Here is a 49,895-nt window from a genome sequence, read left to right as displayed (position 1 = left end):
CTACCCACTAACTCAAACGTCTGCGGTAACTGTGGCTTAGCTATTTGACTAGGTTTAGGATTATTCCTTTGAGTTCTTGCCTCTGGACCTGTTAACTTAACACGGGCTACAACTCCCCAATCTTCATAAGGAAGCCACCAATCCTTAGCTACAACATTTGTCACTGTTGCAGTAATTCCCCCCAAAGTAACGGGTTCCCATGTCAATTCTTCTGGTTCTATTCCTGTTATGAGTAAATCAAAATATAAATTATGCGCACCTGTGGTCGGGAAATTTTGATTGTATGATTCAGGATTGATAGATTGAACTAAAAAGCCCTTCTTAAGATTCCATATGTCAGCTGGGCCTGCATATATCCCAACCCCCCGTTCTAGATTCGGCCTTGCATAATTGATAACTGCCGACGGTAGCATTATTGCATCACTACGATTATCCGCTCGATATTTTTTACCATTCGCCTGTACATTCCATAAAGATGACAATAATAACAGCCCCAACACCAATAAGCTTTTTCGGGACAATTTCGATAATAAGTTGAGAGATAATTTCGAAGATATAAATAAGTTTCGTGCAAAAACTCGTCGAATAGAATTATTTAATAAATTTAAGACATAGGTTTGCCAGGCCTTGTGCCTTGTGCCTTGTGCCTTGTGCCTTGTGCCTTGTGCCTTGTGCCTTGTGCCTTGTGCCTTGTGCCTTGTGCCTTGTGCCTTGTGCCTTGTGCCTTGTGCCTTGTGCCTTGTGCCAAAATGATACTGCATATCACATTCCTTGTGCTAAGTAATACTTTTTTATTTAAATTTTTATAACTATTCGCTTATTTAATAAGCTTGTTTTCCTATAGCGGTAAAAGTATAGCTATTTAAAAAATAGTTGGCTAGTTTTTTGGCGGACTTTTTTGTAAAGAAATGTAAAGATAAAAACGATTCGGCTTTAGTGATAAGTTAATTTTATAATTAAAATACGGTGTTATCTTTAGGACTTTTTGACTTTTACGGAATGATTAATATTGCTGATAACATCTAAAACACAAACACGCCCAACAGCTCAGTTTGGTGTGCTAACTTTACTTCGTTATCGGCATATTTTGATGCTGTGATAAGGCAAGCATATTAATATTGTGGTGCTATAAGCATGTTTTTTTGCTCTAAAAATCGCTCAGGTAGACCATTGATTTTATTTGATTTTTTGTTTTAGTGAAATTAATTCGCTATAAAGTATCTTTGGGAATTTTATATTTTGTTTAAAGTCTATTTAAATGCATTTAAGTATTACATGCCAGCTTTAGTTTATTCATAATAAAAAATTCTTACTTGAGATGCTGATTTTCTTAGTTGTCAGCACATTTTGATATTGGAATATACCAACAACTAGGCAATGTTCTGCTTTATAGACTTTATTTAACGTAGAATTAAAGTTTGACCTATTTACCAATACAAAACGAACTGAATATACGGCCTAATAAATCATCAGAAGTAAATTCTCCTGTGATTTCGCTTAAGGATTCTTGCGCTAATCTTAGCTCTTCAGCGAGCAATTCACCAGCATGGAAGGTGACTAGTTGGTGTTTACCATTATTTAAGTGCTCGGCTGCCTTTTCAAGTGCTTGAAGGTGGCGGCGACGTGCTAAAAATCCACCTTCTGTGCTACTGGTAAAGCCCATTGTTTGTTTTAGGTGATTGCGTAATAGTGAAATGCCTTCCCCCGTTCGAGCTGAAAGCTGAATCAGTGAGTAGCCATTTACTTCACTGTATCCTAGCTTTTCGCCTGTTAAATCGGCTTTATTACGAATTACGGTTACTGGCATATTTTTAGGTAAGCGTTCAATAAATTCAGGCCATAGCTTTTCTGGGTTGGTTTCTGTTGTGGTTGTGCTGTCAACCATGAATAATACACGATCAGCTTGCTCAATTTCTTGCCAAGCACGTTCTATACCAATTCGTTCCACTTCGTCACTAGCTTCTCGTAAACCTGCGGTATCAATAATGTGTAGTGGCATGCCATCAATATGGATATGTTCACGCAGTACATCACGCGTGGTGCCTGCGATATCGGTCACAATGGCAGCTTCACGCCCAGCTAACGCATTAAGTAAGCTTGATTTTCCTGCATTAGGACGCCCTGCTATGACTACTTTCATGCCCTCTCGTAACAATGATCCTTGTTTAGCTTCTTGGCGAACTTCGCTTAAACCAGTTATGACTTGGTTAAGCTGTGCTTCTATTTTGCCGTCAGATAAAAAGTCAATTTCTTCTTCAGGAAAGTCGATTGCTGCCTCGGTGAATATGCGTAAATGAATTAAGGATTCAACCAATGCATTCACTTTTTTAGAAAATACTCCTTGCAAAGATGATATTGCCGATTTTGCCGCTTGTTCTGAGCTAGCATCAATCAAATCAGCAATAGCTTCGGCTTGGGCCAGATCTAGCTTGTCATTTAAAAATGCACGCTCTGAAAACTCTCCCGGCTTTGCAATGCGGATGTTAGGAAGTTCTAATATACGCTTTAAAAGTAGATCCAAAATAACTGGACCACCGTGCCCTTGTAATTCAAGGACATCTTCGCCTGTAAAAGAGTGTGGATTTGGGAAAAACAGCGCAATACCTTCATCTAAGATTGAACCATCAGTAGCTAAAAAAGGAAGATAATGCGCATACCTTGGTTTGGGTATTTGTCCTAATACTGCCTGAGCCACGGCTTGGGCTTGGGGTCCAGAAATGCGCAATATACCTACGCCACCACGACCTGGTGGTGTTGCTTGTGCAACAATTGTGTCTGATTTCATATTTATCTGTAACTGATTTAAATTTTAATAGTTAATGATATCATGGACGCACGGCAAAAACAGTAGTTACCCTTGCTTTTGCCGTAATGTGCCGATGATTTTAGTTAGATGGTTGACTTGGTAATTGGTTTTCAGGGGGGTTACTATCGCTTGGATGGTCGAATAACCAAGAATTTGCTAGTGCTAGGGGTTCTCTTATTAATGCGATATATTTATCTCTTTTAGTCAAATCTAATGGCGCGGCTAAGCCTGATACTTCGTTAATTCCTGAACGTTTAGCTAGCATTAGCGATCGCAATAAATGAAAATCATTGGTTACCACAACCGTTTTGCCTAAAGGTAATATACGATTTGCATAGATAAATTGTTGGGCTGTTCGGGTTGATTTGTCTTCTTGATAAATTCGATTAGCATCGATCCCTTTTTCAATTAAATATTGGGCCATTACACTAGCTTCAGTTGCAGATTCGTTTTTTCCCTGTCCGCCACAAACAACAACTTTGGTTTGTGGGTTATTTTGTAAATAATTTATGGCAATATTTAAACGCTCGGCTAAGGTTGAAGAAGCTATGGCTGGTGTGTTAATCACTTGGGCTCCCAATATGACCAAGGTATCGGCATTTTTTATTGGTTTTTGCATCGAAGAAATATAAATCGCAATGTTAGCAATAATGAAATAGGCTAATATTAAGGCTATACCATACTTTATTGATTTTACTATCATCCATTTTTTCCTTTATTTTTTATAACAATTTTCAAAATGATCGTTAACTAATCCCATGGACTGCATAAAAGCATAACAGATGGTAGAACCAACAAATGTAAAACCTTTGTTTTTTAGCGCTTTTGACATTTTTTCTGATATATCAGTACTTACGGGGACTTCGCTTTTATCGTTAAAATGGTTAATAATTGGTTTATTATCAACAAACGACCAGATAAATTGCGAGAAATCTTCACCACTTTTTTGCATGTTTAAATAAGCATGAGCATTTTTTACAATGCTATTTAGCTTTAAACGATTACGAATTAGTCCTTTATTTTTTAAAAGATGTTCAATATTTTCAGGCGTTAGCTGAATAATTTTGTGTGGGTCGAAATTAAAAAAGCAACGTCGATATTCATCGCGTTTTTTTAGAACAGTGATCCACGATAATCCCGCTTGTTGCCCTTCAAGGCAAATTTTTTCAAATAGTTTAAGGCTATCATATTGGGGGTTGCCCCATTCGTTATCGTGGTAATGAATGTATATTGGGTCATCCAAAACCCAACTACAGCGTACTTTGTTGTTATTTGTCATCAAATTTTATCTAATTTATCCATTATTGATTATGCTTTATCATGATTTATATTTTTTAAGCTTCGATTAGTTAAATTATAAATCAAATAAGTAGTTTTGTTACATACATTAAATTTTTTTATGATGAAAAAAAAGCCTTTTTTTTGTGGCAGAATGAATCTCACGTTTTTAACTTAAATCAATAAAAGATAGATTTTTTATTTTCTAACTTAATTTAATAATAAGGTTTTTCCATGAGTCAGTCTGTAATCAACGCGGAATGGCAGCCTAGTGCTCGACCATTAAATCGGCAGGATTTTAAAACGTTAGTTTTGTCCTCTTTGGGTGGTACATTAGAATTTTATGATTTTGTTATTTATGCGCTTTACATCGATACCATTGTAAAACCACTATTTTTACCGCATTTTTTATCGCCATTAACGTTAGATTTATTTGCATGGGGTATTTTTGCTGCTGGTTATTTGGTTCGTCCTGTTGGTGGCATAATTATGGCGCACTTTGGTGATAAAGTGGGACGTAAGCGAATGTTTACCTTAAGCGTGGCTATGATGGCATTACCTACATTTATCATTGGTGTTTTACCAACTTATGAAGTAATTGGTATTTTTGCACCTCTGTTATTATTAGTGATGCGTATGCTTCAAGGTGCTGCTATTGGTGGTGAAATGCCAGGAGCTTGGGTGTTCATTGCTGAGCATGTGCCAAAGCAACGTTATGGTTTAGGTATCGGTACGTTAACTTCAGGTATTACTGGCGGTATTTTACTTGGCTTTATTGTGACTATCATTATTGATCTTTGTTTTACCACCGTAAATATTTTAGATTATGCTTGGCGTATTCCGTTTATTATTGGTGGTATTTTTGGCGTTATTTCGGTTTATTTACGTCGATTTTTATCTGAAACACCTATCTTTAAAGAGTTAGCAGCACGCAAAGCAATTGAAAAGAATATTCCTGTCGTTACCGTGCTTCAAAAACATAAAACAGCTTGCTTAATTGTAGCTATTTTGACTTGGTCATTATCGACGGCAATTATGGTGGGTATTTTGATTACACCGGGTCGTATTGTAGGTGGCATGTACCATTTTGCTAATCTTGATTGGCGTATTGGTGGTTGTATTGCTGCACTAACTTTGACTATCGGTTGCGTTATTTTTGGTTGGTTAGAAGATAAAATAGGTACAACCAAAACAATGCTAATTAACTGGGGCGGGCTTGCTATTATGAGCATTGTATTTTATAGCTCTTTGTCGCCAGATATGTCCTTAACTAAACTTTATTCGCTTTGGGCTGTATTTGGGCTATTTATTGGTTCTGTTGCAATGACAGCAATAGTTGGTACAAGAGCTTTCCCTCCTGCGATTCGTTATTCGGGTTTGTCATTTTCGTATAATTTAGCCTATGCGTTATTTAGTGCATTTACACCAACATTAACCATTTATCTATTAAGCCCTGAACATTTATTAGGTCAATATAGTTATCTTGGTGCTGGTATTTACATCTCTTTTGTGGCGTTAATTGCGGTTGGGGTCGGTTTCTTTCCTTTAGCTAAAAATGGCTGGCAAAGTGAGGAAAATCATTAATCGATAAAAGCCTAAATAATAAAAACATTAATTATAAAAATATTAATAAAAAAGCAGGACTAATAGCCTGCTTTTTTATTACTAATATCGGTTGTTTTTAACGCATAGTAACAAACTCTTCGGCAGCAGTTGGGTGGATAGCCACCGTATTATCAAAGTCTTTTTTAGTTGCTCCCATTTTAAGCGCTACTGCAAAGCCTTGTAACATTTCGTCCATTCCGTAACCAATACCATGAATACCAACAATTTTTTCATCTTTCCCCACGCATACTAATTTCATTCGACAAGGTTGTCGATGCTGTGTTACTGCGGTGTACATTGCTGTAAATGTTGATTTATACACTTTTACGTTTTCTTCACCATACTGCTGTATTGCTTCTGGTTCAGTCAATCCTACTGTACCAATTGCAGGATGAGTAAATACGACGGTCGGAATATTACTGTAATCTAAATGTTCATCAGGTTTATTGTTAAATAACCTTTCTGATAAGCGACGCCCTGCGGCAACAGCAACAGGTGTTAGCGCTATAGCGCCTGTAATATCATCACCGACAGAATAGATGCCCGGGACATTGGTGTTTTGGTATTTGTCGACGATAACAAAACCTTTATTATCAACCGCAATTCCTGCCGCCTGTAAATTCATGTCATTTGTTGCTGGATCACGTCCAATCGCCCAAATTAAACAATCAACTGTGTAACTTTCGCCATTTTCGAGGTTTAATGTTAGTGAATTATCACTATTTTTAATTACCGATTTTGGAACAGCAAAAGTATGTAATTGTTGCCCTTCAGTAGCAATAACTTCCATTAAGGTTTCAATAATAAGCGGATCAAAAGATCGTAGTGGTGTAGCATTGCGAACAAATTGATGTGTTTGTGCGCCCAAAGCGTGTAATACGCTTGCTATTTCGCAAGCAATATAACCTGCGCCAACAACTGCCACACGTTTTGGTAAGGCTTTTAGAGTAAAAAAGCCATCTGAAGTAATGCCATATTGCGCACCTGGAATATTGGGAATGCTTGGTTTTCCGCCAACAGCAATTAAAATATGATCAGCACTATAGTGCTCGCCATTTACCTCAACGGTATGAGAGTCAACAAATTTTGCATAGCCATGAATGACATCAACTTTGTTATTAGTAAGAACCCGATCATAAGACTGATGAATGCGATCAATATAAGCAGTTCGACTAGCAATTAATTTATCCCAATTGAATTGATTAATAGTGGTATCAAAACCGTAATCGGGACCATAATGTTTAATAGCTTCTGCAATTTGAGCGCCATACCACATTACTTTTTTGGGTACACAACCAACATTAACACAGGTTCCACCTAATAATTTGGCTTCAATAATGGCACATTTTTTTCCATAGGACGCAGCTCGATTAATTGATGCTATCCCTCCACTACCACCACCAATGGCAATGTAATCATACTGTTTGGTCATAAAATATCCTTAATACTCTTTTTCGTTATTTGCTTATTAGCTTTGCATAAAGATCACAATAAAAAAAGTATTAATTTTGAAATTTAACAATAGTTATTAACGATTGATTAAAGTGTATTAATTTTTTTTACTGATTTTTATCTTAAACAAGGATTAACTAAGGTTATTAAGAGTTGAAAAGCCAATCGGCTACTTATTTCAAAGTAGCCGATTTTATTTGTGATTATTTAGCTTAGCGTTCTTTTTATTGCGTTAATAATGTTGGTTGTTGAACATCCATCTTCAAAATTGAGCACTTTAACAGTTCCACCAGCAGCAATAACTTCTTTACCGCCTGCGATATCTTCAGGTTTATAATCGCCACCTTTAACTAATACATCGGGTAAAATAGTGGCTATTAATCGTTGTGGTGTTTCTTCCTCAAATGGCACGACCCAATCAACTGAATCAAGTGCACCTAATACAATCATTCGTTGCATAAGCGGGTTTATTGGTCTTGATTCACCTTTTAACTGCTTAACCGAAGCATCGCTGTTCACCGCAACTATTAAACGATCACCAAGTTTACGCGCATTAGCAAGATAAGAGACATGCCCAGCATGTAAAATATCAAAACAACCATTGGTCATGACAATTTTTTCACCACGCATCCGTGCTTTTTGAACTTCTTCTTTGAGTTCTTCTTCTGTCATTACACCAAAACCGTCATCAGCACGTGCTCGAATGGCATTACTTAACTCTACTTGCGATACTGTTGAAGTGCCAAGTTTACCAACAACAACACCCGCTGCAGCATTGGCTAAGAAACAGCTTTCCTCTAAAGATTGCCCTGCGGCTAAAGCTGCGGCTAATGTGGCAATTACAGTATCGCCAGCACCTGTGACATCAAATACTTCTTTAGCTTGAGTCGGTAGATGATAAGTTGGTTTATCTAATTGAAGCAATGTCATGCCTTTTTCACTTCGTGTAACCAATAGCGCTTTTAGCTGGTACTGTTTAATCAGTTGGTGGCCTTTTTCTATGATTTCATCTTCACTTTGACAATGACCAACTACCGCTTCAAACTCTGACATATTAGGGGTTAAGATTGTTGCACCACGGTAACGTTCAAAATCAGTCCCTTTAGGATCAACTAGAATTGGTACATTTGCTTGATTAGCAAGCTTAATCATTGCTTGAACTGCTGATAATGCACCTTTAGCATAGTCCGACAGAACCAATACTTTATGCGTCGCCAATGCTGTTTGAATACGCTCAAGAATAGGAGTTGCATCAATATTGCCAAATCCTTCTTCAAAATCAATACGGATCAATTGTTGATTGCGTGATAAGACTCGTAGTTTAGTTATAGTTGGGTGTGTTGAAACAGAGACAAAATCACATTGAACTTTGTGGTTACTTAGCTGTTCATCAAGAATTTTAGCTGGTTCATCAATACCTGTTAGTCCGATTAGTCGCGCGTTACCACAAAGCGATGTAATATTCATAGCAACATTAGCCGCACCACCTGGTCGCTCTTCTAAAGAGTCAATTTTAACTACAGGTACTGGCGCTTCGGGGGATATCCGATTAGTTCCTCCATACCAATAGCGATCTAACATAATATCGCCTACAACTAATACATTGGCACAATTAAAATCAGGTAATGATGTATTCATTATGACTTGTTATCCTTAATTATTCAGTTAATTCATCTTTTATCTGTTAACTATCTTTATCAGATTCATAACTGCCGTCATCTTCTGTTTTGTCGTTTTTTCGTGGTTGATAAAAACGGGCAAAAAAAGTGCCAATTTCAAATAGTAAACAGATAGGTACAGCTAATAATATTTGTGAAAATACATCAGGCGGTGTAACAAACATTGCGATAGCAAATACCCCTACAATAATATAAGGGCGCTTTTTTCGTAGACTATTAGGTGTAGTTATTCCTGTCCAACAAAGTAGTATAATGGCAACTGGCACTTCGAAAGCAAATCCAAAAACAATAAAGAGTGTCATTACAAAATCAAGGTATTTTGTAATATCTGTATTGATAGCTACATCAATAGGTGCAGTGTGAATAAAAAAGTAAAATGCTAGTGGAAACACCACAAAGTAAGCAAATGCGATACCAAGATAAAAGAGAATTGTGCTTGATACAATTAACGGCATTACTAGACGTTTTTCATGTTGATATAGCGCTGGTGCGATAAATCCCCAAACTTGATACAGTATGTAAGGAATTGAGATAAATATTGCCACCACCGCAGTTAGCTTAATTGGGGTAAAAAATGGTGCTGCAATATCTGTTGCTATCATGCTACTACCTTGAGGTAATTGGCTGATAAGCGGATTTGCCACGATATGATAAATATCATTGGAAAAATAGAGTAAGCAAACTAATACTAGCAAAATACAGATAATTGAACGCAGAAGCCGTGCTCTAAGTTCAACAAGATGTCCTATTAATGGTTGTGTAGCGTCGTCGGTCATGATTTATTTTTATCTGAGTGAGTTTGAGAATCGATCTGCGTTACAGAGTCGATCTCGTTTTGTAATGATTCTGTTACGCGCTTTAAATCATCAATTGATTCTTGAATCTCTGGCGTAAGTGTTGTTAAACCACTTTGTTCAGCCTTTTTTAGACTTTCTTGTAACTCTTGCAGTTTGAGTTCTTTATTTAATTCTAACTGTACAGTAGCAGACATTCGGCGGAGTACTTTTATCCATCCTACAACTGTTTTTATGGCAATGGGTAACCTTTCTGGCCCTAAAACCACCAGACCAATAATTAACACTAATAGTAACTGACCAAAGCTGATGTCGAACACGGGTTACTCTTTTTTGCTATTACTAGTATCTGTATTGTTAGTATCTGATGAGTCAATATTCTCGACTTTTTGTAAATTGTTGTGCTCTTTTTGGTCGTTGCCGTCATCATCATCCATCGCTTTTTTGAAGCCTTTAATTGATGTGCCAAGATCGGAGCCTAATGTACGTAATTTTTTTGTTCCAAATAACAAAACAACAACAGCAACTAATATGAGGAGTTGGGGCAAGCTTGGCATCATGATAATTATCTCCAGTAAAGTTAATACCTAAATTATACACACAAACTACAATTTTCCCAAATAACTAGTTTTGTGCTCAATTCTTAATGCACAATCAATATAATAATACATAATGCACAAAATAGTGCAATCGCTGTATATAAATTTCGTTCACGCTTTTTACTACGCTGTAGTTCTTGATTGATTTGTTGTAATTGAACATTCATTTGTTTGGAAATTCGTTCATAATCATTTAATTTTTCTGGTAACTGTGGCAACATGACCCGCCACTGAGGCAGCGATTCCCAAGCTTGTTGTAGTATCTTTTTAGCACTATATTTATCTCGATACCACTTTTCTAAAAATGGCTTTGCTGTTTGCCACAAATCAAGTTCTGGATAAAGCTGACGACCAAGTCCTTCAATATAAAATAGTGTTTTTTCAAGTAAGGTTAGTTGGGGTTGGATATCCATATCAAATTGACGAGCGACTTGAAATAATTGCAGTAAAATCTGTGAAAATGAGATTTCAGAAAGTGGTTTTGAAAATGCGGGCTCACATACATTGCGCATTGCCATTTCAAGTGCAATAACATCCGTTGTTGCAGGTACCCAGCCTGATGCAATGTAGGTTTCGGCTATTTTTCGATAATCTCGATTAAAAAATGCTAAGAAATTTTCAGCAAGATAGCGTTGATCATCAGTACTTAATATACCAACAATGGCACAATCAATACCAATATAACGTGGATTTTGTGGTTCTGTAATATCAACAAAAATGTTGCCTGGATGCATGTCAGCATGAAAAAAGTTATCGCGAAACACTTGGGTGAAAAAAGCTTGTACTCCTCGTTCTGCAAGTAATTTCATATCAACATTATTTTGTTTTAACTGATCGATATCTGCAATGGGAATCCCTTTAATGCGCTCTTCAACCATCACATTTTTTCGGCATAAATCTTGGTAAACATAAGGGATATATAAAATGTCGCTATTGATAAAATTATCGCGTAATCTAGCCGTGTTGTAAGCTTCTTTTTGTAAATCTAACTCTTTTAATAGTGTCATTTCATAATCATGCACTATTTCAACAGCTCGCAATTTTTCGCCTGATTCAATCCGCTTAGTTAATTGTTTAGCCACCCAATACATCAAACCAATATCGGCTTGGATAACGTGTAAAATGTTAGGGCGCAATACTTTGATAACTACTTCGGCTTGACTACGTTTTAATATCGCCTTATGAACTTGTGCTATTGATGCTGATGCTATTGGTTTTTCGTCAAAATCTGCAAAATAATAATCAATTGGCTGCTCTAAAGCTGACTCAATTATTTGTTTGGCAATTTTACCGTCAAAAGGGTTAACTTGGTCTTGTAATTTTGCCAAAGCATCGGCTATGTGTTTTGGTAAAATATCACGCCGAGTTGAGATCATTTGTCCAATTTTCACCCAAACTGGACCTAGTTCTTGTAATGCTAGTCGTAAACGTTCACCGATTTCTTGATGTTTTGCTTTAGCTCTAACCCAAAACATACAAAATAATAAAGTGCGCAACCATTTTGATGAACGATGTTTTGGTAACAATTCATTTAATTGATAAGCTCGGAATACAGTTAATATTTTAAACAGTCTAAAAAATGTCATTATTATTCATCGCATCAAAATTTAAAGCCAGTATGTAACGCAACTATACCACCAGTCATATTGTGATATTTCACATCGACAAATCCTGCATCTTCCATCATTTTTTTCAGTGTATTTTGATCAGGATGCATACGAATGGATTCAGCTAAATAACGATAACTTTCAGAATCATTTGCCACTATTTTCCCCATCAATGGTAACATAGTAAATGAGTATAGATCATACGCTTTATTCAGGATTTGATATTGCGGTTTAGAGAATTCAAGAATTAATAAACGCCCACCAGGTTTTAATACTCGCCACATGGATCGTAATGCTTTTTCTTTGTCGGTAACATTACGTAATCCAAATGAAATAGTAATACAATCGAAATAGTTATCTGCAAAAGGTAATTCTTCGGCATTAGCTTGTACATATTCAATGTTTTTAAATAAGCCTTTGTCGCGTAGCTTATCTCGTCCCACTTTTAACATTGATTCGTTAATATCGGCTAACACAACTAATCCATCATCACCAACAAGTTGCGAGAATTTTGCCGTTAAATCACCAGTGCCTCCTGCCAAATCTAAAACTTTTTGACCTTTACGCACGCTACTATATTCAATGGTAATTTTTTTCCAAATACGATGTATGCCAAATGACATTAAATCATTCATAACATCATATTTATCAGCAACAGAATGAAATACTTCGGCAACACGTTTTACTTTTTCTTGTTTGGGAACTTGCTTGTAACCAAAATCAATTTTTTCTTGATTTGTATCGTCTTGTTTGTCAGAAGATTGAGACATAAAAATTTACCTATCACAAATAATTGACTTATTTTAACATAAGCCACAATAAATGTGATGAACTAAATCAATAATGCTTCAACCTCTTTTATGATTGTTTCAAAATGTTCCAGCCGGGAGGATTTTGAATTTGAATCTTTTTCATGAATGACTAAATCAAAATGATAACTGTCTTTAAAAGCTTTTAAAATTTCATTATCTTTTTGAAATAATTGATCGTAGTACTGTGCTAATGTTTCAAAATCAATTGAGGTAAAAACAACCTTATTGGCGCTTTCAACAGCTTTTGAAATCCGTTCTACATGTAACATCGCAATTTTCATAAAATCAGATTCACTCAAATAACGTTTGTTATGCTGAGTTAAGATTTCTCGCTCAATATAATTAATATAACCGTTAGGTACATATTGAGTATTATAAATATTAGCAAGTTGAATCGGTAAATCACGAAATCTATTTTGACCAACAATAGCTACTTTTTTAACAAAAAAAGGTTTTGCTGCTTGTGCGATATAAGACCAGTTTTTATAAGGATTTTCACGGATTTGTGTTGCGCTGATGCTTATAAAATCTCGATTGGCATCAACAATGATTACCTGACAGCCAAAATAGAGTTCATGATTTTTGACATCTTGCGGTTCACTAGTAAATACTACATTAGGCTTAATTTTATGTTCGGAAAGAATTTGTTTAACGCGACAACTCCAATCTTGCCACCCATTGGGATAAAATTCAATACCAGCTTCATCAAGTACATGGATATGAATATTGTGGCGATCTTTAAACGTCTCTTTTAACCATGAAAAACGGTCGCTAACTTGTGGTTGTTTGGGTAAGCGGCTTTTATCAAATAGCTGCTTATCACGTAATTCCTCACAGCCCAATATGATATGTAGCACATCAACTTGGCTCATTGCTTTTTCAATCAAATAAATATGACCACAATGTAAAGGATAAAACTTCCCGAAAATTAAACCAACTTTATGCTTTAAAGCCATAACCATTACCAAAACACACAATAACTAATAACAATTTACAGAAAAAAAAAGCAATTTCTAATCAAATCATGCTATTTGATATATTTTACCAATTAGTAAATAATTTTTACCATCCAATTAGTTGATAATAAAGATAAAATAATATTTTATTATTTTTGTAAATTAGATAATAAAATACCCGTTGCAACCGAAATATTTAATGCAGGCATGTTGTCATTGCCCTTTAAATGAACAACAACATTAGCACAATTAATAAGTTTTATATTAATTTGTTGAAATATAACTAACGCAATTTTTTTATCAAACTTGATGTTATTTAATTCACTTGATGCAATGGATTTTACTTGACAAGGTAATAACGCAACAACTTGGTAACCACGCTGTTTAAGCATATGAAGTGAAGCAACAAAATCATCACTTTTAATTGATTCAACAGCTTCAATGCCACCTTCTGCTACACGCATGGCAGCGCCACTATCAAGTAAATTCGTTTGACGTAATATAACGCCATTAACACCATAAAAAGCAGCACTACGAATTAAGCCACCTAAATTATGGGGATTATGAACATCGTCAATAGCTAAAATACAATCATGATCTTTATTACTATTGTTTTCTAAATAATCCAATAAGGTAAGTGGAATACGTTTTTTTACAATTAAGCAGACACCACCATGGTGCTGAGTTTGAGTTATTTTACTAATTTGCTCACTAGAGATAACATCATAGCCTAACCGCTCTTTAACTAACCAATCTATTAAATCTTTAAACTGGTAAGTCATCTCTTGAGTAATAAATAGTTTAACAATAGCTGTACGTCGATGTTTGAAAACTGCTTTACAGCTATTTTCACTATAAACTAAAGTTTCTTCTTTACGCTGGCGATAGCCATCATAACCAAAGGTCGGTACTTGATCATTAGCACGAACCTTTTTTTGCCATGGTGAATCATTATCGATAGATGATTGAGATTGATTAAGTTCAACATTAAAACGCTTTTTTGCAAACTCAAATTTATCATTTCGAGGTTTGAATGTTTCAATACGATTATGACGATCTCGTTTAGATTTCAATTGAGATGAATCATCTTTACGCTTGTCTTTCCATCGAGTGGGCTTTTCAGTAAACGAGCGAGAATGCTTTTTAGATTCACTATTTTTTGCGTAAAAAATAGATGGTTTATTTTTTTCGGTATTGTCGTTCATATCAATCTCACAATTAATCGGTTATCGCGTACGAATGGTTGGAGCTATTTTATCTAATACGCCATTAACAAATTTATGGCTGTCAGCAGCACCGAAAGTTTTTGTTAAATCAATGGCTTCATTAATTACCACTTTATAAGGTACATCTTGACGTTTCATTAATTCATATAGTGCGATTCTAAGTATCGCTAATTCTATTTGTCCTAATTCATCAACAGATCGTTCGGTGAGATAAGGTGTCATTTTATTATCTAATTCGGCTGTATTTTTTGCTACACCATTTAATAATTCACGAAAATACTTAGAATCGACGCCTTTCATATCTTGTTCTGCAATAAAACTTGTCTCAACATCAGCAAGATCGTTTCTGGAAACTTGCCAAGAGTAAATGGCTTGTACAGCACATTCTCTTGCTCGACGACGAGGATTAACTAATGCCACAAAATTACTCCTTAATTGCTTTAATAATATTTAGCATTTCCAGCGCAGTTAATGCAGCTTCAGCTCCTTTATTTCCTGCCTTAGTGCCTGCACGTTCAATTGCTTGTTCTATACTTTCGGTGGTTAAAATACCAAATCCTACTGGAATAGTGTTGTCTAAACTTGTACTTAATAATCCAGAGCTTGATTCACCAGCGACAAAATCAAAATGAGCTGTACTACCGCGAATTACGGTACCTAACGCCACAACTGCATCATATTTTTTTGACTGTGCAGCAACTTTAACGGCAAGAGGAATTTCATAAGCACCGGGAACCCAAATAACAGTAATATTTTTATCATCAACTTGTCCAATACGTGTCAATGCGTCAATAGCACCATTTACTAGGCTATCATTAATAAAATGATTAAAACGCGCCACTACAATTGCAACTTTAGCTTGTGGTGCAGCAACTTTACCTTCAATCGTTTGCATATAAATTCCTTATTAATTCTATTTTATGCCATTTCACTCTGTTTTGCGTGAAAATTACTAAATAAATTGTATCACGAATTAAAGACTTATCCTATCGGCAAATAGCGTTACGACCAAGTTCTACCCAATATATTATTTAAAATAAATGCAAAAAATTTAACTATTGCAAATGTATTATTTGTTAAGTTTAAAATTAATTTAAATTTTGCTGTTATTTTAACCATCATTATTAGAAATAACCTTAATTTATTTCTATTTCAATGTTTATTTTTGCACTTAATGGCACATTTCCTAAAATGTTTTTACCAAGATAAAGAATCTTATTTTTATCGCTTGCAAGCTATTTTGAACAAACTACAATAGTCTATAAATTTATTTATTATTGATGGAGAAATCCCAGTGTATATTGACAATATTCGTGATGAATTAAACCAAGCTATTGACGTATTAACTAATTTTGTTTCAGACAACAATAATCTCCAAAAAATTCAAAAAGCTGCTATTTTAATTGCTGATTCGTTTAAACAAGGTGGTAAAGTTTTATCATGTGGTAATGGTGGTTCTCATTGTGATGCTATGCATTTTGCTGAAGAATTAACTGGTCGCTATCGTGATAATCGCCCTGCTTATCCTGCGATAGCCATATCAGATGTAAGCCACATTTCGTGTGTAGGTAATGATTTTGGATTTGATTCTATCTTTTCACGTTATGTTGAAGGTGTAGGTCAGAAAGGTGATGTACTTTTAGGTATCTCAACTTCAGGAAATTCAGCTAACGTGCTTAAGGCAATTGAAGCAGCAAAACAAAAAGGGATGAAAATTATTACGTTAACTGGTAAAGATGGTGGTAAGATGAATGGACTTGCTGATGTTGATATTCGTGTTCCACATTTTGGTTATGCCGATCGTGTGCAAGAAATCCACATCAAAGTTATTCATATTCTTATTCTGTTAATTGAAAAAGAGATGGCAAAATAATATGTGTGAATTATTGGGTATGAGTGCTAATGTGCCAACCGATATCTGCTTTAGTTTTACTAGTTTAATTAAACGAGGTGGGGACAAAGGTCCTCACAAAGATGGTTGGGGAATTACTTTCTACGAAGGAAAAGGTTGCCGAACATTTAAAGATCCTGAGCCTTGTAGCTATTCGCCTATTGCTAAAATGGTGAAAGAATATCCCATCAAATCTAAAGCTGTGATTGCTCATATTCGACAAGCAAATCGAGGCGGTGTCGCACTAGAAAATACCCACCCATTCACCCGCGAACTCTGGGGTAAAAATTGGACTTTTGCACACAATGGACAATTAACCAATTACCAAAATTTAGATACAGGGCTTTTTCAACCTGTTGGAGAAACCGATAGCGAATACGCTTTTTGCTATTTAATTAATCAATTACAGCAAAAATATTCACAAAAACCTGTCGATGATCTTGAGCTATTTAATTTTATTAAGCAATGTGCCGATCAATTAAGCCAACTAGGCATATTCAATATGCTACTTTCTGATGGGCAATATGTGTTTGCCTATTGTACAACGAATTTGCATTGGATAACCCGTAAAGCACCATTTGGCAAAGCAAAATTACTGGACGAAGATGTAGAAATTGATTTTCAAAAACATACAACACCCAATGATATTGTTACTATCATTTCAACCTTACCATTAACTTCAAATGAGATATGGCAAAAACTTAATACTGGCGAAGCGATTTTATTTAAAGATGGCGAAATTAGCCAATCTTCCGCATTTTGATAGGGTGTATTGGTGACTCATTTTTAAATTGATAATGCAGATAACTTAAAGTTATCCATAACATTATAGGTTTTTAGCTAGAACAATCAGCAATACCATTGCCAATAACATACCAAAACCTTGTGAACAAATTGCCGAAATCATAACGCAAAACCAACAAAAAGTGCACTCCATCCAACTTGACTAACAAAGTGGGTTGAAACAAGCAGAAACACAACATAAAAACCCAAGACAATAAACAGATTATCAAGTAAAAGTATTTGCCGACCTGTTTTACGAATTTGAGGTGGTATTGGCATTTATTTAACTCTTTGAGTTAAATAGCTTTGATAATCAGGAATTTCAATATCAACTTCTTGCGTAAAAATAGAAGATTGAATCAATGCATTAGCTGTGGATTGATTAGTGGCAACTGGAATATTCCAAACAGTAGATAATCGTAACAACGCTTTCACATCTGGATCGTGAGGTACAGCATTAAGTGGATCCCAAAAAAAGATTAAGATATCAATTTTACCTTCTGCAATTAATGCACCTATCTGCTGATCTCCCCCCATCGGACCACTTAGCATTGGTGTGATATTTAGCCCTGTTTCTTGCTTTATTAATGTTCCAGTAGTACCCGTTCCACATAAATTATGACAAGAAAGCTCTTCACGATTTTTTTTACACCAGCTTAATAAAGAATCTTTCAAGTGATCGTGAGCAACTAAAGCAATATTTTTTTTAGCCAGTAATTTACGTGTGGTATATAGCATCATTGTTATCCTAATTCATTATTATATTTTTTAATTTTTAACAGAGTATCAATCAAAGCGCAAGGGATATTTCATTGATAACAGATAATAAAAAAGGCACCGAAGTGCCTTTTAAAAATAAAGATACAATTAATTAGAATTGGTAAATTAAACCAAGTGCCACTGTGTCTTTTGTTGTGCCCTTGATTTGTGATTTAGTAAATGAACCATCTTCATATAAAGCACGACGTGCACCGATGTCATCTTTATCTAACAAATTAATTTTATAATCGATAATAGCTTGTAGGTTCTTGTTAAAGTCATAAGTTAAACCAACATCAACATATTTAGCTAAATCATTACCTTTAAGCCCTGCATCACTTGAATAATTAGATGCGTCTTTAACTTTATGTTGGATATAAGCAACAGATGGAGTTAAGCGACCCACTTCAAAGTCAATACCATATTGAGCAACTAATTCATAGCCTTTGGTTTTTAAATCATCAGCGCTACGAGTTGTTGATGCATTATCCCAGCCATATTTTTGTTTACCCTGAATATATAACGCAGCTAAATAAAGGTTGTCGTTATCATATTTGATACCAGCTGACCATGCTTTAGCATCTTTATGACCACCAGTTTGTGCATAACCAGCACCAACAGATAAACCAGTATCAAGCACATCCCAATCAACAACTGAACCCCATGCTTCAGCACTATTGCGTTTATCATTAAGAGTATAATTACCGAAATGACGCGTTGAGCTGTTATCTCCGTTATCCGCATATTGAACGGCAAAACGTAAACCATTTACTAAGCCGAAGAAATCTGAATTACGGTAGGTTGCAACGGCTTTAGTACGAGCTGTTAATGCATAAAGATCATTATCAGAAGCATCACCACCAAATTCTGGTAAAACGTCAGTGTAAGATGTTAATGTTTTTAACACACCGTCATTGCGACCATAGTCGAATGAACCAAAATCACCAAAGTTTAAACCAGCAAATGCATAACGAGTTTCATTATCAGCATTTTTACCTGTATTCGCTTCATACTCCCAACGACCATAGCCTGTTACGCTGTCGGTCACTTGTGTTTGACCTGACATACCTAAACGTGCAGTGGTATTGTCACCTTCACCAGTTTGGTTATTACGATCAGTAATATAGTTTAATGCGTAAACACGACCATAAAAGTCAACTTTATTACCGTCTTTATTCCACACTTCAATAGAAGCGTTTGCTGTACCTGCAATTAAAAGTGCAGGAATAGCGATTGCTAATAGATTACGTTTCATTTTTTACCCTCAAAGGTATTTTATATTATTAAAGATGCAAATTGCTTTGCTCTGGTTTAACAAATAACTGCTAATAATCAGCAATTATATTATTACTGTGATAGCCATTTTGCCTAATAAACATGGCTCTAATGCTACATTGCCTATTTAACAATGAAATTTAGATTTATTCTGCGAATTTTCGAATATTTTAATACTTATTATAAATTTTTTTAGGCATAAAATGTTTTTTTAGGTGGGAATGAATTCAAAAGATGAAAAAAAGGCACCTAAGTGCCTTTTTATAAGATATTAAGCGATTAGAATTGGTAAATTAAACCAACACCTAACACGTCTTTGGTACCTGGTTTGTTTGTGTGACGATCACGTTGAGCATTTGTCTTATCTCTCGCACCAACATCTTTACGATCAAGAAGATTGAATTTATATTCAACAATCGCACTGAAGTTTTTGTTTAGAGCATATTCTGCACCTAAAGATACATATTTAGCTAAATCACGCCCCTCTTTACGATAACGACCGTCAATTAAAATTCGATCATCATTACGATTTAATTTATGTTGTACATATGCTAAAGAAGGTCTTAATGTACCGACTTCCAAATCAATACCGTATTGAGCAACCAACTCAACGCCTTTGATTTTATCATCACGAACATTTCTAAATTTACTTTTATGTTTAGATTCGAAATAGTTAGCAGCTAAATAGAGGTTATAGTTATCATATTTGATACCGCCTGTCCAAGTTTTAACTTTTCCAGGATTTTTATATGGACGTCCACCATCATTAGAATTGTATAGATCGCCATCCCAATCATCGTCCCAATCATCCCAATCATCATCCCAATTATCATCATTTAAATCATGGTTGCTCTTAGATTTAGCTGAACCTGCAGTTTGCGCATAACCACCACCCACAGTTAAACCAGTATCAAAGATTCTCCACTGTGCAACAGCACCAAATGCTTCTCTAGAACCTTTAGCCCATCTATCTGAAGTTCCTGAAGTATCACCATTATCAGCATACTGTAATGCAAAGCTTAAATCGTCAAATAAACCAAAGAAGTTGTTATTACGGTAAGTTGCAACAGCTTTAGTTCGATCTGAAAGTACGTTCCATGCATTGTTTGATGCATCACCACCAAATTGTGGTAAAACGTCAGTATAAGCAGTAATTGCTTTTAACACACCGTCATTACGACCATAGTCGAATGAACCTAAATCTCCAAAGTTTAAACCAGCAAATGCATAACGTACTTCGTTATCAGAATTTTTACCCGCTTTCGCTTCGTATTCCCAACGACCATAGCCAGTTACGCTATCAGTGATTTGAGTTTGGCCTGACATACCTAAACGAGCTGAAGTATCATCACCTTCGTCTTTTTGACCACGGTCAGTGATGTTGTTAGCTGCTTTTACTCGACCGTAAAAGTCAACCTTATTACCATCTTTGTTCCAAACTTCGATAGACGCATTTGCACCAGCTGCTACTAAAAGCGCAGGGATAGCGATTGCTAATAGATTACGTTTCATTTTTTACCCTCATGGTTATTTTTTAAAAAGACACTTCCATAAGTTTAGTGTCAATTTTCGTACAATAATTATTCATCCAAAAAATAATATTTTTATCTATTATTTTTCTACTTTTTACAGTAGTGTAAATTATGTATAAATTTTTTTTAAAATCAAGCTAACTTTTCATTAAATGCTGTGCCTAAGTCTAAATTCAAGCCCGTTTGATTGTTTTTTAAACTAAAAAAGATTGATATCTACCAACTGTAACTCCCAATAAATTCTTGTTAGGGATTTTTATCAGCTTAAAAGTTTGCATTACGCGGCGTTCTTGGGAATGGGATAACATCGCGTACATTTTGAACACCTGTTACATAAACAATTAAACGTTCAAAACCAAGACCAAAACCTGAATGCGGCACAGTGCCGTATCGACGTAAATCACGATACCACCAATAATCTTCTTTTTTGAGTCCCAATTCTTGCATGCGCTTATCCAACATATCTAAACGCTCTTCACGCTGAGAACCACCAATGATTTCACCAATTCCTGGTGCTAAAACATCCATTGCAGCTACCGTTTTACCATCATCATTCATACGCATATAAAACGCTTTAATATCTTTCGGATAGTTTTTTACTACCACTGGTGCTTTAAAATGTTGTTCAGCTAAATAACGCTCATGTTCTGAAGCTAAATCAATTCCCCAGCTGACTGGATTTTCAAACTTAGCATCACAATTTTGTAATATAGTAATAGCATCAGTGTAATCTACTTGAGCAAAATCAGCATTAATAAAGTTTTCAAGACGATTGATTGCTTCTTTATCGACATGCTGAGCAAAAAATTGCATATCATCAGCACGTTTTTCTAGCACTTCTCTAAACACATATTTCAACATATCCTCAGCAAGCTTAGCATTATCATCTAGATCAGCAAACGCTACTTCAGGCTCCATCATCCAAAACTCAGCTAAATGGCGAGTAGTATTTGAGTTCTCTGCCCTAAATGTTGGACCAAAAGTATAAACTTTAGAAAGTGCACAAGCATAAGTTTCAGCGTTTAATTGTCCAGAAACGGTTAAAAAAGCTTCTTTACCAAAGAAATCTTTATCAAAATCAACTTTACCATTATCAGATTTAGGCAGATTGAGCATATCAAGTGTTGAAACGCGGAACATTTCGCCCGCCCCTTCAGTATCTGATGCGGTAATAATAGGAGTTGATAGCCAATAAAAGCCACGATCATTAAAAAACTGATGAATTGCTTGAGCAAGCGTATGGCGTACACGCGTTATCGCACCAACAATATTGGTTCTTGCGCGTAAGTGAGCCACTTCACGAAGATATTCAATTGAATGGCGCTTTGCTGCCATTGGGTAAGTTTCGGGATCGTCAACAAAGCCATACACTTCAACTTGCGTTGCTTGTAATTCATATTTTTGACCTTGACCTGGTGACTCCACTACTTTACCAGTGACTTTAACGGAACAACCAGCTGTTAGACGCAAGATTTCTTGTTCATAATTAGGTAAATTATTTTCGATAACAACTTGAATAGGGTCAAAGCAGGAACCATCGTAAACAGCTAAAAATGAAATACCTGCTTTAGAATCACGGCGAGTTCTTACCCAGCCTTGAACTGAAATAGTGCTACCAACAGCAATTTTGCCTTGTAACACATCAACAATAGGTGCAACTGAAGTCATTTAATTATCCATCTCTACATTAATTTGTTTAAGTAATATTTAAAGTAATACAGATATATTCTAAAGACTATCCCATAACGAAATGGAATTCTTGAATAACTTGTTTCTTATTACTAATTTTTAGTTTCTAATATTAATAATAAGTTAAACATGAATTATTATCATTGTTTAACACTAAAAGTCCGTTTTAATTCATCAATAAAATCTAAATCCTGAGATATCGTTTTACCTGGACTATCTGATAGTTTAGCCACAGATTGATTATTACATTCCGTTAATTTAAGCACAATGTTCAATGCTTTGGTATTGGCATCTTTAGATGGAATATCACAAGCTAAAAAACCGCCGACGCCAAAAGATAATTTTATGCGATGATTAAAATGTTGATAGATTTTAATCGCCTTATCAAAATTTAAGCTATCAGAAAAAACCAAAAGTTTAGTTTGTGGATCTATGCCCAATTGCTGATAGTGAGCAATTGCTTTTTCACCCCATTGAATTGAATCACCTGAATCATGACGAAGCCCTTGATAATGAGAAGCAAAATGCAAATCAAAATCGCGTAAAAATGCATCCATTGTAATACAATCTGTTAATGCTATTCCTAAGTCATGAGGATATTCATCTAACCAAACTTGAAGAGCATTTCTTTGGCAATCTTGAAGATTAGCACTTAAACGTTGATGAGCTTGAAACCACTCGTGTGCTTGGGTTCCAACAGGAGTAAGCCCTAAACGATAAGCCAGTAAATAATTACTAGTACTATGAAAGTTATGAAAGTGTGTTTTCAAATAACTGACAACTGCCTCTTGCACCGCAAACGAATAACGCCTACGCGTACCAAAATCCATTAAATTAAAGCCCGACATATCCATATTAGCTGTTTTTTCATTAAACAACGCCAATTTATTTTTTAGCCGAGCTAGTGCCTCAGAAACTCCAATATTAGGTGAACGATCTTTATGAACAATTTCACTGATAACGGCAAGTAATGGCACTTCCCATAAAATAACATCTAGCCATTTACCTTCAATTGTAATAGAAAGCACTCCATCTTCATTTTTTATAGTGAGCAAATCACTATTGAAACGCCATTTTTTAAGCCAATTTAAATAGTCAGATTTAAAAAAGGAAATATTTGATAAATAGTTAAATTCATCATCAGACAGCGCTAATGATTCCATTAATTTCACTTGATGTATTATTTCATCAACATATTGTCCCAATAAATCATCACTACGACAACGAAACTGCGCAACGACAGTTACCTCTGGGTAGTAATGAAATACAGCCTGCTGCATATGCAACTTATAAGCATCAGTATCTAATATTGATGTAATTATTGCTGGTAACATGTAAATTTTAGTGCTATTGCTTTAAATAAAAATTTCAAAGATTATAGCAGAATAATAATGAAGATATAGATTAATTATGTAATAAGATTGTTTTTAATCGACTATAATATCAACCAGTATAAAATATAAATTGATTTCAAACCAAAAGGTCATTACAACATGAATACAAAAACACCTGAATCGCAGCCTATTGCCAAAAATCGTCTTGATTATAAATCACCCGATTTTACCATTACCGACATTGATCTTGATTTTGATTTAGCACCAGAAATAACAACCGTCACAGCTCGTAGCCGTGTTGTTAAGAAAAATAATGAAGCGGACAATTTAATTTTAGATGGTGAAGACCTTAAATTGATTTCTGTTAATATTGACGAACAACCATGGCATGATTATCAGCTCACAAAAGCTGGTTTAATCATTCAGCGGGTTCCAGCAGAATTTACATTAACGATTGTTAACGAAATCAAGCCAATTGATAATACAGCACTTGAAGGATTATATGTATCAGGCGAAGCGCTCTGTACTCAATGTGAAGCAGAAGGATTCCGCCATATTACCTATTATCTTGACAGACCTGACGTTCTTGCTCGCTTTTCAACACGTATTACTGCGAATAAACAACATTATCCTTATCTACTTTCGAACGGTAATCGCATAGCGCAAGGCGAACTTGCAGATGGACGTCATTGGGTACAATGGCAAGATCCTTTTCCAAAACCAGCTTACTTATTTGCATTAGTTGCTGGTGATTTTGATATTTTAAAAGATCAGTTTATCACGCAATCAAAACGGAAAGTTGATTTAGAAATTTACGTTGATAAAGGTAATTTAGATCGGTCGCAGTGGGCAATGACAAGCTTAAAAAATGCCATGCGTTGGGACGAAACACGTTTTGGGCTTGAATATGATTTAGATATATTCATGATCGTTGCTGTTGATTTTTTCAATATGGGAGCAATGGAAAACAAAGGATTAAATATCTTTAATTCAAAATATGTGCTTGCCAAACCACAAACAGCAACAGATGATGACTATCTAGGTATTGAAGGTGTAATTGGTCATGAATATTTTCACAACTGGACTGGTAATCGGGTAACCTGTCGCGACTGGTTCCAACTTAGTTTAAAAGAAGGATTAACTGTATTTCGAGATCAGGAATTTAGCGCTGATATGGGATCTCGTGCAGTAAAACGCATTGAAGATGTCAAACTTTTGCGCACCGTTCAATTTGCCGAAGATGCTAGCCCAATGTCTCACCCTATTCGGCCTGAACAAGTAATAGAAATGAATAACTTTTACACAGTCACAGTGTATGAAAAAGGCGCTGAAGTTATTCGAATGATGCATACTTTATTAGGAGAAGATAAATTCCAAGCAGGGATGAAACTTTATTTTAAACGCCATGATGGTAGTGCCGCAACTTGTGATGATTTTGTTGCCGCCATGCAAGATGCCTCAGGTATTGATTTAACTCAATTTAAATTATGGTATAGCCAATCAGGAACACCTGAATTAACCGTAACTGATAATTATGACGAAAAAAATCGACAATATACTTTAACAGTAGAACAATATACGCCAGCTACTCAAGATCAAGCACAAAAACAAGCTTTACATATCCCACTTAATATCGAGTTATATCAACATAATGGTGAAATAATTCCACTGCAATACCAAGGCAAATCTGTTCACCATGTTTTAAATTTAACACAAAACAAACAACAATTTATCTTTGATAACGTAACTCAAAAACCGATCATTTCAGTATTACGTGATTTTTCAGCACCTGTTAAGTTAACTTATGATTATCAAGATAATGATCTTATTTTCTTAATGCAACACGCTACTAACGCATTTAGCCGTTACGATGCAGCTCAAATGTTATTAGCAAAATATGTTCGCTTAAATGTGAAAAATTATAAAGAAAATCAAAATCTAATGTTGCCTGATTCAGTATTAGATGCATTTAGAGCCGTATTGTTATCAGAAAAAACTGACCCTTTCCTTATTGCACAAATCTTAACCTTGCCATCTGAAAACGAGTTGGCGAATTTATTTACTGTGGTTGATCCAATCGCAATTCATCAAGTGCGTCTATTTTTGTTAACTCATTTTGCAAACGAACTTTATGATGAATTATTAGCCGTTTATCACCACAATAAAACGTCACAATATCAAATTAAACATAATGACATTGCTAAGCGGTCACTTAAAAACTGTTGTTTAACTTTATTAGCTCATGCCGATGATAATTCGCACGCCAATACATTGGTTAACCAACAATATTATCAAGCAAATAATATGACTGATTGTTTAGCCGCCTTGAGTGTTGCTGTAAAAGCTGAACTTGATTGTCGAACTGAGTTATTGGCTAACTTTGATGACAAATGGCATCAAGATGGACTTGTTATGGACAAATGGTTAGCACTAAACGCAACAAGCCCAGAAAAGAATGTTCTTGCTACCGTGAAAAAATTATTAACTCACCGCTCATTTACACTCAGTAACCCAAATCGGATTCGTGCATTAATTGGAGCATTTGTAAATAATAACCCTGTGGCATTTCACGCTGAAGATGGCAGTGGTTATCAATTTTTAGTTGAAATTCTCACTGAGTTAAACCAAAAAAATCCGCAAGTTGCAGCAAGGCTTATCGATCCTCTAATTCGATTAAAACGTTATGACAAAAAGCGTCAACAGCAAATGCAAAAAGCACTTGAGGCATTGCTAAAAATTGAAAATTTATCTAAAGATTTATTTGAGAAAATTAACAAGGCACTAGAAGCCTAAGTAGGAATTAGCATCCTGCAATATCCTTGCAGGATGCTATTAATAAATTTAAAATTGAAGTTTTATACTAAAACGTATAGTTTCCTGAAACTTTTTTACAATTACTTTAATAAGTTTTAAATAATGACAATAAAAGAAATCACTCCCACAGAACTTGCACAAAAATTAAATCAGCAAGATAATCTATTTCTACTCGATGTACGAGAACCCAATGAAATAGCCATTTGCAGTATTGGCAACGCAACTCATATTCCAATGAATATGATCCCTTTATATCTAGATAAAATCCCAGATGAAATCGATATTGTTATTTATTGCCATCACGGCAGACGTAGCCTAACTGTTGCTCATTATTTAGCAGAAAACGGTTTTGATCCTAACTTTCTCTATAATCTTACAGGAGGGATTGATGCTTGGGCGCTAACAATTGATAAACAGATGGCACGATACTAAAATGCCCGTTATCAAACGGGCTTTTCTTCATTACTTTACCTTGCTATGCTTATTCTTGAGGCATCACCCAATAACCATTTTGGTTATGCGTTTTCATATAATCTTTAAATTGTTGAGATTGATAAATACGCTTCACATCTTGAGCCCATCGACTATTTTCGTTTCCTTCATTCACTACAACCATAATTTCCAAATCAGGAATGATGGTTTCAGAAAGTAATGCTTTGTTTGAGTCAATATTAGCAGAATAAACAATGCTACCCGGAATTACCGCAAAATCTAATTCATTAAGTACTCTAGGAATATTGGCCGAATCCATTTCAATAATTTCAATACCTGCAATATTTTGAGCAATATCATTTTTACTAACAATAATAGGATTTGTATTATTTTTTAATTTTATCCAACCAGCTTTTTCTAGTAGATTATATGAACGAGCTGCATTAGAAGCATCTTGTGGAATAGCAACTTTTGCGCCTGAAAAAACTTGCGTTAGTGAGGTGAACTTATTTGAAAATATTGCCGCAGGTACCGATGGTACATGAACAACCGGTTTTAGATTTGCTTTACGCTGGGCATTAAACACATTCATATAAGCTGTGTGCTGTGCAACGGTTAAATCAATACTACCTTCGCTTAAAGCTACATCTGATTCAAGTAAATGCGGAAAATTCACTAATTTAACCTTATAACCCTCTGATTCAAGTATGGGTTTAACAGTGTTATTGAAAAGATCGTTATATGGACCTGGTGATACGCCCATGCTAATCTCTTTTTTTGTCTGATTATCGATTTGTTTAGACGAATTATCACAACCAATGGTCAAAAACACTGAACTAGTAACTAAAACGACTGATATGTATTTAAATATTATTTGTTTGATAAACGCATTTTTCATTTCAGCTATCCTCTATAAGCTATAAGCATTAAATACACTCTAGCACAGAAAAAAGCATTCATTTATTCCAAGTAATTCTATCTTATAACTATATGGAATAAGATATAAAAAACGATTATTAGAGCAACAATTTAACCTGTGATACCGTTAGATATATCAATTATTGTCAATCGCTGAATATGCAATATAAACACCTGCAATAAATGATTCAGCCAAATTGCCTAAGCAAGTACTCATTCAACTAGAACAAAATAAATAGGTGATGAACAATGATTAAATTTGAACATGTCTCAAAACAATATGAAAGAAATGGCGTCACAACACAAGCTTTAAACGATATTAATTTAACCATCAGTAAAGGTGATATTTACGGCATTATTGGTTACAGCGGTGCAGGTAAAAGTACCTTAGTGCGCTTAATTAACTTTCTTGAAAAACCAACACAAGGCAATGTCATTATTAAAAATAAATTATTAAATCAATTATCTAGTACTGAATTACGTCAAACCCGCCAAAAAATTGGTATGATTTTTCAGCATTTTAATTTGCTTGAATCAAAAACCGTATTTGAAAATATTGCTATTCCTTTAATTTTAATAAAAAAAGATAAACATTCGATTAAACAAAAAGTCTATGAACTTTTGGAATTTGTTGGATTAAGTGATAAAGCTAACAGCTATCCCAAAGAGCTTTCTGGTGGGCAAAAACAGCGCATTGGTATCGCCCGAGCATTAGCCAACGATCCGGATATTTTACTATGTGATGAAGCAACTTCAGCACTTGATCCACAAACCACTCAAGCTATTTTAGATTTAATCAAAAAAATCAATGAAAAATATAAAATAACAGTCGTGTTAATCACTCACGAAATGCATGTAATTGAACAAATTTGCCATAAAGTTGCAGTAATGGAAAAAGGCAAGATTATAGAACAAGGTAACGTACTTGACGTATTTGGACAACCAAAACACCAAACTACTCAAAATTTTGTTAGCTCAGTGATCAACAATCAAATTCCAAATGGTGTTGTGGAAAATTTGTTAGAAATAGAAGGTAAAAAAGACAATATTAAATTATTTAAGCTCGAATTCTTAGGACGATCTGCGTCAGAACCCGTGATAAATTCACTTATACTGCAACAAAAAGTTATCGTCAATATTTTGTTTGCCCATATGTCAGAAATCGAAAAAACGGTTTTAGGTAGTATGTTTGTTCAACTAAAAGGTAACGATAGTAATATCAAAGAATCAGTACATTACTTACGTGAGCGCGGTGTGCAAGTCACTGAAATTAAACATTGGGAGATGAGTAAAAATGGAAATATTTAATACTATAATTGACTATTTGGCCTCTTGCTTTGCAACATCAGTAACCACTGAACAATTTGTTCAAGCATCCTATGACACCCTAATTATGGTAGTTTTCTCCTTAATTTTAGGTTCATTAATCGGAATTCCACTTGGTATTTGCTTAGTTACAACAAGACCTTATGGACTATTAGAAAATCGTCGAGTGTTTCGTATTATCAATCCGATTATTAATATAGTTCGCTCATTGCCTTTTATTATTTTATTAGTTGCTATCCAACCTTTAACAAAGGTCATTGTAAATAGCTCTATTGGCACTATAGCAGCGATTGTTCCGTTAACATTTTATGTTGCTCCTTACATTGCTAGATTAGTTGAAAATTCGTTACTTGACGTGAATAGTGGTATTATTGAAGCGGCTCAATCAATGGGAGCGACGCCAATACAAATTATTTGGTATTTTATGTTACCAGAGGCATTTAGCTCTTTAATTTTAACGCTGACAACTGCTACTATAGGTTTAATTGGTGCTACAGCGATGGCTGGTGCTATTGGTGCTGGCGGTATTGGTGATTTAGCTGTGTCATACGGTTATCAACGTTTTGATAATACTGTTACTTATATCTGCGTGGTGATATTAGTTATCGCTATACAATTTATTCAAAGCACTGGTAATTATTTAGCTCGTAAAGCACGGCATGAATAAAACACATAATCACTTTTAGTTATGCATGATCAGTAAAAAATGGGGGGAGCTAAAATATAACTTTCCCCATTTATTATTTAGAAAAATAGCCTTAATTATCTTTTATCTCTCTAATAAGATATTTTACGTAAAACCTCTGTTTGTCTATAAAAATCAGCCATCGAGTATAAAAACTATTTATTGAGCAGTTATACACAAATAGGCAACACGTTTAATTGATTTCTTTATTTACAAATATCAAGTAAAATAAGCAAAATTTTACCATTCTAGAAATCTAGGAAATCAATGTGACAAACGCATTACAACAAAATTTGGTTGAAATTCACGATATGTCTTTTTATCGTGGAACAAGGCCTATTTATAAAAATATGAGTTTGAATGTCCCTAAAGGAAAAGTGACAGCAATCATGGGACCTTCAGGAATTGGTAAAACCACACTACTAAGGCTCATTGGTGGTCAATTAAAACCCCAGTCAGGAAAAATTTTATTCGATGGTGAAGACATTCCAAGCATGTCTCGCTCCCGACTTTATGAAGTACGCAAACGCATTAGCATGTTATTCCAATCGGGAGCTTTATTTACCGATTTAACTGTGTTTGATAATGTTGCTTACCCACTACGTGAGCACTTCAAATTACCTGAACCTATATTGCATAATTTAGTCTTAATGAAATTACAAGCTGTTGGTTTACGTGGTGCAGCTCAAATGATGCCATCGGAACTATCTGGTGGTATGGCAAGGCGAGCAGCATTAGCTAGAGCCATTGCGCTTGATCCCGATTTAATTATGTTTGATGAACCTTTTGCTGGGCAAGATCCTATATCCATGGGTGTTATTGTTAAACTGATATCTGAAATAAACCAATCATTAGGATTAACCTGTATCGTTGTTAGTCATGACGTGACCGAAGTGCTCAGTATTGCAGATTATGCTTACATTGTAGCCGAACAACATATTATTGCAGGTGGTACATCACAACAATTACGTGATAATGATGATTTACGAGTAAAACAATTCCTTGACGGGTTGGCTGATGGTCCAGTACCTTTTCATTATCCTGCTGAAGATTACAAATTAGACCTAAGCAGAGGTACAAAATAATGTTAAATTTACTGGCAAAATTAGGACAATGGTTTATTGATATCATTGCGATGATTGGTCGTTCTGGTGTGATGCTCTTTAGGGCATTAATTGGTAAGCCACAATTTAATAAACAATTCCCATTACTCATTAAACAATTTTATTTTGTTGGAGTACAATCACTCACTATTATTATTGTTTCTGGTCTTTTTATTGGCATGGTTTTGGCCTTGCAAGGTTATTTTATTCTGACCACTTTTGGTGCTGAAGCCAGCCTTGGAATGATGGTAGCCCTTGCCCTACTTCGTGAGTTAGGTCCTGTTGTTGCTGGTTTGCTGTTTGCAGGCCGTGCTGGCTCTGCATTAACGGCTGAAATCGGCTTAATGAAAGCAACTGAGCAGCTATCAAGTATGGAAATGATGGCAATTGATCCATTACGACGTATTATTGCACCTCGTTTTTGGGCTGGTTTTTTCAGTATGCCATTTTTAACTGCAATTTTTGTTACCGTTGGTATTTTAGGTGGTGTTATTGTAGGTGTTGATTGGAAAGGTATTGATGCAGGCTTTTTTTGGTCATCTATTCAAAGTAATGTTGATTGGTGGCATGATCTAGGTAACTGTTTTGTAAAAAGCTTTGCATTTGCCATTGCCAGCACTTGGATTGCACTTTTCAATGGTTATGATTGTGTACCAACATCAGAAGGAATTAGTCGAGCAACAACAAGCACTGTTGTTTATTCATCATTAGTAATTTTGGGGTTAGATTTTATTTTAACCGCATTAATGTTTAGTCATTGAGGTCATTAAACATGAGTCGTAAAGTTGAAATCACAGTAGGATTATTTATGGTACTGGTCATTTGCTCGGTACTTTTTTTATGTTTCCGTGTAACGGATCCAACATCATTTGCTAGTCATAATTCATATCGAGTTTATGCTGTATTTGATAATATTGGCGGATTAAAAGCACGTTCTCCAATCAAAATCGGTGGCGTTGTGATTGGTCGAGTCAGTAATATAACACTAAAATCATCAGATCTTGATGTATATAAACCCTATGTAACAATAGATATTGATGCACAATACAATCAAATTCCAGTTTCAAGTTCGCTTTCAATTAAAACATCAGGTTTATTAGGTGAACAATTTATTGATATTAACTTTGGACTTGATAAAAGTACTGAATTAGAACTTGATTCATTGGATAGCGAAGGTACAAGCAACAATTTGCCAACAAATAATCATGAACCAGCTTATTTTCATGATGGTTTTGTAATATACAACACTAAACCAGCAATGGTTATTGAAGACTTAATTGGTCAATTCCTTTATAGTACTGGAGGTTCGACCGATAAAGATAAGAAACAAGATACACAAGATATAAATGAAAATTAAGGAGTTTTGTTACTATGTTAACCAAATTTAAACACACTATTTTTTTAGCATTAGCTTTAATATTTAGTGCTAATGCGTTTGCTGAAAATGATCCTTATAAAGAGATGGAAGTGGCTGCTAATAAGATTTTTAGCACCATGAATGCACAATCTGCGGCATTAAAATCAAACCCTAACAAACTAAAAGAGATAGTAAGAACAGATTTATTACCTTATGTACAAGTAAAGTATGCTGGCGCATTAATTTTAGGTAATTATTATAAAAGTGCTACAGATGCGCAACGTAAAGCTTATTTCGCTGCTTTTGAAAACTATTTGGTACAAACTTTTGCTCAAGCATTATCTATGTATAATGGCCAAACTTATCAAGTTGAATCACCAAAAGATTTAACAGGTAAAACGCTTATATCTATTCGTGTTTTATTAAACCAACCTAATAAAAACCAACAACCATTGCGTATTGATTTCCAATGGCGTAAAAACTCTGTCACTGGCGAATGGAAAGCTTATGATTTAGTTGCAGAAGGCGTCAGCATGATCACCACCAAGCAAAATGAATGGTCAACAATTTTACGTCAAGATGGTATTGACGCATTAACTAAACAATTAACTGATCTTTCAAATCGCAATATTGACCCAAACGCTAAACCAAAAGGCTAGCCATAATGTCGCAAATAAAAACAGAAAAACAACAAGAAATATTGTCTTTACAGGGTGAACTTGATGTTCACTCTTTAAACGATTTGTGGTCAACACAACATACCATTTTAAATGGTGTAAAATGCATTGATGTTGCGCAACTTACTCGGGTTGATTCTTCAGGGCTCGCAACTTTAATCTATTTTTGCAATAAATATCAAGTAAAGCTCAAAGGTATTAATCCTCAGCTACAAACATTAATTACTTTGTATGATCTGCAACCTGTAATTAATATTTAAAAAATGTTAAGTTTTATACTGAAACATATAGTTACCTGAAACTTTTTAACAAAAAATCCCCCCATAATTTACATTAATGATGAGTATGAATAATGGATAAACAAGAAATTATAAACAAATTAAAAAATTCGCTTGAACTTGATGATGTACATGTTCTAACTGATGATGGAAGCCATTTCCAAGTTATTGCTGTAGGAGAATTATTTGCCGATTTAAATCGAGTAAAAAAACAACAAGCAATCTATGCCCCTTTGGCTGAATTTATTAATGATAACCGTATTCATGCGCTTTCTATAAAGACTTATACCCCCACTGAATGGCAACGAGAACGCAAACTTATGGGATTATAACCATTTATTAGCAAGATAATCCCTTGAATTAATTGTTTTCGCCACCATATTATGTTCTATCGATAGACAACACCATTTGTATAAAGGTATCGCTACATGACTAATCCATTATTAACAGATGCACCATTACCCCTTTTTTCACAAATTAAACCCGAACATGTTTTGCCTGCTATACAAGAAACGTTAAAAAACTGCAGAAATACCATTGAAGCAGTATTAAAGCAAAATAGCCAATATACTTGGGATAACTTAATTCAACCAATTGATGAAGCAGACGAAAAATTTGGACGAGCTTGGTCTCCAGTTAGTCATCTTAACTCAGTTAAAAATAGCCCTGAATTACGTGAAGCTTATGAAGCTTGTCTGCCATTACTATCTGAGTACAGTACATGGGTTGGGCAACATAGACCTTTATATCAAGCTTATAAGCAACTCAAAGAAAGCGAACAATATGCTACTTTAACCAAAGCACAGAAAAAAGTGGTTGATAATGCACTACGTGATTTTGAATTATCTGGAATTGGCTTACCCGATGACAAACAGAAACGTTACGGTGAAATTGTCGCAAAATTATCAGAATTATCCTCAAAATATAGTAACAATGTGCTCGATGCCACCATGGGATGGTCAAAATTAATTACCAATATCAAAGAACTATCTGGCATGCCTGAAAGTGCAATTTCTGCCGCAAAAGAACAGGCTAAATTAAAAGATAAAGAGGGTTGGTTACTAACCTTAGATATACCAAGTTATCTTCCCGTCATGACCTACTGTGATAATCGTGATTTACGATTTGAACTTTACCAAGCCTATAATACTCGTGCGTCAGATCAAGGACCAAACGCAGGTAAGTGGGATAACACTGAAATTATCAAACAAATCTTAACGCTTCGTAATGAGCTTGCACTATTACTAGGCTTCGATAATTATGCTAATAAATCACTAGCAACAAAAATGGCAAGCTCAACCACTCAAGTGATTGAGTTTTTAACCAATTTAGCAAATAAAGCTAAACCACAAGGTGAAAAAGAGTTAGCAGATCTTAAACGTTATGCCTATGAGTTTTTTGGCGCAAGTGACATCAAACCATGGGATATAGCTTATTATAGTGAAAAGCAAAAACAGCATTTGTACGCTATCAACGATGAAGAATTGCGTCCTTATTTCCCTCAACAACGAGTTATTAATGGTTTATTTGAAGTAGTGCATCGCATTTTTGGTATTACAGCCAAAGAGCGACAAGGCGTTGAAGTTTGGGATCCTGAAGTTAAATTTTATGATCTCTTTGCCGCAAATGGTGAGTTAAAAGGTAGTTTCTATCTTGATTTATATGCACGTGAACATAAGCGTGGCGGTGCTTGGATGGATGATTGTATTGGTCGTATGCGTTTTGCTGATGGTCATGTACAAAAACCCGTTGCCTATTTAACTTGTAACTTCAATCGCCCAGTTGGTGATAAACCAGCACTATTTACACACGACGAAGTCACAACCCTTTTCCATGAATTTGGTCATGGTTTACACCACATGTTAACCGAAATTGATACTTCATCAGTTTCTGGTATTAATGGGGTGCCATGGGATGCTGTTGAATTACCAAGTCAATTTTTAGAAAACTGGTGCTGGCAGCCTGAAGCGCTTGCATTCATATCTGGACATTATCAAACTGGTGAACCGCTACCAACTGATATGTTGGAAAAGATGCTAGATGCTAAAAACTATCAAGCAGCACTATTTATTTTACGCCAATTGGAATTTGGTCTTTTTGACTTTAAATTACATACACAAAAAGATCCTGATATTTTAAATACATTGGCTGAAATAAGAAAGCAAGTTGCCGTTGTTCCTACCGTTGAATGGGGAAGATTTCCACACGCATTTAGCCATATATTTGCTGGTGGTTATGCCGCAGGTTATTATAGCTATTTATGGGCAGAAGTATTATCTGCTGATGCATTTTCACGTTTTGAAGAAGAAGGTATTTTCAACACAAAAACAGGCAATGCATTTCTTGATAACATCTTGTCGCAAGGTGGTAGCGATGAGCCTATGACATTATTTAAAAACTTCCGAGGCCGCAAACCTCAACTTGAAGCATTACTTCGTCATTATGGTATCCACTAATTCTAACTTTGCTCAGCTAAAATTATTAGCTGAGCAGTGGTTATCCACACATGCTGATCTTCCATTCGCTCTTGTTACCCAAAACAATCAACTTGAGTTACAAAAAACTGACGAACCAAAACTAGGGGCAATATGCGTAAACTTTGTTTCTGGAACAATGGCTCATCGTCGCCAATTTGGTGGTGGGCGTGGCGAAGCAATTGCTAAAGCAGTAGGTATCAAAGGTGAGTATTTACCTACAGTTCTTGATACCACAGCAGGGCTTGGTCGAGATGCATTTGTTTTAGCATCAATCGGTTGCCATGTCACTATGTTTGAAAGACATCCTGTTGTTGCTGCATTGCTAGAAGATGGCTTGCAGCGTGCCTACCAAGATCCCAAAATCGGTAGTTGGCTTGAGCAACATTTACGTTTAATTTATCATTCAAGCATTGAGGGATTGAGTACTTACCCTGAAAAACCTGATGTTATTTATCTCGATCCAATGTTTCCACATCGACAAAAAAGTGCGCTTGTCAAAAAAGAGATGCGCATTTTTCAACAATTAGTGGGCAGTGATAATGATGCAGATAGCCTATTAGAACCATCAAGAAAATTAGCAAAAAAACGAGTTGTAGTAAAAAGGCCCGATTATGCGCCATTTTTAGCCAATCAAAAACCGACGGCCGAAATTAAAACTAAAAATCACCGTTTTGATATATACACACCTCTAGAGTAATACAAGGATATTGTTTAAATTATGCGATTAGATAAATTTCTCGCTCATCACTTAGGCGCTAGCCGCACTATTGTAACTAAAGAACTCAAAGCTAAAAAAGTGACTGTCGATGGTGAAATTATAAAATCAGGTGCTTATCAATTATCACCAGAGCAGATTGTTCAATATGATGGTTACCCAATTGAGCAAGTTACAGCTCAACGCTATTTCATGCTCAACAAACCGCAAGGCTATGTCTGCTCGACTGACGATCCTGACCACCCTACTATACTTTATTTTATTGATGAACCGATGCCTGAAAAATTGCATGCAGCAGGTAGACTTGATCTTGATACTACAGGACTTGTTCTACTTACTGATGATGGTAAGTGGTCACACCGTATTACATCACCCAAACATCATTGCGAAAAAGTCTATGCCGTCACAGTTGAACAGCCATTATGTATTGAACTGATTGATATATTTAAAAATGGTATCCAATTAAAAAATGAGAAATCACTTACCAAACCAGCTGAATTAAATATTATTGATGACTTTCACGCTGAATTAACTATTAGTGAAGGACGATATCATCAAGTTAAACGCATGTTTGCAGCAGTCAATAACCATGTTGTTCAATTGCATCGCAAACAAATAGGTAAGGTAATTCTTGATATACCTGAAGGTGAATATCGACCACTTTCACAAGATGAAATCGACTCGTTTAATTGACACATATAATTTACATTAATCTTAATAGCAACTTTCCATTTAGATAAATGAATATTTTTTAAATAATTTTATCTCATTTATATGACATATTTTTAGGTGCATTTTAAAAAATTTGAAGGAAGTATGACGTGCCAACTCAAGATTGTTTAAGTGATATTAAAATTTCCAAACAAGCGCTTATTTTTATCCTTGGATTACTTTCTATGTTGATGCCTTTATCCATAGATATGTATTTACCTAGTATGCCAACTATTGCACGCGACTTTAATGTAACCGATGGCACGGTACAGCTAACAATTAGTTGCTATTTATTAGGATTTTCTGCTGGACAACTTTTATTTGGACCACTCACAGATAGTTATGGGCGTCGTAAAGTTCTCATTTTTGGTCTAATTATTTTTATAATTGCGGCGTTAAGCTGTGGTATTGCCAACAATATTAATCAATTAATTACAGCTCGCTTTTTCCATGGTATTGCGGCAGCGGCTACAGCAATAGTCATTAATGCGTTAATGAAAGATATTTATCGTGATCGTGACGAATTTTCTAAAATGATGTCGTTTGTCATGCTGATATCCAACATAGCACCATTACTCGCACCAATTATTGGTGGATTTATTTTATATTGGTTTAATTGGCAAGCCAATTTCTACACTATCAGCCTAATTGCTTTGACTTGCTTTGGTCTAGTGATCGCATTTATTCCTGAAACACTTACAAAAACAAAACGCGATAAATTCAGTTTAATTCGTATCTTAAGTAATTTTATTACACTGTTCAGGCATCGCCAAGTATTAACTTATATGATGTTAGGTGCATTTTCTGGAGCTGGATTATTTTCATTTTTAAGCTTAGGACCTTTTGTATATATGAATCTGCACGGTGTTGCATCAACTAATTTTGGCTACTACTTTGCATTCAATATAATAGTTATGGTGTTTATGAATACATTAAATAGCCGTTTTGTTAAACGTGTTGGCTCGATTAAAATGATGCAGTTCGGTCTTTTGGTCCAATTTGTTATGGCAATAGGCCTTACCATCGTAACATTATTTAATCTCGGATTTGCCTATCTTGTTATTTGCATTGCAGGATATATTGGTTGTATGTCAACCATTGGTGGAAATAGTATGGCAATCGTTTTAGACTTTTATCCCTATATTGCAGGTACAGCCTCATCTCTTGCCGGTACAATTCGTTTTGCAATCGCTGGAGCAATAGGCATATTATTATCATTATTGGTATCAACTCCAACTGCCCAATCCATAACGATCAATAATACAACAGAGTGGCTGATGGTTGGCTCTATGGTGTTATGTAATTTTATTTCTGTGAGCTTATTTTTGAGTGTCAAAAATAATAAAAGGTAATAATTATGATCTATCAACTAGGTGATTTACACCCACAAATTCATCAAAATTGTTTTATCGCAAAATCTGCTGATATCATTGGGGATGTCGTTTTACAAGAAGGTGTTTCTATTTGGTTCAACGCTGTTTTACGCGGTGATATTGCTCCCATACATATTGGTAAAAATAGCAATGTGCAAGATAATACTACCATCCATATTGAAACATATATCCCTTGCATTATTGGCGAAAATGTCACTATTGGGCATAATGTTATCCTACATAGTTGCACAATTGAAGATAATGTATTAATTGGTATGGGTAGTACTATATTAAACAATGCTAAAATTGCAAAAAATTGCCTTGTTGGCGCCAACTCCCTAGTAACACACACCATACCTTATGAAGAAGGTTGTTTAATTATGGGATCACCCGCAAAAATTATCCGAAAATTAACTAAAGCTGAAATTACAGCAAATATCACTAATGCACAGCGGTATGTACAAAATGGTATAAGATTTAAAACTAGCCTACTTCCTGTTGCATAATAACCCAACAATAAATTGCGTTTTAAACAGTATTGGCTCTGTGAGCAAGCACAATTTATGATAAAATGCCAGCTATTTTAATAGCAATAATTTTTAGGTACTTGTTTGAAAAAGCCCCAAATTACAAAAAAACAGATCATCTCTCAATTGATCCTACTAACAATAATAGGTTTATCTGTTTGTTTATTTCTATCGCAGTTCAGTTACGATCCATCCGATCCAGGTTGGTCTCGTACAGCTTGGCACTATCCTATTAGTAATTTTGGCGGTTATATTGGTGCATACATCTGTGACGTTCTTTTTCAATTTTTAGGCTTTATTGCTTATAGCCTACCTTTTATCGCTATTTTTATTTGTTTACAGTCAATCGTTTATTTTTATAAACATGCTAATGATCCTATAAACTACTTTAGTTTTTCATTTCGGATTATTGGTGTTTTAGCATTTATATTTAGTGCTACAGGATTTTTTACTTTAAATATTGCTGATTCTGAACAATTTGAAGCGGGCGGTTATTTAGGTGCGATAGTCATCGAAAGCCTTTTACCAATTATAGATAACATTACTTTATCCTTAATTCTTCTTGGAACTTGCTTAGCCTGTGTCACATTATTAACTGGATTATCATGGTTAAATCTAATTGAAAAATTAGGTGCTTTTGTCATGATTTTACTACTACCGATCAGATGGTTAATTAAGCCTCGCACAGACAATAAACTTAAACAACCAGATCCACTAAATGAAAAAGCAATAGCACAGGCTAATAAGGAAACAAAAGATCCTCAATTTACAATACCTTTTGATACAAAACTAGATAAAAAATCAGATAATAATACCAATATCATTCCAACATCAAATGCTATCTCTAGTGCTGAAACAGCTCAAAATCAGACTGAAAATACCATCGTATCAGCTGACGATAAAACAATCTCAATAAAATCAACAGATGAATTAATCAAATCACCCCACAAGGATACTCAAGTACCGCAGTCAACAACAGCGCCTCAAACAAGTGACAATCCGCCAAATAAAGAGCTCGATCCTAACGAGATTTTATCTCGCCTTGAATCAATTATTCAAAACATGAATGGAAACAAAGCCACTCCAGAACAAGAGCAAACCTTGTCTTCATCAATAGAACAAATAAAACAGGTAATACAAACACAAAAATCAGAAGAAAAATTGCCATTTGATGAACCAGAAAAATACACAATTTCAGATGCGCCAAGTAAACCACTGTTTACATCAGTACACAACGACCCCCAAATTGATTTCACCAATGAACAAACACCATTTGAATCATCCATCAAACTTTCAGCTATAGAAACAACTGAAACCAAACAACCATTTATTCAAGAACCTCAGGTTATTACAAGTACAGAAAAAACTGCATCTATAGAAGATATAGAAAACATAACAAATACAGAAACTGAAATAAAAGCAGTGAAAGCAGACGTAGAGCAACTAGAATATGTTGACACTGAAGCACTAAAAAAAGCAAATCCAATTATTGACGATATCTATCCTGAAGAAGATCGTGTTGAAGATATTCAACATAATCATTTTAATGAAAATGACGAAGATAGCTTAATTCATCCGTTATTAAGACGTAATGATAAACCATTACCTAAACCGACTACGCCACTACCGTCACTGAACTTATTAACTGCGCCACCAACAGCTCGAATCGAAGTCGATCATGGTGCCTTAAACGCAATGTCGGAACTGATTGAAAAAAGTTTATCGGATTATCGAGTTAAGGCTAAAGTGGTTGATTATTTACCGGGACCGGTGATTACTCGATTTGAAATTGAACTTGCACCGGGTATCAAAGCGGCACGAATTTCAACGCTAGATCGTGACTTAGCACGATCATTATCAATGCCATCGGTTCGTGTAGTTGAAGTTATTCCGGGAAAACCTTATGTAGGTATTGAATTACCCAATAAAAATCGTCAAACAGTCTATTTTAGAGAAGTCTTAGACAGCCCTCAATTTAAAGATGCTCAATCGCCGTTAACTGTCGTATTAGGGAAAGATATCGCTGGGCAATCAGTGGTTGCTGATCTTGCTAAAATGCCTCATTTACTTGTTGCTGGTACTACTGGCTCGGGTAAATCAGTTGGTGTTAATGCGATGATTTTAAGCATTTTATATAAATCGCAACCTGAAGATGTCAGATTTATTATGATTGATCCAAAAATGCTAGAGTTATCTATTTATGAAGGAATACCACATTTATTAACACAAGTGGTTACTGATATGAAAGATGCTGCTAATGCATTAAATTGGTGTGTTAACGAAATGGAACGACGCTATCGTCTAATGTCAGCATTAGGTGTGCGTAATATTGCTGGTTATAACGAAAAAATAAAACTAGCAGAACAAATGGGCAGACCAATTCCCGATCCACTTTGGAAACCAACTGATAGTATGGATCTTAATATGCCGACACTCGAAAAATTACCCTATATTGTGGTCATGGTCGATGAATTTGCTGATCTGATTATGGCTGTCGGTAAAAAAGTCGAAGAACTAATTGCACGGCTTGCTCAAAAAGCGCGAGCAGCAGGTATTCATCTAGTTTTAGCCACACAACGCCCATCGGTGGATGTCATTACGGGCTTAATCAAAGCGAATATACCAACTCGTATCGCTTTTACAGTATCAAGCAAAATTGATTCTCGCACTATTTTAGATCAAATGGGAGCAGAATCATTACTTGGTATGGGGGATATGCTTTATTTAGCCCCTAATAGCTCCATTCCAATTCGTGTTCACGGTGCATTTGTGCGTGATGAAGAAGTGCACGCCGTTGTGCAAGATTGGAAAGCACGTGGCACACCAAAATACGTTGACAATGTCACAGTTGCGACCGATGATAGCGAAAATGGCAATTCCAACTCTTCAGATGAAGAACTCGATCCATTATTTGACCAAGTTGTTGCTTTTGTCATAGAAACACGAAGAGCTTCTATCTCTAGCGTACAACGAAAATTTAGAATTGGCTACAACCGAGCAGCTCGAATTGTTGAACAAATGGAAGTAGAAGGCATTATTAGCGCCCCAAGCCATAATGGAAATCGGGAAGTACTAGCTGTATCAACACATAACGATTATTAGTTTTATCACACACCAATCCATTTAAAAGAGTGGCTTGGTGTTTACATCATAGCATCATGCAAATTAATTAAATCGAATCCCTATAGGTAACCAATAATAATGAGTGATTATTCTCAACAAGTAGCATTATTAGAATTACAACTCAATAATGACCCTAACCGATGTTTACCTGCGCAATTAGCAACTAAAGCATTAATCAAAGAAATTTGCTTATCACCAAAACCCGGATTAGTTGATATGAATAATAGTGGTGCACATCGTGATATGGATTTCCAGACCTTTATTCAAAGTATTAGTGCTATTTGTGTCTGGTTTGAACGTTTCTACCAATATGGTAAAACATCAGCTTTGCATAAAAATCAACTTTTTTTAGCTGGCATTAGACCAATTGGTATTAATTGCGAACAAGCGATGTTTAAAGCCACCAATCAAGTTAATACTCATAAAGGCGGGATATTTGCCTTTGGTTTGCTGCTCGGCGCTATTGGCAAGTTAGAGCAATTAAACTTACCAATCAATATACAAAGCATTTGTAACGAAGTTTCATCCATTTGCCAAGGCATTGTTCAAAGTGAGCTAAAACAAAATAATCTAACAAATTCTGTTGGTGAAAAGCTATTTAAACTCCATAACCTTACAGGAGCAAGAGGAGAAGCAGAATCAGGTTATGCAACAGTTAGAAATATCTCACTGCCTATCTTTCAACAAATGCAAAAAAACGGCTATGATGAAGAAACTTGCTTATTACAAGCGATGTTACATTTACTTGCTTTTAATCAAGACACTAATGTAGTTTCGCGAGGTGGAATTGATGGCTTGGCCTTTGTCCAAGAACAAGCGAAAAAACTCATCAAACAAGGTGGCGTAATCAATCCAAAAGTACGAGAAAATTTATATCAACTTGATAGTGAATTAATAAAACGCAATTTAAGCCCTGGCGGGTCGGCGGATTTAATTGCAATTACTTGGTTTTTGTCTCAATATAATGGATAAAACAAGACAATAAAAAGATAAGATTTATTGATATAAAAAGTAATTAAAAATAACAGAATTTAATATTTAACACTATTCTCCAATTAATTTTGGGGCTTTAATATCGGCCCCAATTAATATAACCAAAGATGAGTAATAATTATTGATTAATAAAATAACTCACCTTATGTGCTTCAGTCGGTAATGGAACTTTCCATTTATTTAATAACCGTTGAATTGCTTTATTTGGCAACGTAGTATCTCGTGCTGAATTACGACGATACAACTCTTTTTCTGGTTGTTCAAGATAGACAATTTCCACATTCGCATGATAAGCATAAAGCAAATCGAGTGCTTTTTGACGCACCTCTTGCGATAAGTGGGTCGCATTCCAAATAAAAGGTTGTTTTGTTCTTAACCACTGTTTAACCTTTGCTAACACAAACTGAATAACCAGCCCTTCGTTTTCACCGTGCTTTAGTTTTAGCTCAGATCTAGCATCATCATAAGAAGCAACATCCCATGTTGGATAATGTTTACTCACCCAACTATTTTTACCCGATGCAGGCTGCCCTGTTATCATTAAGATTGAATAGGGCAAGTTGGTGATAAAGATTGATTTGCAAAGTTAAAAATAAATGGTAGATTTTCCCCACGACTATATGGGAATTATTCAGGAAATAAATATGGACAAACAACTAGATAAAATAAGTAAATTTTTAAGCTATATTTTGAGACATCAACCAGAAGTTATTGGAATCACATTAGATTCTGATGGTTGGGTCAATATTGATAGTCTAATAATGCGAGCTAATCAACATGGAGAACCACTTACTAGAGAGTTGATTGAGCAACTTGTTAAAACAAGTGATAAAAAACGTTTTACGATTTCGGATGATGGTCTAAAAATACGTGCAGCACAAGGACATTCAACTCAACAAGTAAAAATTAGCCATGTAGAACACATGCCTCCAGAGTTTTTATATCATGGTACTGCAACCCGATTTATTGATTCCATTAAAAAACAGGGATTAGTTGCAGGTAGTCGTCATTATGTCCATTTATCTGGTGATGAGAAGACAGCTAATACTGTAGGGAAACGGCACGGTAAACCTATTGTGTTAAAAGTGAAAGCCTTGCAGATGTATCACCAAGGCTTTAATTTTTATTTGGCTGATAACGGTGTTTGGTTAACCGATGCTGTGCCTAACACTTTTTTAATATTTGACTAAATCTTATCTAATTTAGCCCTTTCTGCTTTATATTGGGCTGATTCTTCTTTGGCTTGTTTTAACCATTCATCAAAACTATAAACACTACCTCTATCTTCCCATCCAGGGGTGGCAAAAGTATGAACAAAGTATACTTTCGGATTGCCTGATATATCGGAACCATCAAAACAAACAATATCATCATTATTAGAAGTTTTAGCAAATGGTATCAATTTTCTAGTTGGGTATTGTTTTTTTACCTCAAATAACCAGTGTCTAGCAAAATCTTCAAATTCATATAGAAACCACCATGGTTCTAAATCTAGAACATCTTTCTTAGAAACAATTTCCAAAAAAGATAGCGGATATTTGAATCCTTCGGGTAATTCTTCTTTCGAATATAAGTAATGAGCCATATTATTAATCCTTAGGTTTACCACTAATGCGAGGAGGAGTACTTGAACCATATGGATTATTTTTACTAAATCCACCAGACTGTTTATTAATTCTCCCTGTTATTGCTTCTCCCCAAGTTGTAGGTATAAATCCTTTTTTAGGATCAGAAAACCTATTTACTTCAGAAGGTGAAAGCTTATCATCAAAATTTCTAATATTAGCTTTAATATCTATACCAGCTTCTCTAGCGGCTGCTATTCTAGTATTATCCATACTAGTGTATTTTCCGTCAGGCATTTTAATTACATTAACAGGTTCACCTTTCCAACCATTAGTTTTCATGCTTGTAACAAGATCGTCATAAGTATATTTCATATCAGTCCCTCGTTCTACTTTATTATAAGAAACCGTATTTTGTGAGAATCTAATTTCACTAGGATTCAAAGTAGATATATTGGAAATCCCCTTTCCAGCTTTAGCTTGCTTAATTATGCTATTAGTAGCTTTATCGTAAACAAGTTTATGAGCACTGTCTTCACTAAGAGTAACCTTTAGTTCATCTATTAAAGGGGATGAATTTTTTATTAACTTATTTTTTTCTAATGTCATTATAGCAGCAAGTTCGTTTAATTCCGCTTTACTCAAAGAATTAACGTATACACCTGCTGTCATTCCCAATCCCATCGCTGGGTTACCTTCAAATCCAACAGTTTCAATTAACCATGCCGCAACTTGGTTTGCGCATAATACTGGATTGGCTGAACAAGCAACAACTGCTGGCTCTGCTATTGGTGCAGCAATAACTGCACCGATCGCAATAACCTGTGGTGTACCATATTCTATTATAGTTTCATTATAACTATCTATTCCTTCCTTGATGATTTTATCTTCACAATCTTTATTTCCGTCACATTGTGATTTAGCAGCATTTACAATCGCTTGACCAAAATAATTATTCTCAACCGCATTCTTACTCGCAGCTATCGAGGTGCTGATGTCTCCTGCATCGCCGCCACTTACTGCAGTTGATAGTCCCATCACTAATTGGGTTAATGCGCTGATGTTTTGTTTTTCAGCTTCAGTGAGGTCTTTGATGTCTTTTCCACCATAGAGGTTATCTAAGATAACTTTTGCCGCTAGCTCGCCACCTACGGCACCAGCTCCCCCTGCTAGGCCTGAGTTGCCTTGTAATTCCGCTACCACCGCACCCAGTATAGCATGCGATACTAATCTTGCTGTTTCGTTATCACTCACCCAGTTGCCGTCTTTATCCATATGCCCTGTGTGCAGTTTTATCTGCTCGGCTATCCATGGCGCACTGGCCCCCGCAAGGCCTCCAGTAATGTCACCGGTAATAATGCCTGTGATAATTGATGTCGCTGTGTCAATCCCTTTGCTGACATCTCCCCCCATGGTGCCTAGGTTTTTGGTCGCTTGGTTGGCTTGTAATTGGCTGTCTACCGCCGCTGAGTACCAGTAGTCTTTATTATCTGGTAATATTGATTAAAATCAATCTGAGCTTTTTCTGTATCGGTTAATTGATTATAGGCTTTTTCCGCTTCTTTTTTCGATAACGCTTCCTTGTTTTTATCTACCTCTTTTTGCGCTTGAATGCGGTCATATTTGTTTACTACTCCTTTGGCTTGTTGAGCGATGTCTTTAACTAGCTCTACCGATTCTAAACACACTAAGTAAGATAGTGTTAGAATTGTCGGGTTAAATTTGAGCTACTACACTTTAACTATAAGAAAAGAACGTATTAATTAACAGTAAAATTTAGTGGATGAATTAACCTATTTCATATTCTATTGATGTATTAATTGATTGTATAACTTCATTAACTTTTTCCAAAAAACATATACATTCATCTGGTATTTGGTACTTAAAATATATTTTTATCAAAAAATTATCTCTTCCTTTAGCATCTGGAAAATACTTATATATTTTTTTACTTTCAATAACATTGATATAAGTATTTATTTTTTCTTGTAATTTAAATAGATGTTCACTGATATCTGATTCCCAATTCAAGTGATCAGTTATAATCAATATCACTTTTTGAGGATATATGCCTTCCTTTGTCATTGTTATCATATCAATCTTATTTTTATCTTCAATAGTCATAAAATTTATTAATCTCCATTAGGTTTGGGTCTAACTACATCTACTTTTGTTGGAGGTATTTTAGTTCCTCCTTCAAATCCAGGTTTACCATCACCAATAATTGTTCCTCCATTTTTTTCCAAATCAGGGAAGCCAACTTTTTGATTAGGTGTTAATGGTGCAGTATCTGAGCTTTTACATTCAAAGCATACTATTTTGCCTTCTTTATCTCTACTTATAACATCTATTCTAATTTTTGTTCCATTTGCGGTTTCAACAGTGACTTCTCTAGCAGGATCCGTTAATTCAGGATTATTTTTTATTTTATTATATACATCATTTTCATGTTTTTTCCCTTGTTGGTAATTTTGTTGAACTTGGGAATTTGTACTTGTATTCGGCGATGGCACCTTCGTTTTTGCACCATTTTCAAAAGTATAATAAGCACCGTTATTAGTATATATTGGGTTACCTGCGGCATCAAATTTTCCTGTATGGGTATAAACGCCGCCTTTCGGTCCGACAACATTAGTTCCTTGTGAAGTATAACCGTTAGGGAGTGTTGGTTCTTTTCCTGCTAATAACTTGCCACTCCCAAAAATTTTGTTTATTTTGGGAAGGGTTATAGTCCCTGTAATACCATTGGCTATCATCATTGTGCCAATAGTTCTACCTGCCATTTGTCTAGCTTCTTCGTCATTATAGCCAAAACTCTTATAACTTTGTACATAACCTTCATAAATAGCACGTAATTGATTTGCTTCTGGTGAGTTTGAGGTACCATCTAATAAATGTTTTATTTGTTGATAACCATTTTGTTCTTCTAATTTGTTATAATAATAATTTATGTATGTTCCTAACGCTTCATAAGCCTTTTTACGTTCAGAACGACATGCTTCACTATTTACATCAACACAAGCTTCTAATAACGCTTCTGAGGCGCTTTTATCTTTAATTCGAAGTTCCATTAACTGTTGTTTTTCTTCATCAGTTAATAAACCTTCTTCTTCTCTATATTCTAAACCAACCTTCTTTTGATGATCTTGAGAGTTTAAATAATTATTCTCAACCGCATTTTTCCCCGCAGCAACCCCTGTATTGATATCTTGGATATCACCACCGGTAGCGGCTATTGCAAGGCCTGTGGCGAGTTGGGTTAGAGCGCTGATTTGTTGTCTTTCTTCTTGGCTTAGGTTTTTGATGTCTTTATCGGGGTAAAGGATGCCTGCAATCACTTCAGCACCACGTTCACTTGCAGCAGCACCCAAGCCACCCACTAGTGCAGAGTTGCCTTGCAGTTCGGCTACCACCGCACCGAGTATGGCATGGCTGACGGTGTTGGCGAGGGTGCTTCCTTCGGTCTGTTGTTTGATAATTGTAGCAATTTTTGGCGCGAGTGCCCCTGCGGCTGCCCCTGCCATGTCGCCACTGATTAAGCCGTTGATGATACTAACCGCCATGTCAATGCCTTGACGGGTGTCACTGCCCATCGCTGACATGCCTTCGTTCATCGCCTTTTTGTAGGCGTCTTCGTAGATTTTTTGTTGCTGCCGACAGTAATACCAAAACCACCTTTGCCATTACAAAAAAACACTAAGAAAAACTTCAATAAAATCAATGTCTTTCCTGACCGATTTTTTGCAAGTAAAAATAGTGAGTTAATATGTTTTTTATGTTTTGAATAGAAAGAGATATGGCACTATGAGAAATACAGTAAACGGGATTTATTAGCATGGTGTATGAAAACAATAATAGCTAAAAAACGATGCTAAGCCAAAATAAGCAATTATATAAAATTTAGTGACAGAATTAACTGTCACTTTTTAATAACGAACACACAAAATAAGATAGTGTTAGAATTGTCGGGTTAAGTTTGAGCTACGACAATTTAGGATAGGTAAATAAGTTAGCAAGTTAAGTCCATTCTAAAGAACCATCTTCATTAACCCACACCGCTTCTGCTGGACAAGAATCATCAAAAAACCAATAATTATCCATTAATTTTTGCTTATCAAACATTTCATCTTCTGTTTTCGGAAAAGCTTCATAAAACAATTTTATTTGATCTTCTATTGAACCTTCTAAAAGCCGACCATTTTTTGCTAATTTAAGTCGCCCCTCTTTTAGTAACCTTTTTACAAAATAAAAAAATAATTCTTTTCTTTCTTGAAATGGAAATTTTTCTTCATTAGATTTTAGAGAAGGGAACATGTCAGGGGCAATATATGCCCATAGCCCATTAAAAGCTCTTAGTTCTGACCAATTAACAATTTCTTGATAATCATTTTCGTTTATCATGTTTTTACTTAAATTTAATTTCTGCACTTTTTCTTAAACCTCTGTATAAATTTGTTAAAGTAGGGTTATTTCTTATATCAATAGTCCAACGTGCTCCTGTATCAGAATGAGACACATTTCTTAATGTAATATTAGTACCATCTTTTAATCTTGCTGTATAAATACCATCTCTAATTTTGGTTAATGGCTGTCCCGCTATTTCCTCCGCATAATTATATTGATCCTCGCCAAAATATTAGACAGTGCCCGCCTCTATCATTTTTTCGTTTTGGTAATATTGTTGTTCATATTGTTCAGGTGATACCCAGCCATTGGCTGAATGACGGCGTATCCGATTATAATA

Annotated in this window: 48 protein-coding genes and 2 pseudogenes; 21 read left to right on the top strand and 29 right to left on the bottom strand. The window is 35.3% G+C overall.

Features of this window, described 5'->3' with window-relative positions:
* The 4 genes from A9G25_RS12485 to A9G25_RS00565 all read right to left on the bottom strand — a co-directional run.
* Positions 1-761: hypothetical protein (locus tag A9G25_RS12485; protein ID WP_141674947.1), on the bottom strand; the 761-nt coding region annotated here is incomplete at its 3' end.
* Between the two features lie 662 nt (positions 762-1,423).
* The gene (gene mnmE / locus A9G25_RS00575) at positions 1,424-2,785 is read right to left on the bottom strand and encodes a tRNA uridine-5-carboxymethylaminomethyl(34) synthesis GTPase MnmE (RefSeq protein WP_065625294.1); all 1,362 of its coding nucleotides are present in this window, start codon (positions 2,783-2,785) and stop codon (positions 1,424-1,426) included.
* Positions 2,786-2,885: 100 nt separating this feature from the next.
* Complete coding sequence (locus A9G25_RS00570; protein WP_065625293.1) at positions 2,886-3,509, bottom strand: YdcF family protein; 624 nt, start codon at positions 3,507-3,509, stop codon at positions 2,886-2,888.
* Positions 3,510-3,521: 12 nt separating this feature from the next.
* Entirely contained in the window at positions 3,522-4,085 is a 564-nt protein-coding gene (locus A9G25_RS00565) for a DNA-3-methyladenine glycosylase I (protein ID WP_065625292.1), read from the bottom strand.
* Between the two features lie 233 nt (positions 4,086-4,318).
* Here A9G25_RS00565 and A9G25_RS00560 point away from each other — a divergent pair, with 233 nt between their 5' ends.
* Positions 4,319-5,668, top strand: a complete 1,350-nt coding sequence (locus tag A9G25_RS00560; RefSeq protein WP_065625291.1) for an MFS transporter — start codon at positions 4,319-4,321, stop codon at positions 5,666-5,668.
* Positions 5,669-5,765: 97 nt separating this feature from the next.
* On the opposite strand, the gene gorA is transcribed toward A9G25_RS00560, so the two are convergent.
* The 11 genes and pseudogenes from gorA to ribH all read right to left on the bottom strand — a co-directional run bounded on the left by gorA (position 5,766) and on the right by ribH (position 15,709).
* On the bottom strand, positions 5,766-7,121 hold the full coding sequence (gene gorA / locus A9G25_RS00555) for a glutathione-disulfide reductase (RefSeq protein WP_065625290.1): 1,356 nt from the start codon (positions 7,119-7,121) through the stop codon (positions 5,766-5,768).
* 227 nt (positions 7,122-7,348) lie between these two features.
* Positions 7,349-8,779 (bottom strand): bifunctional D-glycero-beta-D-manno-heptose-7-phosphate kinase/D-glycero-beta-D-manno-heptose 1-phosphate adenylyltransferase HldE, encoded by a 1,431-nt coding sequence (hldE, locus tag A9G25_RS00550; protein WP_065625289.1) that lies wholly within the window; start codon positions 8,777-8,779, stop codon positions 7,349-7,351.
* 46 nt (positions 8,780-8,825) lie between these two features.
* Positions 8,826-9,596: a twin-arginine translocase subunit TatC gene (tatC, locus tag A9G25_RS00545; RefSeq protein ID WP_065625288.1), complete on the bottom strand. Its 771-nt coding sequence runs from the start codon at positions 9,594-9,596 to the stop codon at positions 8,826-8,828.
* Positions 9,597-9,655: 59 nt separating this feature from the next.
* Positions 9,656-9,934: pseudogene (gene tatB / locus A9G25_RS00540) on the bottom strand (Sec-independent protein translocase protein TatB); the annotation flags it as partial.
* A gap of 3 nt (positions 9,935-9,937) precedes the next feature.
* On the bottom strand, positions 9,938-10,171 hold the full coding sequence (gene tatA, locus A9G25_RS00535) for a twin-arginine translocase TatA/TatE family subunit (protein WP_065625297.1): 234 nt from the start codon (positions 10,169-10,171) through the stop codon (positions 9,938-9,940).
* 86 nt (positions 10,172-10,257) lie between these two features.
* Positions 10,258-11,799, bottom strand: a complete 1,542-nt coding sequence (ubiB, locus tag A9G25_RS00530) for a ubiquinone biosynthesis regulatory protein kinase UbiB (protein ID WP_065625286.1) — start codon at positions 11,797-11,799, stop codon at positions 10,258-10,260.
* 14 nt (positions 11,800-11,813) lie between these two features.
* Positions 11,814-12,590 (bottom strand): bifunctional demethylmenaquinone methyltransferase/2-methoxy-6-polyprenyl-1,4-benzoquinol methylase UbiE, encoded by a 777-nt coding sequence (ubiE, locus tag A9G25_RS00525; protein WP_034911549.1) that lies wholly within the window; start codon positions 12,588-12,590, stop codon positions 11,814-11,816.
* A 62-nt stretch (positions 12,591-12,652) separates the two neighbouring features.
* On the bottom strand, positions 12,653-13,588 hold the full coding sequence (nadR, locus tag A9G25_RS00520; protein WP_065625285.1) for a multifunctional transcriptional regulator/nicotinamide-nucleotide adenylyltransferase/ribosylnicotinamide kinase NadR: 936 nt from the start codon (positions 13,586-13,588) through the stop codon (positions 12,653-12,655).
* Positions 13,589-13,737: 149 nt separating this feature from the next.
* Entirely contained in the window at positions 13,738-14,793 is a 1,056-nt protein-coding gene (locus A9G25_RS00515) for a TrmH family RNA methyltransferase (protein ID WP_065625284.1), read from the bottom strand.
* Between the two features lie 21 nt (positions 14,794-14,814).
* Positions 14,815-15,234, bottom strand: coding sequence for a transcription antitermination factor NusB (nusB, locus tag A9G25_RS00510; RefSeq protein WP_065625283.1), 420 nt, complete (start codon positions 15,232-15,234; stop codon positions 14,815-14,817).
* Positions 15,235-15,238: 4 nt separating this feature from the next.
* A complete protein-coding gene (gene ribH / locus A9G25_RS00505) occupies positions 15,239-15,709 on the bottom strand; it encodes a 6,7-dimethyl-8-ribityllumazine synthase (RefSeq protein WP_065625282.1) in 471 nt (156 codons plus the stop codon).
* 399 nt (positions 15,710-16,108) lie between these two features.
* On the opposite strand from ribH, the gene lpcA reads away from it, so the two are divergent.
* Complete coding sequence (lpcA, locus tag A9G25_RS00500; protein WP_065625281.1) at positions 16,109-16,687, top strand: D-sedoheptulose 7-phosphate isomerase; 579 nt, start codon at positions 16,109-16,111, stop codon at positions 16,685-16,687.
* 1 nt (position 16,688) lies between these two features.
* Positions 16,689-17,468: a class II glutamine amidotransferase gene (locus tag A9G25_RS00495; RefSeq protein ID WP_065625280.1), complete on the top strand. Its 780-nt coding sequence runs from the start codon at positions 16,689-16,691 to the stop codon at positions 17,466-17,468.
* Between the two features lie 143 nt (positions 17,469-17,611).
* On the opposite strand, the pseudogene A9G25_RS12705 reads toward A9G25_RS00495, so the two are convergent.
* The 6 genes and pseudogenes from A9G25_RS12705 to pncB form a co-directional block, all read right to left on the bottom strand.
* A pseudogene (locus tag A9G25_RS12705) lies at positions 17,612-17,767 on the bottom strand (multidrug efflux MFS transporter MdtH); the annotation flags it as partial.
* Positions 17,768-18,226, bottom strand: a complete 459-nt coding sequence (locus A9G25_RS00490) for a methylglyoxal synthase (protein ID WP_065625279.1) — start codon at positions 18,224-18,226, stop codon at positions 17,768-17,770.
* A gap of 133 nt (positions 18,227-18,359) precedes the next feature.
* Positions 18,360-19,502, bottom strand: a complete 1,143-nt coding sequence (locus tag A9G25_RS00485) for a porin (protein ID WP_065625278.1) — start codon at positions 19,500-19,502, stop codon at positions 18,360-18,362.
* Positions 19,503-19,801: 299 nt separating this feature from the next.
* On the bottom strand, positions 19,802-21,034 hold the full coding sequence (locus A9G25_RS00480) for a porin (protein ID WP_065625277.1): 1,233 nt from the start codon (positions 21,032-21,034) through the stop codon (positions 19,802-19,804).
* 284 nt (positions 21,035-21,318) lie between these two features.
* Positions 21,319-22,722 (bottom strand): asparagine--tRNA ligase, encoded by a 1,404-nt coding sequence (gene asnS / locus A9G25_RS00475; protein ID WP_065625276.1) that lies wholly within the window; start codon positions 22,720-22,722, stop codon positions 21,319-21,321.
* 161 nt (positions 22,723-22,883) lie between these two features.
* A complete protein-coding gene (pncB, locus tag A9G25_RS00470; RefSeq protein ID WP_065625275.1) occupies positions 22,884-24,077 on the bottom strand; it encodes a nicotinate phosphoribosyltransferase in 1,194 nt (397 codons plus the stop codon).
* A 159-nt stretch (positions 24,078-24,236) separates the two neighbouring features.
* On the opposite strand from pncB, the gene pepN reads away from it, so the two are divergent.
* Together pepN and A9G25_RS00460 are read left to right on the top strand one after the other, a co-directional pair.
* Positions 24,237-26,870, top strand: a complete 2,634-nt coding sequence (gene pepN / locus A9G25_RS00465) for an aminopeptidase N (protein WP_065625274.1) — start codon at positions 24,237-24,239, stop codon at positions 26,868-26,870.
* 123 nt (positions 26,871-26,993) lie between these two features.
* Complete coding sequence (locus A9G25_RS00460; RefSeq protein WP_065560916.1) at positions 26,994-27,323, top strand: rhodanese-like domain-containing protein; 330 nt, start codon at positions 26,994-26,996, stop codon at positions 27,321-27,323.
* 49 nt (positions 27,324-27,372) lie between these two features.
* On the opposite strand, the gene A9G25_RS00455 is transcribed toward A9G25_RS00460, so the two are convergent.
* Positions 27,373-28,221, bottom strand: coding sequence for a MetQ/NlpA family ABC transporter substrate-binding protein (locus A9G25_RS00455; protein ID WP_081297081.1), 849 nt, complete (start codon positions 28,219-28,221; stop codon positions 27,373-27,375).
* A 269-nt stretch (positions 28,222-28,490) separates the two neighbouring features.
* On the opposite strand from A9G25_RS00455, the gene A9G25_RS00450 reads away from it, so the two are divergent.
* From A9G25_RS00450 to citG, 15 genes are all read left to right on the top strand, one after another.
* Positions 28,491-29,549 carry a methionine ABC transporter ATP-binding protein gene (locus A9G25_RS00450; RefSeq protein ID WP_065625273.1) on the top strand — a complete coding sequence of 353 codons (1,059 nt, stop codon included), beginning with the start codon at positions 28,491-28,493 and terminating at the stop codon, positions 29,547-29,549.
* 85 nt (positions 29,550-29,634) lie between these two features.
* Positions 29,635-30,234: a methionine ABC transporter permease gene (locus A9G25_RS00445; RefSeq protein WP_370738298.1), complete on the top strand. Its 600-nt coding sequence runs from the start codon at positions 29,635-29,637 to the stop codon at positions 30,232-30,234.
* A gap of 287 nt (positions 30,235-30,521) precedes the next feature.
* The gene (mlaF, locus tag A9G25_RS00440; RefSeq protein ID WP_218056394.1) at positions 30,522-31,337 is read left to right on the top strand and encodes a phospholipid ABC transporter ATP-binding protein MlaF; all 816 of its coding nucleotides are present in this window, start codon (positions 30,522-30,524) and stop codon (positions 31,335-31,337) included.
* A complete protein-coding gene (gene mlaE, locus A9G25_RS00435; protein ID WP_141671397.1) occupies positions 31,337-32,116 on the top strand; it encodes a lipid asymmetry maintenance ABC transporter permease subunit MlaE in 780 nt (259 codons plus the stop codon). Before mlaF ends, mlaE begins: the two co-directional genes overlap by 1 nt.
* A gap of 11 nt (positions 32,117-32,127) precedes the next feature.
* Positions 32,128-32,712 carry an outer membrane lipid asymmetry maintenance protein MlaD gene (gene mlaD / locus A9G25_RS00430; RefSeq protein ID WP_034911480.1) on the top strand — a complete coding sequence of 195 codons (585 nt, stop codon included), beginning with the start codon at positions 32,128-32,130 and terminating at the stop codon, positions 32,710-32,712.
* 14 nt (positions 32,713-32,726) lie between these two features.
* Positions 32,727-33,371 carry a phospholipid-binding protein MlaC gene (gene mlaC / locus A9G25_RS00425; RefSeq protein ID WP_065625272.1) on the top strand — a complete coding sequence of 215 codons (645 nt, stop codon included), beginning with the start codon at positions 32,727-32,729 and terminating at the stop codon, positions 33,369-33,371.
* Between the two features lie 5 nt (positions 33,372-33,376).
* Complete coding sequence (locus A9G25_RS00420; RefSeq protein WP_065625271.1) at positions 33,377-33,649, top strand: STAS domain-containing protein; 273 nt, start codon at positions 33,377-33,379, stop codon at positions 33,647-33,649.
* Between the two features lie 92 nt (positions 33,650-33,741).
* A complete protein-coding gene (locus tag A9G25_RS00415) occupies positions 33,742-33,999 on the top strand; it encodes a BolA family protein (RefSeq protein ID WP_065560910.1) in 258 nt (85 codons plus the stop codon).
* 96 nt (positions 34,000-34,095) lie between these two features.
* The gene (gene prlC, locus A9G25_RS00410) at positions 34,096-36,123 is read left to right on the top strand and encodes an oligopeptidase A (RefSeq protein WP_065625270.1); all 2,028 of its coding nucleotides are present in this window, start codon (positions 34,096-34,098) and stop codon (positions 36,121-36,123) included.
* Positions 36,110-36,841, top strand: a complete 732-nt coding sequence (locus tag A9G25_RS00405; protein WP_065625269.1) for a class I SAM-dependent methyltransferase — start codon at positions 36,110-36,112, stop codon at positions 36,839-36,841. Before prlC ends, A9G25_RS00405 begins: the two co-directional genes overlap by 14 nt.
* Positions 36,842-36,862: 21 nt before the next feature.
* Entirely contained in the window at positions 36,863-37,552 is a 690-nt protein-coding gene (gene rsuA, locus A9G25_RS00400) for a 16S rRNA pseudouridine(516) synthase RsuA (protein WP_065625268.1), read from the top strand.
* 128 nt (positions 37,553-37,680) lie between these two features.
* On the top strand, positions 37,681-38,922 hold the full coding sequence (locus tag A9G25_RS00395; protein ID WP_065625267.1) for a Bcr/CflA family multidrug efflux MFS transporter: 1,242 nt from the start codon (positions 37,681-37,683) through the stop codon (positions 38,920-38,922).
* A gap of 5 nt (positions 38,923-38,927) precedes the next feature.
* Positions 38,928-39,449 carry a gamma carbonic anhydrase family protein gene (locus A9G25_RS00390; RefSeq protein ID WP_065625266.1) on the top strand — a complete coding sequence of 174 codons (522 nt, stop codon included), beginning with the start codon at positions 38,928-38,930 and terminating at the stop codon, positions 39,447-39,449.
* A gap of 105 nt (positions 39,450-39,554) precedes the next feature.
* Positions 39,555-42,572, top strand: coding sequence for a DNA translocase FtsK 4TM domain-containing protein (locus A9G25_RS13270; RefSeq protein ID WP_065625265.1), 3,018 nt, complete (start codon positions 39,555-39,557; stop codon positions 42,570-42,572).
* Between the two features lie 99 nt (positions 42,573-42,671).
* On the top strand, positions 42,672-43,565 hold the full coding sequence (citG, locus tag A9G25_RS00380) for a triphosphoribosyl-dephospho-CoA synthase CitG (RefSeq protein ID WP_081297080.1): 894 nt from the start codon (positions 42,672-42,674) through the stop codon (positions 43,563-43,565).
* Between the two features lie 139 nt (positions 43,566-43,704).
* On the opposite strand, the gene A9G25_RS00375 is transcribed toward citG, so the two are convergent.
* The gene (locus tag A9G25_RS00375; protein ID WP_065625264.1) at positions 43,705-44,127 is read right to left on the bottom strand and encodes an AAA family ATPase; all 423 of its coding nucleotides are present in this window, start codon (positions 44,125-44,127) and stop codon (positions 43,705-43,707) included.
* 103 nt (positions 44,128-44,230) lie between these two features.
* On the opposite strand from A9G25_RS00375, the gene A9G25_RS00370 reads away from it, so the two are divergent.
* A complete protein-coding gene (locus tag A9G25_RS00370; protein WP_065625263.1) occupies positions 44,231-44,776 on the top strand; it encodes an RNA 2'-phosphotransferase in 546 nt (181 codons plus the stop codon).
* On the opposite strand, the gene A9G25_RS00365 is transcribed toward A9G25_RS00370, so the two are convergent.
* The 6 genes from A9G25_RS00365 to A9G25_RS00340 all read right to left on the bottom strand — a co-directional run bounded on the left by A9G25_RS00365 (position 44,773) and on the right by A9G25_RS00340 (position 49,579).
* Positions 44,773-45,171: an SMI1/KNR4 family protein gene (locus A9G25_RS00365; RefSeq protein WP_065625262.1), complete on the bottom strand. Its 399-nt coding sequence runs from the start codon at positions 45,169-45,171 to the stop codon at positions 44,773-44,775. The two genes, A9G25_RS00370 and A9G25_RS00365, sit on opposite strands and share 4 nt — an antisense overlap.
* Positions 45,172-45,175: 4 nt before the next feature.
* A complete protein-coding gene (locus tag A9G25_RS00360) occupies positions 45,176-46,564 on the bottom strand; it encodes a VENN motif pre-toxin domain-containing protein (RefSeq protein ID WP_065625261.1) in 1,389 nt (462 codons plus the stop codon).
* Between the two features lie 44 nt (positions 46,565-46,608).
* Positions 46,609-46,839 (bottom strand): hypothetical protein, encoded by a 231-nt coding sequence (locus A9G25_RS00355; protein ID WP_065625260.1) that lies wholly within the window; start codon positions 46,837-46,839, stop codon positions 46,609-46,611.
* A gap of 100 nt (positions 46,840-46,939) precedes the next feature.
* Positions 46,940-47,275, bottom strand: a complete 336-nt coding sequence (locus A9G25_RS00350; RefSeq protein ID WP_065625259.1) for a DUF6572 domain-containing protein — start codon at positions 47,273-47,275, stop codon at positions 46,940-46,942.
* A gap of 8 nt (positions 47,276-47,283) precedes the next feature.
* A complete protein-coding gene (locus A9G25_RS00345) occupies positions 47,284-48,765 on the bottom strand; it encodes a VENN motif pre-toxin domain-containing protein (protein WP_065625258.1) in 1,482 nt (493 codons plus the stop codon).
* Positions 48,766-49,168: 403 nt separating this feature from the next.
* A complete protein-coding gene (locus A9G25_RS00340) occupies positions 49,169-49,579 on the bottom strand; it encodes a DUF596 domain-containing protein (RefSeq protein ID WP_218057491.1) in 411 nt (136 codons plus the stop codon).
* Positions 49,580-49,895: the final 316 nt, after the last annotated feature.

This window comes from Gilliamella sp. Bif1-4, assembly GCF_001690535.1.
Taxonomy (GTDB): Bacteria; Pseudomonadota; Gammaproteobacteria; order Enterobacterales; family Orbaceae; genus Gilliamella; species Gilliamella bombi.
Note: the sequence above shows the minus strand (reverse complement) of the source record. Positions and strands in the feature narration are given on the sequence as shown.

Bases quoted from the DNA above. Each gene is read 5' to 3' on its own strand.
- A9G25_RS00390 (WP_065625266.1), top strand. From the start codon at position 38,928: ATGATCTATCAACTAGGTGATTTACACCCACAAATTCATCAAAATTGT.
- A9G25_RS00450 (WP_065625273.1), top strand. From the start codon at position 28,491: ATGATTAAATTTGAACATGTCTCAAAACAATATGAAAGAAATGGCGTC.
- rsuA (WP_065625268.1), top strand. From the start codon at position 36,863: ATGCGATTAGATAAATTTCTCGCTCATCACTTAGGCGCTAGCCGCACT.
- A9G25_RS00445 (WP_370738298.1), top strand. From the start codon at position 29,635: ATGGTAGTTTTCTCCTTAATTTTAGGTTCATTAATCGGAATTCCACTT.
- nadR (WP_065625285.1), bottom strand. From the start codon at position 13,588: ATGGCTTTAAAGCATAAAGTTGGTTTAATTTTCGGGAAGTTTTATCCT.
- ubiE (WP_034911549.1), bottom strand. From the start codon at position 12,590: ATGTCTCAATCTTCTGACAAACAAGACGATACAAATCAAGAAAAAATT.
- asnS (WP_065625276.1), bottom strand. From the start codon at position 22,722: ATGACTTCAGTTGCACCTATTGTTGATGTGTTACAAGGCAAAATTGCT.
- pepN (WP_065625274.1), top strand. From the start codon at position 24,237: ATGAATACAAAAACACCTGAATCGCAGCCTATTGCCAAAAATCGTCTT.
- ubiB (WP_065625286.1), bottom strand. From the start codon at position 11,799: ATGACATTTTTTAGACTGTTTAAAATATTAACTGTATTCCGAGCTTAT.
- tatC (WP_065625288.1), bottom strand. From the start codon at position 9,596: ATGACCGACGACGCTACACAACCATTAATAGGACATCTTGTTGAACTT.
- A9G25_RS00565 (WP_065625292.1), bottom strand. From the start codon at position 4,085: ATGACAAATAACAACAAAGTACGCTGTAGTTGGGTTTTGGATGACCCA.
- mlaE (WP_141671397.1), top strand. From the start codon at position 31,337: ATGTTAAATTTACTGGCAAAATTAGGACAATGGTTTATTGATATCATT.
- mlaC (WP_065625272.1), top strand. From the start codon at position 32,727: ATGTTAACCAAATTTAAACACACTATTTTTTTAGCATTAGCTTTAATA.
- citG (WP_081297080.1), top strand. From the start codon at position 42,672: ATGAGTGATTATTCTCAACAAGTAGCATTATTAGAATTACAACTCAAT.
- A9G25_RS00560 (WP_065625291.1), top strand. From the start codon at position 4,319: ATGAGTCAGTCTGTAATCAACGCGGAATGGCAGCCTAGTGCTCGACCA.
- A9G25_RS00375 (WP_065625264.1), bottom strand. From the start codon at position 44,127: ATGATAACAGGGCAGCCTGCATCGGGTAAAAATAGTTGGGTGAGTAAA.
- A9G25_RS00570 (WP_065625293.1), bottom strand. From the start codon at position 3,509: ATGATAGTAAAATCAATAAAGTATGGTATAGCCTTAATATTAGCCTAT.
- mnmE (WP_065625294.1), bottom strand. From the start codon at position 2,785: ATGAAATCAGACACAATTGTTGCACAAGCAACACCACCAGGTCGTGGT.
- gorA (WP_065625290.1), bottom strand. From the start codon at position 7,121: ATGACCAAACAGTATGATTACATTGCCATTGGTGGTGGTAGTGGAGGG.
- A9G25_RS00360 (WP_065625261.1), bottom strand. From the start codon at position 46,564: ATGGGGGGAGATGTCAGCAAAGGGATTGACACAGCGACATCAATTATC.
- A9G25_RS00345 (WP_065625258.1), bottom strand. From the start codon at position 48,765: ATGAACGAAGGCATGTCAGCGATGGGCAGTGACACCCGTCAAGGCATT.
- A9G25_RS00365 (WP_065625262.1), bottom strand. From the start codon at position 45,171: ATGGCTCATTACTTATATTCGAAAGAAGAATTACCCGAAGGATTCAAA.
- A9G25_RS00490 (WP_065625279.1), bottom strand. From the start codon at position 18,226: ATGCTATATACCACACGTAAATTACTGGCTAAAAAAAATATTGCTTTA.
- prlC (WP_065625270.1), top strand. From the start codon at position 34,096: ATGACTAATCCATTATTAACAGATGCACCATTACCCCTTTTTTCACAA.
- mlaD (WP_034911480.1), top strand. From the start codon at position 32,128: ATGAGTCGTAAAGTTGAAATCACAGTAGGATTATTTATGGTACTGGTC.
- ribH (WP_065625282.1), bottom strand. From the start codon at position 15,709: ATGCAAACGATTGAAGGTAAAGTTGCTGCACCACAAGCTAAAGTTGCA.
- A9G25_RS00350 (WP_065625259.1), bottom strand. From the start codon at position 47,275: ATGACTATTGAAGATAAAAATAAGATTGATATGATAACAATGACAAAG.
- hldE (WP_065625289.1), bottom strand. From the start codon at position 8,779: ATGAATACATCATTACCTGATTTTAATTGTGCCAATGTATTAGTTGTA.
- A9G25_RS00455 (WP_081297081.1), bottom strand. From the start codon at position 28,221: ATGAAAAATGCGTTTATCAAACAAATAATATTTAAATACATATCAGTC.
- pncB (WP_065625275.1), bottom strand. From the start codon at position 24,077: ATGTTACCAGCAATAATTACATCAATATTAGATACTGATGCTTATAAG.
- A9G25_RS00485 (WP_065625278.1), bottom strand. From the start codon at position 19,502: ATGAAACGTAATCTATTAGCAATCGCTATTCCTGCACTTTTAATTGCA.
- A9G25_RS00420 (WP_065625271.1), top strand. From the start codon at position 33,377: ATGTCGCAAATAAAAACAGAAAAACAACAAGAAATATTGTCTTTACAG.
- A9G25_RS00415 (WP_065560910.1), top strand. From the start codon at position 33,742: ATGGATAAACAAGAAATTATAAACAAATTAAAAAATTCGCTTGAACTT.
- A9G25_RS00370 (WP_065625263.1), top strand. From the start codon at position 44,231: ATGGACAAACAACTAGATAAAATAAGTAAATTTTTAAGCTATATTTTG.
- A9G25_RS00515 (WP_065625284.1), bottom strand. From the start codon at position 14,793: ATGAACGACAATACCGAAAAAAATAAACCATCTATTTTTTACGCAAAA.
- A9G25_RS00460 (WP_065560916.1), top strand. From the start codon at position 26,994: ATGACAATAAAAGAAATCACTCCCACAGAACTTGCACAAAAATTAAAT.
- tatA (WP_065625297.1), bottom strand. From the start codon at position 10,171: ATGCCAAGCTTGCCCCAACTCCTCATATTAGTTGCTGTTGTTGTTTTG.
- A9G25_RS00480 (WP_065625277.1), bottom strand. From the start codon at position 21,034: ATGAAACGTAATCTATTAGCAATCGCTATCCCTGCGCTTTTAGTAGCA.
- A9G25_RS00405 (WP_065625269.1), top strand. From the start codon at position 36,110: ATGGTATCCACTAATTCTAACTTTGCTCAGCTAAAATTATTAGCTGAG.
- A9G25_RS00495 (WP_065625280.1), top strand. From the start codon at position 16,689: ATGTGTGAATTATTGGGTATGAGTGCTAATGTGCCAACCGATATCTGC.